The sequence below is a fragment of the Allobosea sp. 05T433 genome (assembly GCF_056396065.1).
The window spans coordinates 57672-112940 of sequence record NZ_JBFTKS010000005.1; the positions used below are offsets into that span (position 1 = coordinate 57672).

Annotated in this window: 57 protein-coding genes and 1 tRNA gene (2 of these 58 running past the window's edge); 23 read left to right on the plus strand and 35 right to left on the minus strand. The window is 65.7% G+C overall.

All coding sequences use genetic code 11. The features are described 5' to 3' along the window. On the plus strand, window positions 1-197 hold the 3' portion of the coding sequence (locus tag AC1DGP_RS08365; protein ID WP_141739951.1) for a hypothetical protein. Its footprint begins 187 nt before the window's first position; 197 of the gene's 384 nt are visible here — the last part of the coding sequence; the start codon falls outside the window, past its left edge; its stop codon occupies window positions 195-197. Between the two features lie 155 nt (window positions 198-352). Here the strand turns inward: AC1DGP_RS08365 and AC1DGP_RS08370 are convergent, their stop codons facing one another. Both AC1DGP_RS08370 and AC1DGP_RS08375 read right to left on the minus strand, forming a co-directional pair. Then, on the minus strand, window positions 353-1204 hold the full coding sequence (locus AC1DGP_RS08370) for a CDP-alcohol phosphatidyltransferase family protein (protein WP_476775666.1): 852 nt from the start codon (window positions 1202-1204) through the stop codon (window positions 353-355). A 95-nt stretch (window positions 1205-1299) separates the two neighbouring features. Next, window positions 1300-1998 carry a phosphatidylserine decarboxylase gene (locus tag AC1DGP_RS08375; RefSeq protein WP_441507899.1) on the minus strand — a complete coding sequence of 233 codons (699 nt, stop codon included), beginning with the start codon at window positions 1996-1998 and terminating at the stop codon, window positions 1300-1302. Between the two features lie 232 nt (window positions 1999-2230). On the opposite strand from AC1DGP_RS08375, the gene AC1DGP_RS08380 reads away from it, so the two are divergent. After that, on the plus strand, window positions 2231-2695 hold the full coding sequence (locus tag AC1DGP_RS08380; RefSeq protein WP_441507900.1) for a GNAT family N-acetyltransferase: 465 nt from the start codon (window positions 2231-2233) through the stop codon (window positions 2693-2695). 9 nt (window positions 2696-2704) lie between these two features. Here the strand turns inward: AC1DGP_RS08380 and AC1DGP_RS08385 are convergent, their stop codons facing one another. From AC1DGP_RS08385 to AC1DGP_RS08400, 4 genes are all read right to left on the minus strand, one after another. Then, the gene (locus AC1DGP_RS08385) at window positions 2705-3217 is read right to left on the minus strand and encodes a hypothetical protein (protein WP_441507901.1); all 513 of its coding nucleotides are present in this window, start codon (window positions 3215-3217) and stop codon (window positions 2705-2707) included. Continuing rightward, complete coding sequence (locus AC1DGP_RS08390) at window positions 3214-3807, minus strand: hypothetical protein (RefSeq protein WP_441507902.1); 594 nt, start codon at window positions 3805-3807, stop codon at window positions 3214-3216. Before AC1DGP_RS08390 ends, AC1DGP_RS08385 begins: the two co-directional genes overlap by 4 nt. 12 nt (window positions 3808-3819) lie before the next feature. Next, window positions 3820-4311 carry a hypothetical protein gene (locus tag AC1DGP_RS08395; protein WP_441493068.1) on the minus strand — a complete coding sequence of 164 codons (492 nt, stop codon included), beginning with the start codon at window positions 4309-4311 and terminating at the stop codon, window positions 3820-3822. 99 nt (window positions 4312-4410) lie between these two features. Continuing rightward, on the minus strand, window positions 4411-6324 hold the full coding sequence (locus AC1DGP_RS08400) for an ABCB family ABC transporter ATP-binding protein/permease (protein ID WP_441507903.1): 1914 nt from the start codon (window positions 6322-6324) through the stop codon (window positions 4411-4413). Between the two features lie 178 nt (window positions 6325-6502). On the opposite strand from AC1DGP_RS08400, the gene AC1DGP_RS08405 reads away from it, so the two are divergent. Then, window positions 6503-6850 carry a hypothetical protein gene (locus AC1DGP_RS08405; protein WP_441493071.1) on the plus strand — a complete coding sequence of 116 codons (348 nt, stop codon included), beginning with the start codon at window positions 6503-6505 and terminating at the stop codon, window positions 6848-6850. Between the two features lie 141 nt (window positions 6851-6991). Here AC1DGP_RS08405 and cimA read toward each other — a convergent pair whose 3' ends face one another. The 3 genes from cimA to cysS all read right to left on the minus strand — a co-directional run bounded on the left by cimA (window position 6992) and on the right by cysS (window position 10780). Next, entirely contained in the window at window positions 6992-8587 is a 1596-nt protein-coding gene (gene cimA, locus AC1DGP_RS08410; protein ID WP_441493072.1) for a citramalate synthase, read from the minus strand. A 112-nt stretch (window positions 8588-8699) separates the two neighbouring features. Beyond that, a complete protein-coding gene (locus AC1DGP_RS08415) occupies window positions 8700-9077 on the minus strand; it encodes an endonuclease domain-containing protein (RefSeq protein WP_441507915.1) in 378 nt (125 codons plus the stop codon). A gap of 173 nt (window positions 9078-9250) precedes the next feature. Continuing rightward, a complete protein-coding gene (cysS, locus tag AC1DGP_RS08420; protein WP_441507904.1) occupies window positions 9251-10780 on the minus strand; it encodes a cysteine--tRNA ligase in 1530 nt (509 codons plus the stop codon). A gap of 314 nt (window positions 10781-11094) precedes the next feature. Between cysS and AC1DGP_RS08425 the strand changes: the two genes are divergently transcribed. After that, window positions 11095-11427: a hypothetical protein gene (locus AC1DGP_RS08425; RefSeq protein ID WP_113512928.1), complete on the plus strand. Its 333-nt coding sequence runs from the start codon at window positions 11095-11097 to the stop codon at window positions 11425-11427. 9 nt (window positions 11428-11436) lie between these two features. On the opposite strand, the gene AC1DGP_RS08430 is transcribed toward AC1DGP_RS08425, so the two are convergent. Next, on the minus strand, window positions 11437-11964 hold the full coding sequence (locus AC1DGP_RS08430; RefSeq protein ID WP_441493075.1) for a CreA family protein: 528 nt from the start codon (window positions 11962-11964) through the stop codon (window positions 11437-11439). Window positions 11965-12039: 75 nt separating this feature from the next. Here AC1DGP_RS08430 and AC1DGP_RS08435 point away from each other — a divergent pair, with 75 nt between their 5' ends. Beyond that, on the plus strand, window positions 12040-12645 hold the full coding sequence (locus AC1DGP_RS08435) for a GNAT family N-acetyltransferase (protein WP_476768790.1): 606 nt from the start codon (window positions 12040-12042) through the stop codon (window positions 12643-12645). On the opposite strand, the gene AC1DGP_RS08440 is transcribed toward AC1DGP_RS08435, so the two are convergent. The 6 genes from AC1DGP_RS08440 to AC1DGP_RS08465 are packed head-to-tail and all read right to left on the minus strand — an operon-like array spanning window position 12626 to window position 17506. Beyond that, window positions 12626-13159, minus strand: coding sequence for a hypothetical protein (locus tag AC1DGP_RS08440; protein ID WP_476831986.1), 534 nt, complete (start codon window positions 13157-13159; stop codon window positions 12626-12628). The two genes, AC1DGP_RS08435 and AC1DGP_RS08440, sit on opposite strands and share 20 nt — an antisense overlap. A gap of 33 nt (window positions 13160-13192) precedes the next feature. Then, the gene (locus AC1DGP_RS08445; protein WP_441507906.1) at window positions 13193-13390 is read right to left on the minus strand and encodes a DUF2783 domain-containing protein; all 198 of its coding nucleotides are present in this window, start codon (window positions 13388-13390) and stop codon (window positions 13193-13195) included. Then, window positions 13387-14985 (minus strand): FAD-dependent oxidoreductase, encoded by a 1599-nt coding sequence (locus tag AC1DGP_RS08450; RefSeq protein ID WP_441507907.1) that lies wholly within the window; start codon window positions 14983-14985, stop codon window positions 13387-13389. Before AC1DGP_RS08450 ends, AC1DGP_RS08445 begins: the two co-directional genes overlap by 4 nt. Then, entirely contained in the window at window positions 14982-15536 is a 555-nt protein-coding gene (locus AC1DGP_RS08455) for a DinB family protein (RefSeq protein ID WP_441493080.1), read from the minus strand. Before AC1DGP_RS08455 ends, AC1DGP_RS08450 begins: the two co-directional genes overlap by 4 nt. Before the next feature lie 4 nt (window positions 15537-15540). After that, a complete protein-coding gene (locus AC1DGP_RS08460; protein WP_441507908.1) occupies window positions 15541-16503 on the minus strand; it encodes an MBL fold metallo-hydrolase in 963 nt (320 codons plus the stop codon). Then, on the minus strand, window positions 16493-17506 hold the full coding sequence (locus AC1DGP_RS08465) for a fumarylacetoacetate hydrolase family protein (protein WP_476831987.1): 1014 nt from the start codon (window positions 17504-17506) through the stop codon (window positions 16493-16495). Before AC1DGP_RS08465 ends, AC1DGP_RS08460 begins: the two co-directional genes overlap by 11 nt. A 62-nt stretch (window positions 17507-17568) precedes the next feature. On the opposite strand from AC1DGP_RS08465, the gene AC1DGP_RS08470 reads away from it, so the two are divergent. Continuing rightward, window positions 17569-18654 (plus strand): TRAP transporter substrate-binding protein, encoded by a 1086-nt coding sequence (locus AC1DGP_RS08470; protein WP_441493083.1) that lies wholly within the window; start codon window positions 17569-17571, stop codon window positions 18652-18654. Between the two features lie 31 nt (window positions 18655-18685). Here AC1DGP_RS08470 and AC1DGP_RS08475 read toward each other — a convergent pair whose 3' ends face one another. Further along, window positions 18686-19618: a CHAD domain-containing protein gene (locus AC1DGP_RS08475; RefSeq protein ID WP_441507910.1), complete on the minus strand. Its 933-nt coding sequence runs from the start codon at window positions 19616-19618 to the stop codon at window positions 18686-18688. Between the two features lie 80 nt (window positions 19619-19698). After that, entirely contained in the window at window positions 19699-21057 is a 1359-nt protein-coding gene (gene hmgA / locus AC1DGP_RS08480; protein ID WP_476831988.1) for a homogentisate 1,2-dioxygenase, read from the minus strand. A 105-nt stretch (window positions 21058-21162) separates the two neighbouring features. Here hmgA and AC1DGP_RS08485 point away from each other — a divergent pair, with 105 nt between their 5' ends. From AC1DGP_RS08485 to AC1DGP_RS08495, 3 genes are all read left to right on the plus strand, one after another. Next, complete coding sequence (locus AC1DGP_RS08485; RefSeq protein ID WP_441507912.1) at window positions 21163-21663, plus strand: MarR family winged helix-turn-helix transcriptional regulator; 501 nt, start codon at window positions 21163-21165, stop codon at window positions 21661-21663. Between the two features lie 181 nt (window positions 21664-21844). Next, a complete protein-coding gene (locus AC1DGP_RS08490; RefSeq protein ID WP_441507913.1) occupies window positions 21845-23008 on the plus strand; it encodes a DUF2865 domain-containing protein in 1164 nt (387 codons plus the stop codon). Between the two features lie 245 nt (window positions 23009-23253). Further along, window positions 23254-24573, plus strand: coding sequence for an MFS transporter (locus tag AC1DGP_RS08495; RefSeq protein ID WP_441493088.1), 1320 nt, complete (start codon window positions 23254-23256; stop codon window positions 24571-24573). A gap of 82 nt (window positions 24574-24655) precedes the next feature. Here AC1DGP_RS08495 and gltX read toward each other — a convergent pair whose 3' ends face one another. The 3 genes from gltX to AC1DGP_RS08510 all read right to left on the minus strand — a co-directional run bounded on the left by gltX (window position 24656) and on the right by AC1DGP_RS08510 (window position 28156). Continuing rightward, a complete protein-coding gene (gene gltX, locus AC1DGP_RS08500) occupies window positions 24656-25996 on the minus strand; it encodes a glutamate--tRNA ligase (protein ID WP_476831989.1) in 1341 nt (446 codons plus the stop codon). 41 nt (window positions 25997-26037) lie between these two features. Beyond that, window positions 26038-27777 (minus strand): NAD+ synthase, encoded by a 1740-nt coding sequence (locus AC1DGP_RS08505; RefSeq protein ID WP_476831990.1) that lies wholly within the window; start codon window positions 27775-27777, stop codon window positions 26038-26040. An 85-nt stretch (window positions 27778-27862) separates the two neighbouring features. After that, window positions 27863-28156 carry a Dabb family protein gene (locus tag AC1DGP_RS08510; RefSeq protein WP_476831991.1) on the minus strand — a complete coding sequence of 98 codons (294 nt, stop codon included), beginning with the start codon at window positions 28154-28156 and terminating at the stop codon, window positions 27863-27865. Window positions 28157-28732: 576 nt separating this feature from the next. On the opposite strand from AC1DGP_RS08510, the gene AC1DGP_RS08515 reads away from it, so the two are divergent. Next, window positions 28733-28993, plus strand: coding sequence for a PsiF family protein (locus AC1DGP_RS08515; protein WP_476831992.1), 261 nt, complete (start codon window positions 28733-28735; stop codon window positions 28991-28993). A gap of 474 nt (window positions 28994-29467) precedes the next feature. After that, window positions 29468-30316 (plus strand): outer membrane protein, encoded by an 849-nt coding sequence (locus tag AC1DGP_RS08520; RefSeq protein ID WP_476831993.1) that lies wholly within the window; start codon window positions 29468-29470, stop codon window positions 30314-30316. Window positions 30317-30390: 74 nt separating this feature from the next. On the opposite strand, the gene AC1DGP_RS08525 is transcribed toward AC1DGP_RS08520, so the two are convergent. Continuing rightward, on the minus strand, window positions 30391-31776 hold the full coding sequence (locus AC1DGP_RS08525; protein WP_113512887.1) for a class II 3-deoxy-7-phosphoheptulonate synthase: 1386 nt from the start codon (window positions 31774-31776) through the stop codon (window positions 30391-30393). Window positions 31777-32131: 355 nt separating this feature from the next. Here AC1DGP_RS08525 and AC1DGP_RS08530 point away from each other — a divergent pair, with 355 nt between their 5' ends. Further along, entirely contained in the window at window positions 32132-33163 is a 1032-nt protein-coding gene (locus AC1DGP_RS08530; RefSeq protein WP_476831994.1) for an alpha/beta hydrolase, read from the plus strand. Window positions 33164-33199: 36 nt separating this feature from the next. On the opposite strand, the gene gor is transcribed toward AC1DGP_RS08530, so the two are convergent. Beyond that, entirely contained in the window at window positions 33200-34564 is a 1365-nt protein-coding gene (gor, locus tag AC1DGP_RS08535; RefSeq protein WP_476831995.1) for a glutathione-disulfide reductase, read from the minus strand. Continuing rightward, complete coding sequence (locus AC1DGP_RS08540) at window positions 34557-35855, minus strand: O-antigen ligase family protein (RefSeq protein WP_476831996.1); 1299 nt, start codon at window positions 35853-35855, stop codon at window positions 34557-34559. Before AC1DGP_RS08540 ends, gor begins: the two co-directional genes overlap by 8 nt. Window positions 35856-36037: 182 nt before the next feature. On the opposite strand from AC1DGP_RS08540, the gene AC1DGP_RS08545 reads away from it, so the two are divergent. From AC1DGP_RS08545 to AC1DGP_RS08555, 3 genes are all read left to right on the plus strand, one after another. After that, on the plus strand, window positions 36038-37003 hold the full coding sequence (locus AC1DGP_RS08545) for a Bug family tripartite tricarboxylate transporter substrate binding protein (protein ID WP_113512881.1): 966 nt from the start codon (window positions 36038-36040) through the stop codon (window positions 37001-37003). 149 nt (window positions 37004-37152) lie between these two features. After that, on the plus strand, window positions 37153-37629 hold the full coding sequence (locus AC1DGP_RS08550) for a tripartite tricarboxylate transporter TctB family protein (RefSeq protein WP_113512879.1): 477 nt from the start codon (window positions 37153-37155) through the stop codon (window positions 37627-37629). Window positions 37630-37641: 12 nt separating this feature from the next. Further along, entirely contained in the window at window positions 37642-39141 is a 1500-nt protein-coding gene (locus AC1DGP_RS08555) for a tripartite tricarboxylate transporter permease (protein WP_441506561.1), read from the plus strand. Window positions 39142-39406: 265 nt separating this feature from the next. Here AC1DGP_RS08555 and AC1DGP_RS08560 read toward each other — a convergent pair whose 3' ends face one another. The 4 genes from AC1DGP_RS08560 to AC1DGP_RS08575 form a co-directional block, all read right to left on the minus strand. After that, window positions 39407-39931: a DUF2059 domain-containing protein gene (locus tag AC1DGP_RS08560; protein ID WP_441489223.1), complete on the minus strand. Its 525-nt coding sequence runs from the start codon at window positions 39929-39931 to the stop codon at window positions 39407-39409. Between the two features lie 185 nt (window positions 39932-40116). Next, a complete protein-coding gene (gene rpiA / locus AC1DGP_RS08565; protein ID WP_441489222.1) occupies window positions 40117-40818 on the minus strand; it encodes a ribose-5-phosphate isomerase RpiA in 702 nt (233 codons plus the stop codon). A gap of 17 nt (window positions 40819-40835) precedes the next feature. Then, on the minus strand, window positions 40836-42287 hold the full coding sequence (locus AC1DGP_RS08570; protein WP_441506563.1) for an NAD-dependent succinate-semialdehyde dehydrogenase: 1452 nt from the start codon (window positions 42285-42287) through the stop codon (window positions 40836-40838). Window positions 42288-42395: 108 nt separating this feature from the next. After that, window positions 42396-42800 carry a hypothetical protein gene (locus AC1DGP_RS08575; RefSeq protein WP_441489220.1) on the minus strand — a complete coding sequence of 135 codons (405 nt, stop codon included), beginning with the start codon at window positions 42798-42800 and terminating at the stop codon, window positions 42396-42398. Window positions 42801-42931: 131 nt separating this feature from the next. Here AC1DGP_RS08575 and gph point away from each other — a divergent pair, with 131 nt between their 5' ends. Further along, on the plus strand, window positions 42932-43633 hold the full coding sequence (gph, locus tag AC1DGP_RS08580; protein ID WP_441506565.1) for a phosphoglycolate phosphatase: 702 nt from the start codon (window positions 42932-42934) through the stop codon (window positions 43631-43633). Window positions 43634-43798: 165 nt separating this feature from the next. Here the strand turns inward: gph and AC1DGP_RS08585 are convergent. Further along, window positions 43799-43873: transfer RNA gene (locus AC1DGP_RS08585), tRNA-Val, on the minus strand. A gap of 351 nt (window positions 43874-44224) precedes the next feature. On the opposite strand from AC1DGP_RS08585, the gene AC1DGP_RS08590 reads away from it, so the two are divergent. Then, on the plus strand, window positions 44225-44530 hold the full coding sequence (locus AC1DGP_RS08590) for a hypothetical protein (protein WP_113514830.1): 306 nt from the start codon (window positions 44225-44227) through the stop codon (window positions 44528-44530). Between the two features lie 201 nt (window positions 44531-44731). Here AC1DGP_RS08590 and AC1DGP_RS08595 read toward each other — a convergent pair whose 3' ends face one another. From AC1DGP_RS08595 to AC1DGP_RS08605, 3 genes are all read right to left on the minus strand, one after another. Next, entirely contained in the window at window positions 44732-45070 is a 339-nt protein-coding gene (locus tag AC1DGP_RS08595; RefSeq protein ID WP_476831997.1) for a hypothetical protein, read from the minus strand. Window positions 45071-45158: 88 nt separating this feature from the next. Then, entirely contained in the window at window positions 45159-45305 is a 147-nt protein-coding gene (locus tag AC1DGP_RS08600; RefSeq protein WP_476831998.1) for a hypothetical protein, read from the minus strand. Window positions 45306-45468: 163 nt separating this feature from the next. Further along, window positions 45469-45669, minus strand: a complete 201-nt coding sequence (locus AC1DGP_RS08605; protein WP_441489215.1) for a hypothetical protein — start codon at window positions 45667-45669, stop codon at window positions 45469-45471. A gap of 116 nt (window positions 45670-45785) precedes the next feature. On the opposite strand from AC1DGP_RS08605, the gene AC1DGP_RS08610 reads away from it, so the two are divergent. Further along, a complete protein-coding gene (locus AC1DGP_RS08610; protein ID WP_441506568.1) occupies window positions 45786-46781 on the plus strand; it encodes a lytic transglycosylase domain-containing protein in 996 nt (331 codons plus the stop codon). A gap of 172 nt (window positions 46782-46953) precedes the next feature. Next, window positions 46954-47535, plus strand: coding sequence for a L,D-transpeptidase (locus tag AC1DGP_RS08615; RefSeq protein WP_113514822.1), 582 nt, complete (start codon window positions 46954-46956; stop codon window positions 47533-47535). Window positions 47536-47629: 94 nt separating this feature from the next. Here AC1DGP_RS08615 and AC1DGP_RS08620 read toward each other — a convergent pair whose 3' ends face one another. After that, entirely contained in the window at window positions 47630-47998 is a 369-nt protein-coding gene (locus AC1DGP_RS08620) for a gamma-butyrobetaine hydroxylase family protein (protein ID WP_441489213.1), read from the minus strand. 174 nt (window positions 47999-48172) lie between these two features. Here AC1DGP_RS08620 and moaA point away from each other — a divergent pair, with 174 nt between their 5' ends. Beyond that, the gene (gene moaA, locus AC1DGP_RS08625; protein WP_441506664.1) at window positions 48173-49174 is read left to right on the plus strand and encodes a GTP 3',8-cyclase MoaA; all 1002 of its coding nucleotides are present in this window, start codon (window positions 48173-48175) and stop codon (window positions 49172-49174) included. Window positions 49175-49365: 191 nt separating this feature from the next. Here the strand turns inward: moaA and AC1DGP_RS08630 are convergent, their stop codons facing one another. After that, window positions 49366-49899, minus strand: coding sequence for a GrpB family protein (locus AC1DGP_RS08630; RefSeq protein ID WP_441506569.1), 534 nt, complete (start codon window positions 49897-49899; stop codon window positions 49366-49368). Window positions 49900-50015: 116 nt separating this feature from the next. Then, window positions 50016-51788, minus strand: a complete 1773-nt coding sequence (locus tag AC1DGP_RS08635; RefSeq protein ID WP_441506570.1) for a methyl-accepting chemotaxis protein — start codon at window positions 51786-51788, stop codon at window positions 50016-50018. 212 nt (window positions 51789-52000) lie between these two features. Between AC1DGP_RS08635 and solA the strand changes: the two genes are divergently transcribed. From solA to AC1DGP_RS08650, 3 genes are all read left to right on the plus strand, one after another. Continuing rightward, window positions 52001-53143 (plus strand): N-methyl-L-tryptophan oxidase, encoded by a 1143-nt coding sequence (gene solA, locus AC1DGP_RS08640; protein ID WP_441506571.1) that lies wholly within the window; start codon window positions 52001-52003, stop codon window positions 53141-53143. 63 nt (window positions 53144-53206) lie between these two features. Next, entirely contained in the window at window positions 53207-54109 is a 903-nt protein-coding gene (locus tag AC1DGP_RS08645) for a DMT family transporter (protein ID WP_441506572.1), read from the plus strand. Continuing rightward, a protein-coding gene (locus AC1DGP_RS08650; RefSeq protein ID WP_476831999.1) for a multidrug effflux MFS transporter crosses the window boundary here: on the plus strand, window positions 54106-55269 show its 5' portion. Its footprint extends 27 nt past the window's final position; 1164 of the gene's 1191 nt are visible here — the first part of the coding sequence; the start codon lies at window positions 54106-54108; the stop codon falls past the right edge of the window. Before AC1DGP_RS08645 ends, AC1DGP_RS08650 begins: the two co-directional genes overlap by 4 nt.

Consider the following 55269-nt stretch of genomic DNA (forward strand, 5'->3'; position numbering starts at 1 on the left):
AGAAGGTTTCCGCGGTGATGGAAAGCGGCCTCGCCGCGAGCCAGGCTGTCAGCCTGTTCTGGTGGGATCTGGCCTTCAGCCCATTCAGCCAGCTCGACATGAGCGAGGCGGTCGCCCGGGCGACCAGCAACACCCTCGAGCCATTCTCGAAACGAACCCGCGCCAATGCGGCGCGGCTGAGCAGCCGCCGCCGCTAGATTATAGCGACCGGATTTCGCGTCCGACCCGATAATCCAATCGTCTGTGCTTGCATCGGCTCTACCGAAAACCGCAATCCACTTTTCGGGCCGACGCTTTGGCGCGCTCGCGTCGGCTTTTCCGAAAACCGCAATCCACTTTTCGGGCCGACGCCCTAGTCGGTATCCGACACGGGCGTCTTGCCGCCCTCGGACGGAGCTTCCACCAGGCCGGCGTTGTATTCGCGCTCGAGCTTGCGATAGCGCGCAACGCTGATCGGGATCAGCGCGAGATAGGCCAGCACGATCAGCGACAGCATCTCGAAGGGGTAGGCAAAGAGCAGCCCCGCCACCACCACCACCGCGACGAAGAGCGGCAGCACCTTCTCACGCGGCACGCGGGTGCCGAGCGTCTTGCCGGCATAGCAGGGGATGCGCGAAATCGTCAGGAAGGCGATGAACAGGATATAGATCCCGACCAGCAGGGCGCCATATTCCTGCACCGGCACACCGATGAAATGCAGATAGAGCGGCAGCATCGCGGTGATCGCGCCCGCGGGCGCCGGCATACCGACGAAGAAGTTCTTCTGCCAGTCGGGACGATTGGGATCGTCGATCATCACGTTGAAGCGCGCGAGCCGGAGCGCCATGGCGCAGGCCAGCGTCAGCACGATGATCCAGCCGAAGGAGCGCAGATCGTGCAGGACGAAAATCCAGAGCACATAGCCCGTGGCGACGCCGAAATTGACGAAATCCGAGAGCGAATCGAGCTCGGCGCCGAAGCGCGACGTGCCCTTCAGCATGCGCGCCAGGCGGCCGTCGACGCCGTCGAGCGCGGCAGCGATCAGGATGAAGATCGTCGCCGATTCGAGCTTGCCCTCGACCACGAGCCGCATCGCGGTCAGGCCGAGGCAGAGCGCCAGCAATGTGATGACATTGGGCGCGATCAGCCGAAACGGGATCGCCTTGAAGCGCGTGCGCTTCGATTCAGCCTGCTCGGGCTCGAAGGGGGGAAAGAGATCGCTCATGCCAGCCGGAATACGCGGTTTTAGGCCCGGAGGCTAGGAGCAGTCGGCGATCATCCCGGGCGCCGCATCACGGCGCTCCGGGATGTCGAAAGCGCTCAGATTCCGCGGAAGCTGCGCCGTGTTTCGCTGGCCGAGACATCGGCCAGCACGGTCTCGCCGGCGATCGCGGTCTGGCCTTCGCCAACCAGCGGAATCACGCTCGTCGGCAGATAGACGTCGACGCGCGAGCCGAAGCGAATCAGGCCGAAACGCTCGCCGGTCGCAATCGCATCGCCCTCCTTGACGAAGGGCACGATGCGCCGCGCGATCAGGCCTGCGATCTGGACGACGCCGACCGTGCCGGCCGGGGTCTCGATCGCCAGCGCGTTGCGCTCATTGTCCTCGCTCGCCTTGTCGAGCTCGGCATTGAGGAAGAGGCCCGGCGTATAGGCCATCTTGATGATGCGGCCCGAGACCGGGGCGCGGTTCACATGGCAATCGAAGACGTTCATGAAGATCGAGATGCGCGTCATCGGCTCGGCCGGCAGGTTCAACTCCGGCGGCGGCAGCGCCGAGGCGATCTGGCTGATGCGGCCATCGGCCGGCGAGATCACCAGCCCCTCGCGTTGCGGCGTGACCCGGATGGGATCGCGGAAGAAATAGCAGACCCAAATCGTGATGATCGCGCCGAGCCAGCCGAAGGGCGACCAAAGATTGGCGAGCACGATCGTCGCCACCAGCGCGATCGCGATGAAGACGTAGCCCTCCTTGTGGATGGGAACGATCACTTTGCGGACGGAATCGACGAGCGACATGGGCAATCCTGTTTGGTCTTGTCAGCGCGTCGGCAGAGTGACGCTCCCCTGCGGCCCGAATGGGGCGGCAGGCATTGCCGCGTGATTTACGGGGTTCGGCGCTCCGGGGGAAGAGGCCGCATGCCGCGCCCCTTGTGGCAGACGAAACTCCGCCTCTTTGCCGCCGCGTCTTCCAGACAGGGCAGCGGAACGGCTAGAAGTGCAGCCATGGCATTGGTGCGGAGTGCGGGACATGGCGGAGGCGGGCGATATCGACACGGCTCTTCTGGCCAGGCTTGGCTGTGACGATGTCAGCCTGCGGCTGAGCAGGAGCTATTCGCCGGAAACCTCGCCCTGGCGCGCCGCCGCCTATCGCTTCGACATCCTGGCCGAGGCTGAGCCCGCCGGCACGATCAGCCTGCGGCCAGGCGCGAGCTATCTCCTGACCCATCTCGCCGGGCAGATCGGCTTTTCCGTCGAGCCAGCCTATCGCGGGCGCGGCCTCGCCGGCAAAGCCGTGACGGCGCTGCTTCCCCTGGCCAAGGCGTGCGGCCTCAGCGAACTCTGGCTGACGACGACGCCCGACAATCTCGCCTCCCGCCGCACGCTGGAAAGGCTCGGCTGTGTCCTCGTCGAAGAGGTCACGATCCCGGAAAACTACGAAAGCTATGCCCGCGGCGAGCGCCTGAAGCTGCGCTACCGGCTGGAGCTGGACTGAGCGTAGCCGTCAGTCGGCCGGGCACTGCCCGACAAGCTCGGCCAGCGCGCTCCGGCCGGATGCAAGGTCGAAATCGGCAGAAACCGCCCCGCTGCCCTGAGCCGGGATCAACACACTCATCTCGGCCCCGCCGAGGATCAATCCGAGTAGGGACGCCGGGCGCGCAACATGCACGGCCCGGTCCGCCCCGACCGCGCCCGCCAGTTCAACCGCCGGCTGACCATCGGCTTGAACGAAGGATGCAGCCGCCCGCCCCGCCTTGCCGAACAGTCCGTCATTGTTCAGCGGCAGAAAGGCGATGGACAGGCTGGCCTCGATGCAGCGGATCGCGAGGCCGACATGGGCCTCTCTATCGCTCAGCACCGCCGCGACATCCTTGCGCCCGCCCTGCCGGTCATTGGTAATGACCACCCAGTTGCCGATTTTCTTCGTGCCGGAGGCCTGCACAGGCATGGCCGACAGCGCCAGGACCAGGCTGGCGCCGAGCCCGAACACCGCTCGCAAGCGCTTCGCTGCCGTCATCGCGTGGCCCCTGAGGGGCGGCTGAGCGCACCGAGCGCCGCCGCCCAGGGCGCAGGGGCCGGCAGCATGACATCCGCCGGAAAATGCGGGAGCAGTTCGAAGGCGAGCCGCTGGCCTGCCCGGTCCTCCTGGACCACGAGAGTATCGAAGCGAAGCAGCTGAGCGGAGGCTCGCGGCAGGACAGCGCCGGCCGCGACAGGCTTGCCCGCAACCATCAGGACGAAGCAACTATCGGCCGGATTCCAGCCCCGCTTCGCTGCGGGGCTCTCGGGCGCGCCGCCCTGCACGAGATATCCGCCCTGCCAGCGTATCGAGAGCGCCTCATCGAGCCGAAGCGGTTGCCGATCGGGAGGAAGTGTCGATTCAAGCGGCGACGGCGACATTCTGAGCAGCGAGCACGTCTGGACGATGCCCGGCCGTCCCGGCTTGACGATCCAGAGCTCCCAGCCCTGCTCCGTCGCGGCAGCGGCCCGGTCCGCGGCCAGGATGGAGAAGAGAAGCGCCCCGGTCAGGCGCAGGCGCTTCAGCATGGTGTCACCGCGGCAGGCAAGGATCGGCCAGTTGCGTGGGAGCGAGCCATCGCCACGCAAGCCACGCAATCCTCAGGCGAGCGCCGTCGGGCTGCGGACGAAGCGGCGCGCGGCGAGATAGGTCAGCACCACGAAGATCAGCAGCACGAGCCCTTCGGCAATCGCGAAGGGCGGCTCTGACTGGGTCGGCGCCATGGCCTGGAGAAACGGCACCTTCATGAAAGCCTGCGCGACCGCAACGAAGATCAGCAGATAGAAGGCGAGCATCGCCGTGACCGCATAGATCCGCCGCCAGGCGCCATCGAGCCTGCGAGCGTAGAGGGCGTATCCGGCAAGGCCGACCAGAATGAGCGAGATCGCACCGACGATATGCGAGGGCAGGAGGCCGTTGAATGGAAAGCCGAAGCCCGTCGCGCTGGTGGCAAACGCGGTGGAGAGGAAAATTCCGGTCCAGCGCGGCCGCGTGTGCCCTTTCAGCATGGCCGCGGCGACGGGAAAACCCGCCACGATGGCGATCAGGCTGAGCCAGGTATGAAAGCCGGTGAAGGTCGTCGGATCGAACATGAGCAGCCCCCGCAATGCTCCACCGGCTTCGTGTGAAACCGGCGGAGTATAGCATGCAGGAAGCAGGCCGCGTTTGGCGAGAGAATTCCGTCGCCCCGACTACTGCGTCAGGGTCACTCTCACACTCTCTTCTTCTTCCTCGGTCGCGCGCTTCAGCGTCGCCTTGGCCTCGTCGACCTGGCGCTGACGGTTCCAGAGCGCCGCATAGACGCCATCCGCCGCCAGCAACTCGCGGTGATGGCCGCGTTCGACGATCAGGCCCTTGTCCAGCACGATGATCTCGTCGGCATTGATTACGGTCGAGAGCCGATGGGCGATGACCAGCGTCGTGCGCCCCTCGCTGACCCGGTCGAGCGCGTCCTGGATCTCCTTCTCGGTGAAGGAATCGAGCGCCGAGGTCGCCTCGTCCAGCACCAGGATCGGCGGCCCCTTCAGGATGGTGCGGGCGATGGCGACGCGCTGCTTCTCGCCGCCTGAGAGCTTCAGGCCGCGCTCGCCGACGGAGGTCTCATAGCCGTCGGGCAACGACCGGATGAAGCGGTCGATCTGGGCGAGCCGCGCCGCCTCCTCGACCTCGGCCTCGGTCGCATCCGGCCGGCCATAGCGGATATTGTACTCGATCGTGTCGTTGAACAGCACGGTGTCCTGCGGAACCATGCCGATCGCCGAGCGCAGGCTGACCTGCTGGATCGCGGCGATATCCTGCCCGTCGATCATGATCCTGCCCTTGGCCGGTTCGTAGAAGCGGAAGAGCAGGCGCGAAATCGTCGACTTGCCGGCGCCGGACGGGCCGACGATGGCGATCGTCCTGCCCGGCGGCACCGTGAAGGAAATACCCTTCAGGATCGGCCGCTCAGGGATATAGGCGAAATGCACGTCCTCGAAGCGGACCTCGCCTGCATCGACGCGAAGCGGCGGGGCGCCCGGATGGTCCTGGATCTCGGGATCGCGGCCAATCAGGGCGAACATCTCGCCGATGTCGAGGGTCGCCTGCTTGATCTCGCGATAGACCGTGCCCATGAAATTCAGCGGCTGGTAGAGCTGGATCAACATGGCGTTGATCAGCACGAAATCGCCGACCGTATGCGTGCCGGCCTGGAAGCCGCGCACCGCCATCACCATCGAGATCGTCAGGCCCGTCGCGAAGATCGCCGCCTGTCCGAAATTGAGCCAGGCGAGCGAGGTATAGGCCTTGATCGAATTGCGCTCGTAGCGCGCCATCGAACGGTCGTAACGGGCTGTCTCGCGAGCCTCTGCTCCGAAATACTTCACCGTCTCATAGTTGAGCAGCGAGTCGATCGCCTTCGAATTGGCGTCGGTATCGGACTCGTTCATGGCGCCGCGAATGGCGATGCGCCATTCGGTGGCCTTGATCGTGTAGGCCATGTAGGTCGTCACCATCACCACCAGCACGACGACATAGAGCCAGTCGAACATCGTCAGCAGCACGGCGGTGATCAGGGCGACTTCGACCACGACCGGCACCAACTGGTTCAGGCCGAGGCGGACCATTTCCTCGATGCCGTTGCGGCCGCGCTCCAGCACGCGGGTCAGACCGCCGGTCTTGCGCTCGAGATGGAAGCGCAGCGAGAGATAATGCAGATGACCGAAGGTCTGCAGCGCCAGCGTGCGCACCGCATGCATGAACACGGGTGCGAACAACGCGTCGCGCATCTGGATGAAGGCCGAGGAGCCGACGCGCGCCAGCCCGTAGATCAGCGTCAGGGTCAGCGGTGCGCCGACCAGCCAGGGCAGCCAGCGCCCGAGACTGGTCGGCGTGTTCGCCAGGGCATCCGTCGCCCATTTGAAGGTGAAGGGCACGCCCATCAGCACCATGCGGCCAATGACCAGCAGGATGAAGGCCGCGACCACGCGCTTGCGTAGATCGGCGCGATCCGGTGGCCAGAGATAGGGCCAGAGCGCACGGAAGGTCGCGACAAAGCCGGAGCCGGGTTGCAGGACGGCCGAGTGGGCGAAGTTCGACGCTGGAGGCGGCGCGGCAGGCGGGGACATTTTTCAAACAGTTCCAAGTTGAACCGCCCATATATCCGCGATCGCGGGCGAATGCATGAGCCTTGCTGCAAGTCGGGGATTGCGGAACACGCGCGCCGGCTTGGCCTTGTTCTCGTCGAAGGACCGGTGTGAGATGGCGTCGGAGCGGTCAATGCTCGGATCGGGGAAAGAAACAGCCATGAGAGCTCAACGGGTTATCCTTGCCGGCCTGATCGGCGCCAGCGTCTCACTCTGCCTCGCGACGCTTCCCGCCCTGGCGCAATCAGCGCGGCCGCCGGCACAGATCAAGGTAACCAATGCCCGCAGCGTGCCATTGAACACGCTCGAAATCACCACCTCGGGTGAACAGCCCCGCCTCGTCGCCAAACTCGCCAAGCCGCTCGCTCCCGGAAAGAGCGCCGTGCTGAAACTCAACAAGCCGGCAGGCTGCAGCTATTTCGTGCTCGGTCGCTTCAGCGACGAGGTCGAAAACGACAATGACGGCGTCGATCTCTGCAGGGAAAAGACGATCCGCCTGACGGATTGAGCCGCCAGGGCCATCATGGCCGGGCCTCGTCCCGGCCATTCCCGACCGCGGCGGCACCGCCGAACGCTCATCCGCAGAATGATTGCCAGGTGGGCGCTGCGCCTCACCCGGGAATCGCGGCGGATCAAAAGCCCTCGTCGCTTACGCCGTCGCGCCGGCCCGCATCAGCTTGTAGGTGATCGAGTCGACCAGCGCCTGGAACGAGGCGTCGATGATGTTGGCGCTGACACCGACCGTGGTCCAGCGTTCGCCGGTCTCGTCAGCGGATTCGATCAGGACGCGCGTCACCGCATCGGTGCCGCCCTGGAAGATGCGGACCTTGTAGTCGACGAGCCGCAAGCCGCCGATCAGCGACTGATAGCGGCCGAGATCCTTGCGCAAGGCGACGTCGAGCGCATTGACCGGACCGGCAGAGCCCTCGGCAGCCGAGATCAGCAGCTCGTCGCCGACCTGCACCTTCACGATCGCCTCGGAGAAGGTGACGAGCTCGCCATTGGCGTTGTAGCGGCGCTCCACATTCACCTTGAAGCGCTCGACCGTGAAATAATCCGGCACCTCGCGCAGGATCCGCTTGGCGAGCAGGAAGAAGGAGGCGTCGGCCCCCTCGAAGGCGTAGCCTTGCGCCTCCTTGTCCTTGAGCTCGTCGAGCAGGCGCCCGAGCCGCGGATCGTCGCGCCCAAGCGTCACGCCGATGCGCTCCAGCTCGGCAACGAGGTTGGACTTGCCGCCCTGGTCGGAGATCAGGACCTTGCGGATATTGCCGGTCGCTTCCGGCGCGACATGCTCATAGGTGCGCGGGTCCTTCAGCACCGCTGAGGCATGGATGCCGGCCTTGGTCGCGAAGGCAGACGAACCGACGAAGGGCGCGTGCCGGTTCGGGGCGCGGTTCAGCATCTCGTCGAGGGCCCGCGAAACATGGGTCAGCTCGCCGAGCTGCTGCTCGTCGACATTGATGCTGAAGCGCTCGCGATACCTGTCCTTCAGTTTCAGCGCGCCGATCAGCGTCACCAGATTGGCGTTGCCGCAGCGCTCGCCGAGCCCGTTCAGCGTGCCCTGGATCTGGCGGACCCCCGCCTCGACCGCCGCCAGCGAATTGGCAACGGCGCAGCCGCAATCGTCATGGGCATGGATGCCGAGATGATCGCCCGGCACGACCTTGGCGACCTCGGCAACGATGGCGCCGACCTCGTCCGGCAAGGTGCCGCCATTCGTGTCGCAAAGCACGACCCAGCGCGCGCCCGCCTCATAGGCTGCCCGCGCGCAGGCCAGCGCATAGTCGGGATTGGCCTTGTAGCCGTCGAAGAAATGCTCGCAGTCGAGCATCACCTCGCGTCCGGCCGCCTTCGCGGCCTTCACGCTGTCGGTGATCCCCTCGAGATTGTCCTCGAGCGAGATCTCGAGCGCGACATGGACATGGTAGTCCCAGCTCTTGGCGACGAAGACGATGGCGTCGGCCTTCGCCTCGAGCAGGGCAGCGATGCCCGGGTCGTTGGCGGCCGAGCGCCCTGCCCGCTTGGTCATGCCGAAGGCAGCGAACTTGGCCTTCGAAGTCGGCTTCTCCGCGAAGAAGGCGGTATCGAGCGGGTTCGCCCCGGGATAGCCGCCCTCGACATAGTCGATGCCGAGCTTGTCCAGCATGGCGGCGACCGCGCGCTTGTCGTCGAGCGAGAAGTCGACTCCGGTGGTCTGGGCGCCGTCGCGCAGCGTCGTATCGAAAAGATGGACGCGGGCGCTCATCGCCCGGCCCTCATCCGATAGCGCAGCACACGCGGCATCACCATGGCGAGCATGACGAGCTTCATGGCGACCGAGAGCGCACCGGCGCGCCGGATCTTCGGGGCATCCCGGTTCATCGTTTCACTTCCCATGTCATGTCCGTCTCATGGAGCGTCGCTCCATCGAGATCGTGCCAAAGCGTGTCCTGGACCTCGTCGCCACGACGAAGAATATCGGCGTTCCAGAAGCGACGAATGCGAAAGCCCTGCTCCTTCAGCCAAGCGTCCCGAACGGCGTCATAGGTGCTTTCTGCATGGTGGCCGCCATCGGCTTCGACGATCAGTCGCTTCGACGGACACACGAAATCGACGATATAGGAACCGATCTGGACCTGCCGACGGAACTTGAAACCGCTGAACCGCCTGTCGCGCAGGAGGTGCCAAAGCTTGCGCTCGGCCTCCGTCGGCTCCTTGCGCATCGAGCGCGCGCGCTGGCCGAGCTTGGCACGCAGCGACGGCGCATGCTCCCCTTCTCCCCCTGCGGGAGAAGGTGGCCGCGCAGCGGCCGGATGAGGGGTCGCGCTTCCCTGTCCGGTTGAAGCAGAATGAGCCGAAGGCCGGCAAGCGTCGCGCGACCCCTCACCCCAACCCTCTCCCGCAAGGGGAGAGGGGGCTTGGTCGCGGTTCATCGCTTGACCTGCCATGCTGTCGTGGGCTCGCCCGTCGCCGGGTCCTTGCCATCCTTGAGCTGGATGCCGATCGCCGCAAGTTCGTCGCGGATGCGATCGGACTCGGCAAAGTCCTTGGCGCGACGTGCTGCAAGCCGGCGCTGGATCAGATCGTCGACACGCGTCGCGAAGCCGTCATCGGTCGCCGTCCGGATGAGGAACTCCTGTTCCTTCCGCCCCCAGGCCTGACGATTCAGGCCGAGGAAATCGACGCTTGCCGCCAATGCGCGCGCAGCCTTCGGATCGCCGGCCTTCGCTTCGCGTGCGAGACCGTGAAGCCGCGTCATCATCTTGGCCGTGTTCAGGTCATCGGCCAGCGCGGCGATGATTTCGGCATCCACGTCGCTTGGAGTGGCCTGCGGTTCCGTCGGAATGCCACGCAGGACTTCCTCCCAGCCACCGATGATGGACTCGACCTCCTCCAGCGACTTCACCGTCCAGTCGATCGGCTGACGATAATGCGTCTTCAACATCGCAAGGCGCAGCACTTCGCCCGGCCATGTCCGGCCGCCGAAGGCATCGGTCTGCAGCAGTTCGTTGATGGTGACGAAGTTGCCGAGAGACTTCGACATCTTCTCGCCTTCGACCTGCAGGAACCCGTTATGCATCCAGATATTCGCCATGCGGCCGGCGCCATCGGCACCGCCGAAGGCGCAGCAGCTCTGGGCGATTTCGTTCTCATGATGCGGGAAGACGAGGTCGATGCCGCCGCCATGGATGTCGAAGACATTCCTGGCGGGGTCATCGCAGGCGAGCCCGCCGCCGAAGGGTGCGAGCAGCTTCGCCATCGACATGGCCGAGCACTCGATATGCCAGCCGGGGCGGCCGGGCGTGGCGATGCCGGCCGGGGAAGGCCAGCCGGGGTCGATGCCGTCGCGGCTTGGCTTCCACAGCACGAAATCCATGGCATCGCGCTTGTAGGGCGCGACATCGACACGGGCGCCGGCCATCATCTCGTCCAGCGAACGCCGGGCGAGCGAGCCGTATTTCGGTGCCTTCCCCAGGCTCGCCACAGCCGGCACATGGAACAGCACATGCTCCTCGGCGACATAGGCGATGCCACGGGCGATGAGGCGCTCGATGATCGCCTTCATCTCCTCGATATGGTCGGTGGCGCGCGGCTCGGCATCGGGGCGCAGATTGCCCAGCGCATCGACATCATTGTGGAACTGCGCCGTCGTCGTCTGCGTGACCCGGGCAATCGCCTCGTTCAGCGGCAGGCCCGGAAAGTCGCGGGCGGCGCGCGCATTGATCTTGTCGTCGACGTCCGTGAGGTTGCGGGCATAGGTGACATGCTCGGGGCCATAGAGATGGCGGAGCAGCCGGTAGAGCACGTCGAAGACGATGACCGGGCGGGCATTGCCGATATGGGCGTAGTCATAGACCGTCGGACCGCAGACATACATGCGGACATTGCCGGGATCGATCGGCGCGAACGTCTCTTTCGTCCGCGTCAGCGTGTTGTAGAGCCTTAAAGTCGGCGTCATCGAAACGGTCCTGGCGAATAGGCGACGAGAAGCGTGGTCCGGGYCGCTGGCCGGGGGCGCTTTCTGTCGGGTCGTTTCAGGACGATGACGTGAGCAGCCGGCCAGCGAAAGCTAGCGGCAAATAATGCAAATCCGGATGGCGGCCTGCGTCATGAAAAACTGATTGCCTGTGCGCGGGCTTTGCGTCAAGAGGGCGCCCGAGTTTGTTGCGCCGCAACATAGCTGACGCCGAATTCATTCAAATTTAACGGACTGGAACCATCCTCATGCTTCGAAGGTTCTTTGGCCTGTCGGGTCACGAGGAAAGATCGAGAATGCGCCGCGCCATCGCCCTGATCGGCCTGTTCGGAATCGTCGGAGCCGGCCTCTCGCTCGCAGTCCTGCCGACCTCGAAGACGGTGGCCGCTTCCAACGACCAGCGCATTTTCCTGATTCCGGCGAGCGACGGCTATGGCGTCGCCGACTGCCTGTCCTCGAAGACTTCGGAATGCGGCAAGATCGTCGCCGATGCCTGGTGCGAGGCCCAGGGTTTTGCGAAGGCGACAGCCTTCGGCATCGCCTCGCGCGAAGATTTCACCGGTTCGGTCTCGAAGCCTGTCATCACCGAACCGGCCGAACAGCCGCTCTCGATCACCTGCGGCGGCTGAGCCTGCGGCTCACCTCACCCAATCCGAGCATTTCGGCGCCTCGCCTACCCCGCCCCAGGGCATGATCGGGACGGTGGATGTCGAATTCTGCGGCGACCCGTCGATCAGCTTGTCGGAATAGACGAGATAGACCAGCACGTTGCGCTTGATGTCGCAGCCGCGCACGATCTGCATCTTCTTCCAGACCATCGAGCGGCGCTCGCGGAAGACGACATCGCCCTGCTCGAACTTCTCCTTGAACTTGATCGGACCGACCTGACGACAGGCGAGCGAGATCTCCGAGACCTCCTCCGCCACCCCGAACATGCCGGAGACGCCGCCCTTCTCGGGGATAGTGTAGTGGCAGGCCACACCCTCGACGATCGGATCGTCGACGCCATAGACGGCGAGCTTGTCGTTCGGCGTCAGCATCTTCCAGACGGTCGATTTCCTGAAGATCAGGTCCTCCTGGGCCTGTGCGGCCCCGGTCAGACCGAGCCCTAGCGCCAACAGAGCCAGGGCCAGGGCGCGTGAAGAGGTGGTACCACAGGCGCGCATTCTCGATCTCCTGACTGTTCCGCGTAGCCGGCGCCGCATATGGGTTCTGAGGCGAAGCAATGCCAGAGGCGTCCGATGCAGACCAGCAAGATGCCGGCGACGACGCAGCCGATCCTCGCGACGGACCGCCTCATCCTCAGGCCGAGAACCATTGAGGATCTCGACCATGTCATTGCAATGAATTCCGATCCGGAGGTGATGCGACACATCGCGCCAGTCGGCACCGCCTTCATGAGCAGGGAGGCCGTGGCGAAGCGCAGCTTCACCCATGTCGATCGGGGGCTGGGCTACTGGTCGATCAGCCCGCGCGAAAGCCCTGGCGCGTTGCTGGGCTATGTCGCGCTGTTCCCCGGCGCTCCGGCGACGGCGCAGATCGAGCTGAGCTACCGCTTCGAGACGCGCCATTGGGGCCGGGGTTATACGACGGAGGCGGCCTCGCGCCTGCTCCAGCACGGTTTTGGCCCATTGGACCTAACCGAGGTGGTCATCCTCACGCACCCGTTGAACGCGGCATCCCTTCGTCTGGCGGAGAGGCTCGGTTTCCAGCGCGAGAGCGACCGGTGCTCATGGCTGATGGGCGATCCGCACTTCCTCTGCGCCTTCTTCCGCCTCGGCCGCGCCGGCTGGCTTGCCACCCATGACGCAGCCGCGGCACCGGTCGTCACACCGCCAGTGGCTTGAACACCAGATAGGCCGCGGCCAGCGCGCCGAGCACGCCGAGCGTGAACAGCACCAGCTTCAACTGCGTGAAGCCGCTCGCCATGGCGACATCGCCCGCCTCGACCCGGGGGTATTTGTCGAGCAGCCGGGCAATGACAAAATTCTCGACGACATCGCAGAGCCCGCCGAAGAGCCAGCCGCCGCCGCATAATGCCGCCACCCACCAGGGATAGCCGCGCATCGCGACGCCCGCGACCATGATCGCGCCGACGATCGCATAGGTCAGGGCGAAGGCGACATCGGCCGGCAGCACCCGGTGACGGTAGCGGTTGCGGCGTTCCTCGCCATAAGCTGCGAAGAGCTTTTCGACATCGGCAGCGTTGAAGCCGTTCCAGTCGCTCTCGAGCATGCGGGCCACGCCCTGACGGCTCGCCCAGAGCCCGGTGAGCCAGAACATCAACATCACCAGCGCCGGCCCCCACAGGAAGAACGAGAGCGGGATGGCGCTGGAATAGAGCGGAACGGGATCGATCATCGCGGCCAAGGCTCCGGCAGAGGAAATGCGACGTTACCGCGCCTCGCGCGCCAGCGCCAAGGCCTGACGCAGGATCTCCACGTCACCGATATGATTGACGAAGATCAGGACGAGCCTTGCATTGAGCGCCACGCTCTCGGCCTCGGAGAGATCGCGATGCGCCTCCGCGATCATCCGGAACGCCGCGTCGGGATCGGAGAGATTCGGTTCCGTGACAAGTTCGCTGCTCATGCTGCGGCGCGCCCTTCCAGCCTCTCGATCGCGGCCGCCAGTTGCACAGGTGTCGCCTGGCGAAACCGCGCCGCGACATGGCCGTCAGGACGCAGCACGACGGCATCGCCCGGCGTCAATCCGTAACGTCGCGCCAGGGGCTCGTCTCCCCCATCTCTGGCGGGAACGTCGACCCACAAGGCGGCGGCAGGCGTCATGCCCTCGGCCGCCACCCCGCAGGCGATGATGACCGGCCGGCCCTCGGCCAGCGTCTCGCTCAGCCAGCGCCGCCCGCCGGCTGTGGATGGCAGCGCAGCGTCGTGGAAGGAGGTGCCCGCCGCGAGCCCCCCCTGCCAATCCGGGCCAGGCGTCGAAAGCGGCGACGCCAGATAGGTCGTCGGCTGCGAGAGACGCCCGGAATTGACGAAGCCCCGGGCGAAGCCGGCCTTGCCGGCCAGGGCAAGGGCCGCATCGCGCAAGACCCGCTCGCCTGGCGAGCGCGGCGCGATGAAATCCGTGGCGCGGGTCGAATGCAGGATATTCTCCTGCGCTGCTTCGACACGCTCCCTGTCATAGCTGTCGATCAGAGAAGCGGGACTCTGCCCTTTCACGACCAATGCCAGTTTCCAGCCGAGATTGTCGGCATCCTGGATGCCGGAATTGGCGCCGCGCGCGCCGAAGGGCGAGACCTGATGCGCCGCATCGCCGGCGAAGACCACCAGACCATGAACGAAGCGCGCGAGCCTGCGGCACTGGAAGCGGTAGACCGAGACCCATTCCAGCGCGAAATCGTCATGGCCGAGCATCTGCCGGATGCGCGGCCGCACGATCTCGGGCTGTCGTTCATGCTCGGGGTCGGCGTCGCGATCGAGTTGCAGATCGATGCGCCAGACATCGTCCGGCTGCTTGTGCAGCAGGGCCGACTGTCCGGAATGGAAGGGCGGCGCGAACCAGAACCAACGCTCGGTGGGGAATTCCGCCCGCATCTTCACGTCTGCGATGAGGAACTTGTCCTCGAAGGCCTCACCGCGAAACTCCAGGCCAAGCAGCGCGCGCGTCGGCGATCGCGCTCCGTCGCAGGCGACCACCCAGCCGGCATCGAACTGGTAGGGCCCATCCGGCGTCGCGATGGTCAGGAGCGCGCCGTCGCTACGAGGCTGGATGCCGGTGAGACGGTTCGACCAGCGCAGATCGATCAGCGCCTCCGCAGCCGCAGCGTCGGCCAACGCCGCTTCGACGTAATATTGCTGCAGGTTGATGAAGGCCGGCTGCTTGTGGCCAGGCTCGGGCAATAGATCGAACTCATAGAGCTGCTCCTGCCCGCGAAAGACCCTGCCCCGCTGCCAGGTGACGCCTTTCGCGACCATGCCTTCCGCGAGGCCGAGCCTGTCGAAGATCTCGAGCGTACGCTTGGCAAAACAGATCGCGCGCGAGCCCTCGCCGATGCGATCGGAATCATCGATCAGCACGACGGGAACGGCACGGCGCGCCAGATCGAGCGCGAGCGTCAGCCCGACCGGGCCGGCGCCAATGATGACAACCGGATGATGGGCCGGTTCGCGTGCATCCTGGTCAGGGCTGCGGCGATAGGCGAAACGGCGCAGCTCCGTCGTCATCCGATCGCCTCCGGCCCCTCGATCCCGAGCCCCCGCAGATCCGAGGCACGCCGGCCGGCATCGAAAGCGAGGAAATACTCATCGAGCTGCGGCGGCGCGACCGTCGTGCCGGCGAGCATGGCGTGGGCCTGGCCGCGATGATGGATCTGATGCTGGAAGAGATGCGCGAGCAGATCGTCGATCCGCTCGGGCACCTTGCCGTCATCGCCGCGATCGGTCTCGACCTGCCGTGCCAGCTCTGCCTCGCTCAACGCATCGCAGAAGGCGATCAGGCGGCGATCGGTCTGCCCCTGCACGATGAGGAGCGCGGCCGCGTCGAGCGGCCGGAAGGTATCGAAGACGGCGAGCCCGCGCCCGCCCTGCTCCAGGGCGTCGAGATAGAACTGATCGACCGAGAGATTGTGGTTCAAGGTCTCGTGGAGCGAGGGGAAGAAGCTCGTTCGCGTGGCCCTGAATGCCTCGTCGTCCAGTTCGGCGCAGGCGCGCAGCAGCCGGTCATTGGCCCAGCCATTGTTGCGGGCCGCCTTGCGCAGATAGGCGACGAGCGACACCGCCCTACCCTCGCAGGTCGAGCCACATCTGGCGATCGCGCTCGTCGGTCCAGATGCGGGGATGATCGAGCCCGTTGGCCTCGTCATAGGCACGCGAAACATTGAAGGGCAGGCAATGCTCGAAGATCACCCAGTCGCCATAGCCTGGCTTCAAAACGGCATGGACACGCTCGAAGGTCTCGCGGAGCGAGCGGCCCGCGCCGGCGTTCTGCTTCACGGCGTCATAGAGGTCGCTGAGAAAGGCGCGCGTGCCGCTGATGCCATCGGCGACCATCGCCGCATCGGTCAGCGCAGCGCCCCGGCCAGGCACCATCGCGACCGAGCCGAGGGCCGACAAATGGTCGAGCGTCGTCGGCCAGTCCTCGAAATGGGCATCGCCGCAATAGGGCGTCGCACCATATTCGACGAGATCCCCCGCGAAGGAGACCTCGGCATCGGGAATCCAGGCGACGATGTCGCCTGCGGTATGACCGCGCCCGAGCTTCATCAGCCTGACCTCGCGCTTGCCCAGCCAGATCGAGGCGGTGTCGGAAAAGGTCATGGTCGGCCAGGTCAGGCCCGGGCGGATCGAATCCGCGCCCTGGAAGAGCCGCGGAAACCGGCCGATCTCGCTCGCCTTGTCCTGCTCGCCGCGTTCCACGATCATCTCGCGGGCGACATCGGAGGCGACGATCTCGCGGGCGCTGTAGGCTGGCGCTCCCAGCACGCGGACCGCGTGGTAATGCGAGAGCACGACATGGCTGATCGGCTTGTCGGTGATCCTGCGGACGCGTTCGATCACGGTTTCCGCCATCTTCGGCGTCGCCTGCGCATCGAAGACGAGCACGCTCTCGTCACCGACGACGACCCCGGTATTGGGGTCGCCCTCGGCGGTATAGGCGTAGATGCCCCGGCCGATCTCATCGAAGGAAACGGTCTTCTCACCGAGATCGGCACTGGAGGCGAAGGCGGGCTTGTCAGTCGACATGGGGCAGCACGTCCTGTTCGATCGCACCGAAAATGGAAGAACCATCCCCGTCCTTCATCTCGATACGAACCGTATCGCCGAAGCGCAGGAAAGGCGTTGCCGCGGTGCCCGACTTGATGATCTCGACCATGCGCTGCTCGGCGATACAGGCGTAGCCGACGCCTCCCAGCGCGATCGGGCGCCCCGGGCCACCTTCGTCGTCGCGGTTCGAGACCGTGCCGGAGCCGATGATCGTTCCGGCCGAAAGCGGGCGCGTTCGCGCGGCATGAGCGATCAGCGTGCCGAAATCGAAGGTCATGTCGATGCCGGCATTCGGCTGTCCGAAGGGCTGGCCGTTGAGCAGCGACAGCAACGGCAGATGCAGCTTTCCGCCCTGCCATGCCTCGCCCAGTTCATCCGGTGTCGCGGCCACCGGCGAGAAGGCCGTCGGCGGCTTCGACTGGAGAAAGCCAAAGCCCTTCGCCAGTTCGTCCGGAATCAGGTTGCGCAGGCTGACGTCATTGACGAGCATCACGAGGCGGACATGGCCATGCGCCGCTTCCGCAGAGACCCCCATCGGCACGTCGCCGGTGATGACGGCGATCTCGGCCTCGAAATCGATGCCGTCCTCCTCGTAGCGGATCCGGATCGGCTGGCGCGGCCCCAGCAGGGCGTCGGATCCGCCCTGATACATCAGAGGGTCGCTCCAGAAACTCTCGGGCATCTCCGCGCCCCTCGCCTTCCTGACGAGCGCGACATGGTTCACATAGGCCGAGCCGTCGAGCCATTGATAGGCGCGTGGCAAGGGGGCTGCGCAATCATGCTCGTGGAAACGGAAGGATGGGACGGAGCCATGCTCCAATCCTTCTGCTAGATCGGCCAGGCGCGGCGCATGGCGCCCCCAGTCGTCGAGCGCGGCCTGCATGGTCGCGACCACGGGAAAAGCGTCCGTGGCGCGCGTCAGGTCTTTGGAAACCACGACAAGGCGGCCATCACGACCGTGCATGAGGGAAGCGAGTTTCATCTCTTTCCAATCCGTGACGAACACGCGAGATTGCGCGCAACAAACCTCTGGGAGTTCAGCTTATGAAACGCCGCGACTTTTTGAAAACCGGTGCGCTGGCAGCGGCTGCGACGCCGGTCGCGATGCCGGCGATCGCGCAGTCGCAACCTGAGGTGAAGTGGCGCCTGACCTCGAGCTTCCCGAAGGCGCTCGACACGATCTACGGCACGGCCCAGCAGTTCGCGAAATACATGTCGGACGCGACCGACGGCAAATTCCAGGTCCAGACCTTCTCCGCCGGCGAGATAGTGCCGGGCCTGCAGGCCCTCGACGCGGTCACCTCCGGCACGGTCGAATGCGCGCATACGCCGACCTATTTCTATATCGGCAAGGAGCCGGCACTCGGGCTCGGCACCGGCATCCCGTTCGGACTCAACGCGCGTCAGCAGCATTCCTGGTGGTTCTTCGGCGGCGGCGAGGAGATCATCAATTCGGCGCTGGCCAAATTCAATGCCTATTCGATCCCCTGCGGCAATTCCGGCTGCCAGATGGGCGGCTTCTTCCGCAAGGAACTGACCTCGCTCGATGATCTCAAGGGCCTGAAGTTCCGTATCGGCGGCATGGGCGGGGCCGTGCTGGCCAAGCTCGGCGTGGTGCCCACGCAGATCGCAGGCGGCGACGTCTACCCGGCGCTGGAGCGCGGCACGATCGACGCCGCAGAATTCGTCGGCCCCTATGATGACGAGAAGCTCGGCTTCGTGCGCGTCGCCAAATACTACTACTATCCCGGCTGGTGGGAGGGCGGCGCCATGCTGCATCTCGTCGTTGGCCAGGAGGCCTGGAACAAGCTGCCGAAGCACTACCAGGCGATCGTCCATCACGCCTGCGAGGCTGCCAATAACTGGATGCTGGCCAAGTACGATGCGGTGAACCCGGGTGGCCTGCGCCGGCTGGTCCAGCAGGGCGCACAGCTCAAGGCCTTCCCGATGCCGATCATGGAAGCGGCTCTCAAGGCGGCGGACGAGTACTACGCCGAGACCTCCGCCAAGAGTGAGTTGTTCAAGAAGGGCTACGACTCGATGGTCGCTTTCCGCGGCGAGAACCTGCTCTGGTGGCAGGTGGCAGAGCTGTCGTACGACTCGTTCATGAACCGTCTGCGGTCGCGCTGAGGCGCCACCGGGACCAATAGATGGCGCCGGGTCAGACAAGTTTGATCCGGCGCGGCGCATGCGCCACCATCGCCTCGGCCAGGTGGGCGCAGACGGCTTTCGGGCGCGTGTCGAGCACGGGCTCGACCATCCCCGCCGCCTTGCCACGCTGCTTGCCGGCGCGCCGGCGGAGTTTCTTCCTGACGTTCCTCAGGGATCTGGTCGTGGCGGTTTCCGCCAGTTGCCGCTCTGTCAAATCAAGATCGACGACCGCACCGAGATGTGTGCGCAAACGCTCGACCGCCTCGATCTGCTCCTTGTAGTGACCGGGATCGGCAGGCTGGAAGAAGCTGAGCTGATAGCCGAGATCGATGATGCGGGTGCGCCAGGCGTGCAGGCGCTTCAGGCTCATCCGGCGCGGATCACGGCGCGCCGCGCGTCTGGCCTTGCGGTAGCTGCGCCGGAACCCGGCGAGCAGGAAGCCCCCGCGCTCGCCAGCCACCGACCACTCCTCCATCCTGGCAGCGAGACGGTCGAGCTCCGTTTGCATCGCCGCAACGGTTTCCGGCAGCGGCATCGGGTCAGGCGGAGGCTCGACCAGCTTGCCGCGTTCGCTGGGCAGCAGCTCCTGCAAGGTCCGCGCGACGACCGCAGCTTCGCGGGTCGCGGTGAAGGTCTGGCGCAGGCGCTTGATGCCGGCCCGGAGCAGCGCCGTCTCCTCCTCCAGTGCAGCCGGCGAGAGCTTCAGCAGGGAACGCCACGCCTTCATCAGTCGGCGGAAATCATGAACACCCTTGGCGGGGTCGCTCTCCAGGCGGTCGAGTAACCGCCGCCCCTGCAACGGCATCTCGCGACAAACTGCGAGCCAGTGCTGGGCCCAGAGCCGCATCAATGCCGGACCGCTGGGCACCGCATTGCGCGACGTCCGGGCGCGCGGGCTCCTGCCGCCGCTCAGCCGAACCGGTGCTTTCGCGGGTATCGCCAAGGCGCGCTCCTTGCGAAGTTCGGGAGCGCATTGAGCGACAAGCATTCGGGCTCCGCAAGTGCCTTGCAAGGATCGGAACGCTACCAGGCCTCGCGCCTCGTCGGATCGAAACGCTTCTTCAGGCCCTCCCAGCAGGCGCTGTAGTCCGGCTGCCGGGCGGGCAGGCTCGCGGCGTAGCCGGTGACGCGCTGGGGGAAGCGGGTCTCGAACATGAAGGCCATGGTCCCGGTCAGCTTCACGGGCTTGAGCTCGACCGTGCTTGCATGTTCGAACGCCTGCGCGTCCGGGCCATGCGGCAGCATCATGTTGTGGAGGCTGAAGCCGCCAGGCGTGAAGCCCTCCGGCTTGGCGTCATAGACGCCGTAGATCAGCCCCATGAACTCGGACATGATATTGCGATGATACCAGGGCGGGCGGAACGTGTTCTCCGCGACCAGCCAGCGCTCGGGGAAGATCACGAAGTCGATATTCGCAGTGCCGGGTGTCTCCGAGGGCGCGGTCAGGACCGTGAAGATCGACGGGTCGGGATGGTCGAAGGAGATCGCCCCGACCGGCGAATAATGGCGCAGGTCGTATTTGTAGGGCGCGTAATTGCCGTGCCAGGCCACGACATCGAGCGGCGACTGGCCGATCGGCGTGGAGAAGAGTTCCCCGCCCCATTTCGCATAGAGCGTCGACGGCGTCTCATCGTCTTCATAGGCCGCGATGGGAGTCAGGAAATCGCGCGGATTGGCCAGGCAATTCGCGCCGATCGGGCCGCGATCCGGCAAGGTGAAGGAGCCGCCATAGTTTTCGCAGACATAGGCGCGGGCCGGTCCGCCCATCAGCTCGCAGCGGAAGACGACGCCGCGCGGAATGATGCAGATCTCGCCGGGCTCGATCTCGATCACGCCGAATTCGGTGCAGAAGCGCAACGCCCCCTCCTGCGCCACGATGAGCAATTCGCCATCGGCGCAGAAGACGTATTCGCGTTCCATCGAGGCCGTGACGAAAACCATATGGGCGGCCATGCCGGCCTGGGTCTCGGCATCGCCAGCGGTCGTCAGCGTGCGCAGCCCGGTGAGGAAGGTCAGCGACTCCGATGGCATCGGAATCGGGCTCCAGCGCAGCTGTCCGATCGGCAGCTCGGCCTCGTCGCGGCAGGGCGCACTGCGGATCAGCCCCTTGTCGACCTTCTTCCAGCGCCCGCCATGCTTGACGCTGGGCCGGATGCGGTAGAGCCAGGACCGCTCGTTCGAGGAGCGCGGCGCGGTGAAGGGCGAGCCGGATAGCTGCTCGGCATAGAGGCCATAGGCGGGCCTCTGCGGCGAATTGGGGCCGACCGGCAAGGCGCCGGGCAGCGCCTCGGTCTCGAAACTATTGCCGAATCCCGACATGTAGCGCGTGCCGGTCGCGGCCTGGCGCAGCGGGGCTGTATGAATCTGTGCCTGGACATTCATGAGCATTTCCCCTTCCGCTGCCGGACCGCTTTGACAAGAACGCAGGTTCCGGAAAGATCGGAGCGGGCGTCCCGCCCCGACCTCAGCTAGTTACAGATGAAACTAATGTCAACGCAGCCCGAGCCTCCCCCACCCGGCGACGAAACGACCTTGCGGCTGGAGCAGTTCCTGCCCTATCGGCTGAACGTCGTCGGCCATTTCGCCAGCCGCGCGCTCGGACGAATCTATAGCGAGCGCTTCGGCATAGGCATTCCCGAATGGCGTGTGATCGCGCAGCTCGGCGAATTCGGAAAGCTGACTTCGCGCGACATCGGCGAGCTGTCCCAGATGCACAAGACCAAGGTTTCGCGCGCCGTCAGCGAGCTCGAGAAGCGCGGCCTGACGTCGCGCAGCGAGAATCGCGAGGACCGGCGCGAGGCCTTCATCAGCCTTACCCCCCGCGGCTCCCGAACCTATGCCGAGATCGTGCCCCTGGCGCTCGCCTTCCAGGCGCGCTGGACCGAGGGACTTCCGGCAGAGGAGCTGCGCGTGTTCGAACGCGTGCTTTCGATTCTCACCGAACGGGGCCGCCATCTCGCCGGCGGCTATCACGAAAGCGAAGGCTGAATTGCCGCTTGCCGCCAAATATGGCATGCCGGGCCTCGCCATGGCCGTCCGCCCGAATCCGCGCCGCGCCATCGCAGGACCCGTCCTTAGTTCCGTCGCGTTTGGCAGGTGAAACTCCCGCAAAGCGATTGCCCGGTTTCCGGGGCGGATCGAACAAGCAGGTAATATGGCCCGACCGGCGATGAGACTACGACTAACCCGGCGCCTCGGCGCGATGCTGCTGGCCTTCTCGGCGATGGGTGGAGCGGCGCTGGCGCAGTCGCCCGCGTGCAATGCCTGGCGCAGCGAACTCGCGAGCCTGCAGGGCCAGCGCGGGGGCGATCCGCGTGCCGCGCAGCAGGCGCAGCGCGTCGGCGCCCAGCTCTCGCAAAGCGTCAGCCAGTTCCGCGCGATGGGCTGCGAACGTGGCGGATTCCTCTTCTTCGGTGCGCAGGCGCCCCCGCAATGCGGCGGCCTGCAGGCACAGATCAACCAATTGCAGTCCCAGTACACGGCACTCCAGCGCCAGGCACAGGGCGGAGCTGCCGAGCAGCGCCGCATGCAGCTCGCCGCAGCGATCGAGACCAATTGCCGGGGGGGCGGGCAGCAGCGCGGCTTCTTCGAGACGATCTTCGGCATCGAGCCTCGCCGCGGTGAGATCGATTCGACCATGCCCGAACTCGATCCGGACATGCAGCCGCTCGATTCGGAGAAGCCCCGCCAGGGCGGCCCCAATACGGTCTGCGTCCGGACCTGCGACGGCTATTTCTTCCCGCTCGCCAACAGCCCCGGCGGCCGCGACGGCCAGGATGAAATGTGCCAGGCGCTCTGCCCGGGGACGGAGACGCTGGCCTTCGGCATGAGCACCGGCGGCGACATTCAGAATGCTGTCGCCCGTGCTAGCGGGACGCCCTATTCGTCGCTGGCGAACGCCGGAAAATACATTCGAAGCTTCGATTCCGCCTGCACCTGCCGGGCGCCGGGCCAAAGCTGGTCCCAGGCGCTGCGCAATGCCGAGGAGCTTCTCGACAAGCGCAAGGGCGACGTCATCGTCACCGAACAGCGCGCAGCCGAGCTGTCGCGGCCCAAGCCCGATCCCAAGCGCAGGACCGCGACACCCGCGCCGGCTCAACAACAGCCGATCCTGTCTGATGCCGACGACAAGCCGATGCCGTCCGAGAATTCGCCGACTTCGGGCACGGAGTCGGCCGGCATGGGTCCGCAGAGCGTCGAGCCCGAGAAGGTCGTGCAGCAAGGCGACGGCGTGAAGAAGGAAAGCCGCAGCGTCACCGGCGAGCGGCGCACGGTCAGGATCGTTGCGCCCAACCTCGCACCCAATCTGGGCCCCGCAGTCGCGCGGCCCTGACGCCGGCAGCGCCGCCGCAACGGCGCCTCGTGCGTCGGCGGCGAGGGCTGCGTCATGCGCCAGAGCGGAGAGCGGCGCTTAAATACCCCGCAGATCAAGCGCTGGACGCATGACGCCGACAGGCGCATATACAGGCAAGACCACCCCGGCCGGCCTGGATACGCGCCAGATTTCGTCAGGATTGCTCTTCCAGCGCGCAATCCTACTCTGACGGCCTCCTTGGCAGAGCCCAGCAGAGGCGTCCCATGTCAGAGACAACCGCCAACACGCATACCGGAATGGATCTGGCCGATACCCGTCGTCGCCTGAAGGCGATCTTCATGGGCTCGGTCGGCAATCTCGTCGAATGGTATGATTTCTACGCCTACACGGCCTTCGCACTCTATTTCGCGCCGCATTTTTTCCCGTCGCACGATCCGGTCGTCCAGCAGCTCAACGCCGCGACGCTGTTTGCCGCCGGCTTCATCGTCCGCCCGATCGGCGGATGGCTGTTCGGTCACATCGCCGACCGCTATGGCCGCCGGCTTTCGCTGACGATCTCGGTGCTGATGATGTGTTTTGGGTCGCTGATCATCGCGCTGACGCCGACCTATGCGACAATCGGATTTGCAGCGCCCGCGCTGCTCGCTCTCGCGCGGATCATCGAAGGCCTGAGCCTCGGCGGCGAGTACGGGGCAAGCGCGACCTATCTCACCGAGATCGCCGACCCGAACCATCGCGGGTTCTATTCGAGCTTTCAGTACGTCACGCTGATCGGCGGCCAGTTGACCGCCATCGTGGTGCTGCTGCTGCTCCAGAACGTGTTCCTGACCCATGAACAGCTCGTCGCCTGGGGCTGGCGCATTCCTTTCGTGATCGGAGCCCTGCTCGCGATCACCGCGATGTTCATGCGCCGCCACATGCACGAAACGGAATCCTTCGTCGAAGCCAGCAAGACGAAGAAGCGCGAAAGCTCGCTGCGCGGGCTGCTGAAATACCCGCGCGAGGTTGCGATCGTGGTCGGCCTGACGGCCGGCGGCACCGCGGCCTTCTACACCTTCACCACCTATATGCAGACCTTCGTGAAGCAGACCGTCGGCCTGTCCGACATCACGACGACCTATGTCATCGCCGGTTCGCTGATCTTCGCCTCGATCCTGCAGCCGATCTATGGCGCCATCTCGGACAGGATCGGCCGCAAGCCGCTGCTGATCTTCTTCGGCGTTGCCGGCTCGCTGCTGACGGTGCCGATCCTGACGATGCTGTCCCAGACCAAGTCGCCCTGGATGGCGTTCCTGCTGATCTCCGGAGCCTGGATCTTCGTCGCMGGCTATACCTCGATCAATGCCGTGGTGAAGGCCGAACTGTTCCCGACCGCGATCCGCGCCACAGGCATCGCCGTGCCCTACGCCGTGACGGTCTCGATCTTTGGCGGCACGGCGCCTGCGATCGCGCTGTTCTTCAAGCAGCAGGGCCACGAGCAGTGGTTCTTCTACTACCTGGCGGGCGTGATCTTCCTGTCGCTGCTGGTCTACGCGACCATGCGCGACACCAAGCATGAATCGGCGATGCACCGGCACGAGTGATCCACGGCGCCATTGCCCGCTGGACCGATGTCGTCCCGGACACGTAGCGCAAGCCGCGCTGATCCGGGACGATGCGAAGCCTTCAGGCCGCCTCGCCCCCGAGCCGCTTCAGCGCTTTGTCACGGCCGATGAGCGGCAGCAGGGCAGCCAATTCCGGCCCATGCTCGAGGCCGGTCAGAGCCTGGCGAAGCGGCATGAACAGCGCCTTGCCCTTGGTGCCGGTCGCCGCGCCGACGGCCTGTGTCCAGCTCTTCCAGGTTGTCGCATCGAAGGGCTCGGCCGGGAGCAGTGCGGCTGCGCTCGCCGCAAAGCCGGCATCGGTGATCACGGGCGTGATCGGGCCACGAACGACCTGCCACCAGGCCTGCACCTCGGCAAGCTTTGCGAGATTGCCGCGCACCGCCAGCCAGAAGGGCTCGCCGGCCGCGATCCCAAGCTCCTGCAACCGGTGCGACACCGCGTCGAACGGCAGCTGATGCAGCGTGCGCGCACTCAGGGCTTCAAGCTCATGCTCATCGAACTTGGCCGGTGCGCGCGAGACATGGGCGAGGTCGACGAGATCCGCGAGCTCGTCCAGGCTCGCGACCGGCCTGACCGCGTCGGAGGAGCCGACCAGGACGGCCAATGCCGCGACGGCGAGCGCCTCCACCCCGGACTCGCGCAGGCCGCGCAGCGAAAGATGGCCGAGCCGCTTCGACAGCCCCTCCCCGCTCGCCGTGGTCAGCAGGTTGTGGTGGCCGAATGCCGGAAGGGCGGCGCCCAGCGCCTCGAAGATCTGGATCTGGACCGCCGTGTTGGTGACATGGTCCTCGCCGCGAATGACATGGGTGACGCCGGTCTCAATATCGTCGACGACCGAAGGCAGCGTGTAGAGATAACTGCCATCCTCACGCACCAGCACCGGGTCGGAGAGCGAGGCGCAGTCGACATGCGATGCGCCGCGCACGAGATCGTCCCAGGCGACCTCGCGGGCCTCGAGCAGGAAGCGCCAATGCGGCTTGCGTCCTTCCGCCTCAAGCGCCGCCCGCTGCTCGGCCGTGAGCTTCAGCGCAGCGCGATCGTAGATCGGCGGCAAGCCGCGAGCGAGCTGGCGCTTGCGGCGGCGATCCAGTTCATCGGCGGTCTCGAAGCAGGGGTAGAGTCGCCCGGCGGTGCGCAGCCGGTCGGCCGCCGCATCATAGATCGGGAGCCGCTCCGACTGGCGAATGACGAGATCGGGCTCGATGCCGAGCCAGCCGAGATCCCCGGCAATCGCATCCGCGAATTCGGGCTTCGAGCGCGCAAGATCGGTATCGTCGTAGCGCAGCAGGAAACGCCCGCCATTGCGGCGGGCATAGAGCCAGTTGAACAGCGCCGGACGGGCATTGCCGATATGGAGATAGCCGGTCGGCGACGGCGCGAAGCGAACGAGTGGCGTTGTCATGACGAGGCTTATGACGCCTTTGCGCGAGGCCGACAATCGGCTCAGAAATCGAAGCTCTCGCCCCCGGCCTTGCCGACGCCCTTGACCAGCGCAGCGTCCGGCCGATGCGCGGGTTCGCCGGGATCGCGGAAGCGATTGACGATCGGGTAGCGCCGGTCGCGGCCGAAATTCTTGCGCGTCACCTTCACGCCGGGCGCGGCCTGTCGGCGCTTGTACTCGGCGAGATAGAGCAGGCGTTCGACCTTCTTGACCGTCTCGAGATCGTGGCCACGGGCGACGATGTCGGCGAGACGCATCTCATGCTCGATCAGGCAGGCGAGGATATCGTCCAGCACGTCATAGGGCGGCAGCGAATCCTGGTCCTTCTGGTTCTCGCGCAGCTCGGCCGTCGGCGGCTTGACGATGATATTGTGCGGAATGACCTCGCCGTCCGGCCCGAGCGCACCGGCGGGCTTCCAGCGGTTGCGCAGCGCCGACATGCGAAAGACCTCGGTCTTGTAGAGATCCTTGATCGGGTTGTAGCCGCCATTCATGTCGCCATAGAGCGTGGCATAGCCGCATGACATCTCGGATTTGTTGCCGGTGGTCACCACCATCGGCCCGAACTTGTTCGAGATCGACATCAGCAGCGTGCCGCGCACGCGGCTCTGCAGGTTCTCCTCGGTGACGCCGCGATTGGTTCCGCCGAAAAGGCCGGCGAGCGCCGCTTCGAAGCCCTCGACCGGCTCGGCAATCGGCACGATCTCGTAGCGGACGCCGAGCGCATCGGCGCAGCGCTTCGCATCGTCCAGGCTCTCCTGCGAGGTGAAGCGATAGGGCATCATCACGCAGCGGACCTTGTCGGCGCCGAGCGCATCGACCGCCATCGCCGCGCAGATCGCGGAATCGATGCCGCCGGAGAGGCCAAGCACCACGCCGGGAAAGCGGTTCTTCTCGACATAGTCGCGCAGGCCCAGCACGCAAGCCGCGTAATCAGCCTCGTCGCTGCTCTCGATGGGCGTGATCTCGCCCGGCAGGCAGCGCCAGGACCCGTTCTCGCGCACCCAATCGGTCAGGCGCAGCACTTCGCGAAACGCCGGGAGCTGGTGAGCAAAGGTCTTGTCGGCATTCAACACGAAGGAGGCGCCCTCGAAGACGAGTTCGTCCTGGCCGCCGAGCTGGTTCAGATAGACCATCGGCAGCCCGGCCTCGACGACGCGAGCAACCGCGACATTCAGGCGTTCCTCGGTGACGCCGCGCCGATAGGGCGAGCCATTGGGAACAAGCAGGATCTCGCCGCCGGTCTCGGCGATGCACTCGACGACCTCCTCGCCCCAGATATCCTCGCAGACCGGCAGGCCAAGGCGGATATGGTTGCGGAAGACGACAGGACCGGGCAGCGGGCCGGGTTCAAAGACGCGTTTCTCGTCGAATACACCGTAATTCGGCAGGTCGACCTTGAAGCGCACCGACTGGATCATCCCGGCGTCGAGCAGCGCGTAGGCGTTGTAGAGCTTGCCGTCCTCGAGCCAGGGCAACCCGACCAGCACGGCTGGACCGCCATCGGCAGTCTCGCGCGCCAGATCCTCGCAGGCCCTGCGGCAGGCATCCTGGAAGGCGGGCTTCAGCACCAGATCTTCCGGCGGATAGGCCGACAGGAAGAGCTCCGGGAACATCACCAGATCGGCGCCGGCGGCCGCTGCGTCGCGCCGCGCAACGCGCACCATGTCGGCATTGCCGGCGACATCGCCGACGATCGGATTGAGCTGGGCCAGAGCCAGGCGGAACGAGGTCGCTGTCATGCTTCGGCTTTACCGCGCGGCGGCGGGGCCAGCAACGGGCGCGCGCCCTGCCCCGACCTGCATTTGCGCGTGATCAGCCCTTCGATCAACGCAAGGTCGAACGGAAATCGGCGGAATAGCGCAGCTCGCGCAGCGGACGCACGCGGCGCGTCGTTTCGTCATAGATCGGATGGGCCTTGTAGGCCGCCAGCGCCGCCTCATCGGCAAATTCGCCGTAGACGACGACATCGATGTCATTGCCCAGCGGATCGACCTTGGCATTGGCCACGACCTCGAAGGCGAGCGAATGTGGGATATCGCCGAGCCGGGACAGAGACAGGCGGATCATCTCGACATCCTCGCGCCGCTGCGCCGTGAAGAATACGATGTGGCGGATCATGCGCCCTCCCTCGCAGGCAGCCGGGAATCGCGCCGCCCTTTCGGGCCGATGTCTTCCCGACGGTGCGCAAAACGCAACCTGCGTTAACGCCGCATCGGCATCGATCCAGCCAAGCGCTTAATCTTGCTTGCCTCCGCTTCCCTCGGTCGCCGGAACAGCCGCGTACGAACGCGGAATCGCGCGGCACGCTGAAAACTCCCTCTCGCCCTGTTCACCCCTCCGCGAGGTGGCGCCATGAGCAGGCGCGCGCCTCAACTGACCGCCAAACGGATTGCCGTGCTCAAAATCCTGACTCGGCATCGCGGCGCGGAATATCCGGTGACCTGTGCCGAGATCGGCGCCAAGAGCGTCCCGCACGGCACCCCCAGCGGCTTCCGTGAATGGGCCTGCTCGGGTTCACTGTCTCACCTCAAAGAAACGCCCCGCCGGAGCGAGGCTGAAAATGCCACAGGTCGAAGACGTGGCCAGCCAGCTGTTCAGTAGCCATTCAAGTCGGGCAGCGCGATCATTCGCCATCCGACAGCCGACCCGGCGACTGCCTGGAACCGATCATCCGGGTTGATGACGGACGTTGCCATGAACCTCTCGCACTATCTGCTGCCGGTTGCCGCGCTCGCGATGATGACGGGATACGGGTTTGCGCAAACACCCGTACAGATGGGTCCGGATACAAAGCCGGCCATGACCTCCCCGGCACCCGCGGCGCCTGCCAAGGAGGCTACGGCGACCTCCTCCGACAGGACCGCCAAGTCAAAGGCGTGCTCTGTCCAAGCCGATCAGAAGGGGCTTCACGGGAAGGCCAGGAAGAAGTTTCGCGACGAGTGCAAGAAGGCCTAGGCTCGATGAGATCGGGCGCCATCGTGGATGGTAGGTGGCGCCCTGGGGCCAATTTGTCAGCCGGCCGTCAGTTTGGCTTTCCTTCAGCGCCGCACTTACGGAGTGAGTAGACGCCCCGGTGGGCGTCGGAGACAGGTGGAACGGCATCACATAGCTCTCGTCCCGGTMGTCACAGACGATGGCATGAGTGACTTGCCGCCCTGTTCGGCATGTCGATTGGAATGGTCGAGCGCTACACCAAGCACATCGACCAAGAGGCTTCGGCGCGCAAGCCGCGGTCTGGAACGGAATGCGGAGAGAACAAGGACTGCAAACTTTCTATAGCCGATCTGAAAACTCCGGCGCGAAACGCCAAACAAACAGGGCCCGACAGAGATGAGCACGTTAACGCCGCATTAGGGTTACCAATGCATCAATACCGCCCAGAGCAGTGCGACAAAGGCCGGGTTGCGGCCCCTGCTCGGGGAGACCACGATGCGTATCCGCTCCATTGCGCCGGCCCTGGGTCTTGCAGCGCTCGGACTGTCCATCGCCGCCGTGCCGGCGGCTTCGGCCGACTATCCGGTGCTGCGTGGCTCCCAGATCGAAGATGTGCCACCGCCGCCCTCGGATTACTTCTCGGGTGGGTTCAATTGGACGGGCTTCTATGTCGGCGGCCTCGTAGGGGGGACCCAGACCAGGTTTGAAACCGATCGCGGGTTGTTCGAGCTCGCGCGTTTTGCCTACAACGCGACAACAATCGGCAACCAGTTCAATCCGGACGCGCTGGTGATCAGCCGTCCGACCCGCGACAGCGGCCCCTCCTATGGTGGGTATATCGGCTACAACCTGGCCTTTGGCGACGCGATGATCGGCATCGAAGCCGACTACTCCCGTCTCGACCAACGCGTCGCAGCATCGACATTCGAGGCGCGCCGCATCGGCGGCGACTATGTCGCGATTGCCACGAACCAGGACATCAAGCTCGAAGATTACGCATCCCTGCGTGCCCGGTTCGGCTACGCCTTCGGCCGGTTCATGCCCTATCTCACCGTCGGTGCTGCCGCAGGTCGCTTCACTACCAATATCGCGCTCGCCGCCGATTGGGGCCAGGTAGGCCCGACCGGAGGGAGGGTCGGCAGCTATATTGGGTGGCCTCGCAGCTTTGGCGGCCCGAAGAACGATGTCTGGGGGTTTGGCGCCGTCGCCGGCGGCGGCATCGAAGCCGCCCTCGCGGAGAACATCGTGCTCAGAGCAGAGTATCTCTATACCCGCTTCGACAATGTCGAGGGCGTCACCGCCAGCCTGAATACGGCGCGGGTCGGTGCTGCGGTCAAGTTCTGAGCCTTACACGGGACGCAAGGAAAAAGCCGCGGCTCACGCCGCGGCTTTCTTGTTTCTGTCAGGGTGACGCCTGCTTATTCCGCCGCCTCGGCCTCGGGCCGTGCCCGGCCCGAGCGCTCGCGCTTGACCAGCTCTGCCACCAGGAACGCCATCTCCAGCGCCTGCTCCGCATTGAGGCGCGGGTCGCAGAAGGTGTGGTAGCGGTCGTTCAGGTCGGCGTCGGTCATGCCGCGTGCCCCACCCGTGCATTCCGTGACGTTCTTGCCGGTCATTTCCAGATGCAGGCCGCCGGCATAGGTGCCTTCGGCCTGGTGCACGGCGAAGAAGTTCTTCACCTCGCTCAGGATCAGGTCGAAGGGCCGCGTCTTGTAGCCGCTCGCAGCCTTCACCGTATTGCCGTGCATCGGATCACAGGACCAGACGACATTGCGCCCTTCCCGCTTGGTGGCGCGTACCAGGGCCGGCAGATGGTCGAAGACCTTGTCGGCGCCGAAGCGTGCGATCAGCGTCAGGCGTCCGGCCTGGTTCTGCGGATCGAGCGTGTCGATCAGCCTCATCAGGTTGTCCGGGGTCAGGGACGGGCCGCATTTCAGGCCGATCGGATTGCGGATGCCACGGAAGAACTCGACATGGGCATGGTCGAGCTGGCGGGTGCGGTCACCGATCCAGACCATATGGCCGGAGGTGTCGTACCAGTCGCCGGAGGTGGAATCGACGCGGGTCATCGCCTGCTCGTAGCCGAGCAGCAACGCCTCGTGGCTGGTGTAGAAATCCGTGCTCCGCATCTCGGGATGCGTCTCAGGATCGATGCCGATGGCGCGCATGAAATCGAGCGCCTCGGTGATGCGCCCCGCCACCTCCTGGTAGCGGCCCGATTGCGGACTGTCCTTGACGAAGCCGAGCATCCAGCGATGCGCATTGTCGAGATTGGCATAACCGCCGGTCGCGAAGGCGCGGATCAGGTTCAGCGTCGCCGCCGACTGGCGATAGGCCTCGAGCTGACGGCGCGGATCCGGAATCCGGGATTCCGCCGTGAACTCGTTGTCGTTGATGATATCGCCCTTGTAGCTCGGCAGCTCGACGCCACCGATCGTCTCGGTCGGGGTCGAGCGCGGCTTGGCGAACTGGCCAGCGACGCGGCCGACCTTCACCACCGGCGAGCCGCCGGCAAAGGTCAGGACGACCGCCATCTGCAGGAACAGGCGGAAGAAGTCGCGGATATTATCGGCCGAATGCTCGGCGAAGCTCTCGGCGCAGTCGCCGCCCTGGAGGAGGAAGGCCTCACCGGCGGCAACCTTGCTCAACGCCCGTTTGAGCTTGCGCGCCTCGCCTGCAAAAACGAGCGGCGGAAAGCCGGCGAGCTGCTGCTCAACCGCCTTCAAGGCTGCCTGGTCCGGATATTCCGGCATCTGCTGGACGGGCTTTGCCCTCCAGCTCTCGGGCGTCCACCGCTCGGACATCTCACTTGCTCCTGGTGATAACATCTCACGCCCACCCCTCCCCACGGAAAGGCAGCGTGATCCCGGCGCTATACACCCGCACCGCAGCAAAGACCATAAAGCCGTTGACGGTTACGTATGCGCGAGCTGGGCGTCGCAGGGCGGAGCTGTTCCGGCGACCAGGACCGGGCCGCGTGAACGAGAGCGCCCAAGAGCACGGCAAGGGCATGCCGCTTCGTTCGCCTCTGCGTGTCGGCCGAGGAGTTCATCCCGTCGGCGATGCAAGCCGCCGGCTGCCGGGCATCGTTGTATTCGCCTCGACAGCTCCCTAACGTCACCTGCCAATCACAAGAACATCGGCAGGGAGAAACAAGGCATGGTCATTCGCGCGTTCGCGGTTGCTGCTTTCATGGTTGCCGCAGCATGGGCTGCACGGGCCGAGGAGCCCCTCGCGCTTCGCGGCATGGGCTCGTTCCATGTCGGCGGCAAGTTGGTCGAGATCTCGGGCCGTCCCGTGAAGGAGGTCACCTTCACCCCTGGCGGGGTACCGGCCAAGGTCGACCCCAACGGCACCTACCAGACCGGCCAGATGTATGTGCAGTATTTCCTGCCGCAGAACGAGCGCGGTGCAGCGCCGCTGCTGTTCTGGCATGGCGGTGGCATGACCGGCGTGAACTGGGAGAGCACGCCGGATGGACGGCAAGGCTGGCTCGAATACTTCCTGCGCAAGGGCTGGGCCGTCTATAATTCCGATGCCGTCGAGCGCGGCCGCGCCGGCTGGGCCATGTATCCCGACGTCATCCCCGGCGAGCCGGTCTTCCTGACCACCGCGAACCCGTTAGAGCGCTTCCGTATCGGCGCTGGCGCCAATGCCTATGATAAAGACCCGGCCAAGCGGACATTCCTGGCCGGCAGCCAGTTCCCGCCCGATGGCTACGACAATTTCGTCAAGCAGATCGTGCCGCGCTGGACGTCGACGGACCAGATGATCATCGACGCCTATCTGGCCGAAGTCGACAAGGTCTGCCCCTGTGTGATCGTGTTCCACAGCCAGGCCGGCCAGTTCGGCTTCAAGGTTGCCCAGGCCCGGCCCGACAAGATCAAGGCCCTGATCGCGGTGGAACCGGCAGGCCTCGGAGACCCCGCCAAGGCCGATGTTTTGAAGAACATCCCCGTCCTGATGATCTACGGCGATTACATCGAACAGGATGCGCGCTGGCCGACGATCCGCAAGAACGGCACCGAGTTCGGCGACAAGATCAGGGCGGCGGGCGGCTCAGTCGATGTCGTCAACCTCCCCAGCATCGGCATCAAGGGCAATTCCCATATGCTGATGATGGACAAGAACAATCTCGAGGTGGCGCAGGTCGTCCAGGATTGGCTCGTCCGGAAGGGGCTGACCAAGTGATGCAAGGCGGCGCCCCAAGGGGCGCCGCCTTGCTGCTCAGTGGCGCGCCGTCCGCATCGTCACGAGTTCCTCGGCCGCGCTCGGATGCAGCGCGATGGTGCGGTCGAAATCGGCCTTGGTCGCTCCCATGGTGACGGCAATCGCCACCGCCTGGATGATCTCGCCCGCGTCATGGCCGATGATGTGGACACCCAGCATCCGGTCCGTTTTCGCGTCGACCACGAGCTTCATGTAGATGCGCTCGTGACGGCCCGAGATCGTCGCCTTCATCGGCCGGAAACCGGCCTCGAAGACGCGCAGTTCGTAACCAGCGGCGATCGCCTGCTGCTCGGTCAGGCCGACCGTTCCGATCTCCGGCGTGGTGAATACTGCCGAGGCCACCACGTGATGGTCCATCGCCCAGGGCTTTCCGCCAAAGGTCGAGTCGGCGAAGGCGTGGCCCTCGCGAATGGCGACGGGCGTGAGATTGATGCGATTGGTGACATCGCCGACCGCGTGGATCGACGGCACGGTCGAGGCCGAATTCGCATCGACCATGACCTGACCGATGGGCCCGAGCTTGACGCCGGCGGTCTCCAGGCCGAGCCCCACCGTATTGGGACGACGGCCGGTCGCCACGAGAACCACGTCCGCATCGATCGGCTCGCCCGTGGCGCAATGGGCACGGCGCGTACCATCGGCCAATTGTTCGATGCGATCGATGGTGCAGCCCAGCCGCAACGTGATGCCCGCATGGACCAGCGCATCGCGGAGGCGCACGCGCAGATCGTCCTCGAAGCCGCGCAGGACATTGTCGCCGCGGTGCAGCACCGTCACCTCGACGCCGAGGCGGCGGAACACGCTGGCAAATTCGAGCGCGATATAACCGCCGCCCACCACCAGCATGCGCCGCGGCAGGCTCGGAAGATGAAAGATCTCGTTCGAGCTGATGCCGAGTTCGCCGCCAGGGATCGGCGGATCGAAGGCGGGGTAGCCTCCGGTCGCGACCAGGATGTGCCGGGCCCGGACGGTCTCGCCGGATTTCAGCAGGCGCACCGTGTTCGGCCCTTCGACCACAGCGCGCTCTTCGCGGATCGCGACCTTGGCGCCTTCAAGCCCCTTGCGGTAAAGGCCGGAGAGCCGGGTCACTTCGTTGGCAACGGCATCCCGCAAGGTCGGCCAGTCGAAGCTCGGCTTGTCGAGCGTCCAGCCGAAGCCGGCAGCATCCTCAAACTCGTCTGCAAAGCGGCTGGCATAGACGAAGAGCTTCTTCGGGACACAGCCGCGAATGACGCAGGTGCCGCCGATGCGGTCTTCCTCGGCGATCATGACGCGCGCCCCGTGCCCGGCCGAGATCCGCGCCGCGCGCGTACCGCCGGAACCAGCGCCAATCACGAAAAGGTCGACATCGAAATCAGCCATGCTCTGCTCCTCGGCCGACATCTCGGCCCGACTCGAACCAAAGGGCGGCGGCAGCCAGGGCCGCGATCCACCAGCCCTGCCAGGCGCCATGTCCCACCGATGCCATGACGAAGGCTGCCGCAAAAAGTGCAAGCCGCGGGGCGCGTTCGCGCGCGGACAAGGCGCCAAGCCTCCGGAAGAACAACAGCCCAGCAACCAGCAGCAATGCGGCGCCGACGATGCCGGTTTCCGTCCAGAGCTGAATCGGCGCGCTATGCGGGTGTCCAACCGGCAGGAGCAAGCGACGTGGCGGCGAGACCTGTTCTGCGACCGGGTGCGTCTGGAGGGCCGAGGAGGAGCCGAAGCCAGAGCCGATGAACGGGCGGGCCGCGATCGCCTCCCCGAAGCTGAGCCAGATGTCGACGCGGTCACGTGAATGGGATTCGGCCGTCTGCTCATAGAGCGCGGGCGGCAGAAGCCGATCGACCAATTGTCCGATCACCGGCGCCAGCACCAGCGTCGCCGCAAAGCCAAGTGCCGTCGCAGCCAGTGTCAGGCGTGGAAGCAGGCGGGCCAGCAGCCAGGCAAGGACGAGAATGCCCAATCCAAGTTTCGCAGTGCCGCTATCGGAATAGAGAATGATGCCCGCAACCGCTGCGGCTACGCCCCCCGCCAGCAGACGATCGGCGACGCGTTTCGATCCGCCGCTCCAGAGCAAGTGCACAGCCGGAGCCAGGAGCACGAGGCAGGCGATGACCGGCCGGTTGAATATAAAGCTCATCTGTTTGCCGCCCAGGCCCAGCGTAATGCGCTGAGCGAGGCCATTCTGCAGCTCCAGGAAGATCAGGCCCGAGGCCAGTATCAGGCAAATGGCCAGGGCCCGCATCAGTGCCTGCTTCGGCCTGAACCAGGCACTCGCCGCGATCACCAGGGCAAAACCAAGAGGCAGCAGCAACTCCGCCCAGGCTGCAAAGCCGGATGCCGGCCGATGCGTCCACAGCAGCGAGACCAGGGCCCAGGCAAGGAAGGCCGTCAGTGCGAGGCCGATCGGGCTTCGCAAGCCTGCAAGGATGCGCCGCAACAGGGGGCCGACATCGCGGCCCGCAGCGGCAACGGCAGCGGCAGCGAATGCCGCTGCCKCCAGCCCGAGCATCAGCGGCGCGGACCGATTTGCCGCCCACATGACGAGCGGCAACGCGACCATGAGGATGCCGCCCAGCGCTGCGAGTCGAAGGGCCTGGCGCGACGGGGAAGGGTCGGTGATCACAGCGCGATCGACATCCCGCGAGTTGAAGTTCAAGCTCATGGTCATGCGATTACGCGATCGCACCAAGCCCGCCTAGCGTGAATTCCGCCGGCTCGCGTGCGTTGATGCGCAAAAGACCTTGACTTGAGATTATGCAATCAGGCGCAATTGACCGGCGGAGCGTCAAAGTGTCACTCGCGGAGCGCTGACACCAAAACAGTGCGGGAATCCGCAAGCGGAGGAACAACATGCTCAAATCCATTCTGTCGCGCGGAGCCGTGACGGCTCTGGCGCTCGCTGGCCTGACGACTGCCGCATTTGCGCAGCTCGAGCTCAAGATCATGGCTCCGGCCGCGCCGGGTGGTGGCTGGGACGGAACCGCCCGCTCGATGCAGCAGGCGCTGACCGCGTCCGGCATCGCCAAGAGCGTGCAGGTCAACAACGTCAACGGCGCGGGCGGCACCATCGGCCTTGCGCAGTTCGTGAACGGCGCCAAGGGCGACGGCTCGCAGCTGATGGTCAACGGCTTCGTCATGGTCGGCGCCATCCTCCTGAACAAGTCGCCGGTCAATCTCAGCCAGGTGACGCCGATCGCACGCCTGACCGCCGAGGCTCAGGTCATCGTCGTTCCCGCGGATTCGCCGATCAAGACCGCCAAGGACCTCGCTGACCGCGTCAAGGCCGACCCGGCCAAGGTGACCTGGGCTGGCGGCTCGGCCGGCGGCGTCGACCACATCATGGCTGCCCTCTTCGCCGGCGCTGTCGGCGGCGATGCCACCAAGATCAACTACATCCCCTTCTCCGGCGGTGGCGAGGCCCTGGCCGCGCTGCTCGGCGGGCGCGTCACGGCCGGCATCTCGGGCTATGGCGAGTTCGAGGGTCAGATCAAGGCTGGCAAGCTGCGCGTCGTCGGCGTGAGCTCCGGCGCCCGCCTCCCCAACGCCCCCGATGCCCCGACCCTGAAGGAGGGCGGCGTCAATCTCGAGGTGCTGAACTGGCGTTCGGTCGTCGCCCCTCCCGGCATCACCGCCGAGCAGCGCAAGGTGCTGGCCGATGCCATGGAGAAGATGGCCAAGTCGAAGGAATGGGCCGAGATCCTCAAGGCTCGCGGCTGGGATGACGCCTATCTCGGCGGCGCCGAGTTCGAAGCCTTCCTGAAGGCCGAAGATGCCCGCGTCGGCAAGGTCCTCCGCGACGTCGGCCTTGTGAAGTAACGCCACAGGCGACTGACGAACATAGGCATGGGCGGGCGGTGCCATCACCGCCCGCCCATTCTCTCCTGCCAGTTATCTCTGGCAGTCGCCGCTTTGCCATCAGCTGGGCGCACCGGTTCTGGTCCGCATCAAACCAGGTAAGGAACGACATGGCCTCCACCTCCTCGGCCAAGGGCGCCGACATCCCCGCCCTCGTCGTCGCAGCTCTGCTGCTGATCGCGGCGGCTCTCGTCGCCTATGACGCGAAATCGCAGACGATCGTCTCGACTTATGGCGTCGGCCCGACGGCGATGCCCTACGTGGTCAGCGCCGTCCTTGGCGTGCTGGGCCTGTGCCATCTCGTCGTCGCGTTCCGGGAGGGCCTGCCCAAGCCCGAGGCGGTCGACAGCACCGCGGTGCTCTGGCTGACGGGCGGATTGATCGGCCTGATCGCCTGCATCGGGCTCGGCGGCGGCTTCATCATTGCGACGGCCATCGTCTTCTCCGCGACCGCGCGCTCCTTCGGCCGTCAGGCACTGGCCGTCGATTTCGGCATCGGCCTCGTGCTCGGGCTTGCCATCTTCCTGATGTTCTCCAAGCTGCTGCAGCTGACGCTGCCGTCCGGTCCGCTTGAAAAGCTGTTCTGAGGAGCCGGGACAATGGACACATTCAACGCACTGATGCACGGCTTCGCCGTCGCGATCGAGCCGTCGAAACTGCTCTTCGCGCTGGTCGGCGTCTTCCTCGGCACTGCAGTCGGCGTCCTGCCGGGCATCGGCCCGGCGCTGACGGTGGCACTGCTCCTGCCGGTGACCTTCAAGCTCGATCCCGCCGGCTCGCTGATCATGTTCGCCGGCATCTATTACGGCGGCATGTATGGCGGTTCGACCACTGCGATCCTGATTAACGCGCCAGGAGAGAGTGCCTCTCTCGCAACCGCGCTCGAAGGTTCCAAGATGGCCAAGGCCGGCCGCGGCGGCCCGGCACTGGCAACCTCCGCGATCGGCTCCTTCGTCGCCGGCACCATCGCGACGCTGGGCCTCGCCTTCCTCGCGCCGTGGCTGGTGGAGGTCGCGGTCAAGTTCGGGCCGTGGGACTATTTCGCGCTGATGATCCTCGCCTTCGTCACGGTATCGGCGACCTTCGGCGATTCACCTCTGCGCGGGATCACCAGCCTCGCCATCGGCGTCACGCTCGGCCTGATCGGCATCGACCGCCTGACCGGACAGGCGCGCCTGACCTTCGGCGTGCCGGAACTGCTCGACGGCGTCGAGGTGACGACGCTGGCCGTCGGCCTGTTTGCGGTCGGCGAGGCGCTCTATGTCGCTTCCAAGCGCTTCCGGGACCCGGAGGAGATCGTCCCGATCAAGGGCTCGCTCTGGATGACCAAGGAGGACTGGAAGCGCTCGTGGGCGCCATGGCTGCGCGGGACCGCCTTCGGCTTCCCGATCGGCGCGCTGCCCGCTGGCGGCGCAGAGGTGCCGACCTTCCTGTCCTATTCGACCGAGAAGAAGCTCTGCAAATATCCCGGCGAGTTCGGCAAGGGCGCGATTGAAGGCGTCGCCGGCCCGGAAGCCGCCAACAATGCCTCGGCGGCGGGCACGCTGGTGCCGCTGCTGACGCTCGGCCTGCCGACCTCGGCGACGGCCGCGATCATGCTGGCTGGCTTCCAGCAATACGGGCTCAACCCTGGCCCGCTGCTCTTCGCCGAACGCCCCGATCTCGTCTGGGGCCTGATCGCCTCGCTCTTCATCGCCAACACGATGCTGGTGATCATCAACCTGCCGCTGATCGGGCTCTGGGTCAGGCTTCTGGCGATCCCCCAGCCCTGGCTCTATGCCGGCATCCTGGTCTTCGCGGCGATGGGCACGCTCGCGGTCAAGGCCTCGGTGGTCGAACTCTCGATGCTCTTCGTCTTCGGCTTCCTCGGCTTTCTGATGCGCCGCTACGACTATCCGGTCGCTCCGATGGTGGTCGGGCTCATCCTCGGCCCGATGGCGGAGGCGCAGTTGCGCCGCGCGCTCCAGATCAGCCTCGGCGACCCGATGATCCTGCTCGAGAACCCTGGCTCCGCGATCCTGCTCGGCCTGGCCTTCATCGGGCTCGTCGCGCCCTTCGTGATGAGCGGGCTGAACAGGTTCAAGGCTTCCGAAGACTAAGATATCGGCCCGGAAGCGGATTGCAGTTTTCGGGCCGATGCAATCACTGAAGCTCAGACATCGGACCGGATGCGACTATCCAGCCCGATGGTCTGAGCGACCCGCCCTGGTCATATGTCCCGCCGGGGCGCCTCAGTTGCTGCCCGTGCAAGGGATGATCAAGCCGGATGCGGGCCGCGCGGTGAACCGCCCCCCGTCTCGAAAACCAAGAAGGCCGCCGGTTCATCACCGKCGGCCTTCTCTTTGGACGGCTTGTGTCGGCTGCTCAGAGCTGGTGGCCGCGCTTGCGCATTTCCTGGCTGAACCGATCGAACAGGAAGTTGCTGGTCTGCAGGGTCCATGGCTGCAGCACGACGAAGATCTCGTCGATCGCCTGCGGACGGAAGGCGTTGTAGCGCTGCCCGACCGGCGACTTGAAGAAGGCGGCGACCTCCTTGAGGTCGGACTCGGTCATCTTCTTCGCGAAGATCTCGCCTGCCGCGGTGATCATCTCCGCGATCTTCTGATCGGATTCCGGCTTCAGCGTATCGATCACCTCATTCAGATCCTTCTGGATCTCGGGACGGGTGGTGCCGACGATCTGGCGGACGCGATCGCGGAACTCGCCGTAAATCGACTCGAAGGACTGTGCGATGCCCGAGGAGATCACGACATCGCGGCCAGCCTGGAGCTGCGAAGCCGTCACCGTGGAGGCCGGAGCCGGGGTCGCAGCCGGAGCCTGGGCCTGCGCAGGCACGGCGAATACAAGCGCCAGACCGACGGCCACGCCGGCGAGGTGGTGACGGAACATTGCGTTGGGCCCCTTCATTATCAGGCTGACTCACACAGCCCGGGCATGACCCTCGCCCGCCCTTCGGCAAGCGAGCCGGTCCACCCGGCGGTTTCGGTATCGCCGCGATCGGCGTGGTGACGTATCCGTCCGGTTCCGGGCGGCGTGGTGCGCGTCTCCTTAGCGCGGATTGCGCCGGAATGGAATCATTCGATCGTGCCGAGAATCTTCAGGCCCGAGCTGCTGGCGAGGATGGCGCAGGAGGCAATGCCGAGGAAGAGCCCGTGCTCGACCACGCCCGGAACGGCGTTCAAGGCGGCGGCGAGCGCCTCGGGCTGTTCGATGCGCCCGAGATGCGCATCAAGGATGAAATGGCCGCCATCGGTGACCAGCGTCGAGCCATCCGGGCGCAGCCGCAGCTTGATCTCGCCTGCCGCCCCCGATGCCGCGATCGCGGAGGCCACGGCGCGACGCGTCGCCTCAAGCCCGAAAGGCACGACCTCGATCGGCAGCGGGAAACGCCCGAGGGTCTCGACCAGCTTGGTGTCATCGGCGATGACGACCATGCGCTTCGAGGCCACCGCGACGATCTTCTCGCGCAGATGGGCTGCTCCGCCACCCTTGATCAGGCGAAGCTGCGGATCGACCTCGTCTGCGCCATCGACCGTCAGGTCGAGCTCCGGCGTCTGATCGAGCGTCGACATCGGGATGGCCAGCGCCATGGCCTGGGCCTGCGTCGCTTCGGACGTCGCGACGCAGAGCACATCCAGCCCCGCCGCAACGCGAGCGCCGAGCAGGTCGACGAAATGCTTCGCCGTCGAGCCCGTGCCGAGGCCGAGCCTCATGCCTGGGCGAACCAGTTCGAGCGCGCGCGCTGCCGCCTGCTTCTTGAGGTCGTCGGGGCTCATCAGCTTGTCCTGACCTGTCACGCGCCCAGCCCGCCGAGGAGCATGTACTTGATCTCGACGAACTCATCCATGCCGTGGAGGGAGCCCTCGCGGCCGAGGCCGGATTCCTTGACCCCGCCGAAGGGCGCAACCTCGGTGCCGAGGATGGCGGAGTTGATGCCGACCATGCCGTATTCGAGCTCCTCGGCGACGCGGAAGGCGCGACCGAGATCCCGGGTGTAGAAATAGGCGGCGAGCCCGAAGGGCGTGTCATTGGCCATGGCCACGACCTCGTCCTCGCTGGTGAAGCGATAGACCGGAGCGAGCGGGCCAAAGGTTTCCTCGCGCGTCACCAGCATCTTCGTGGTGACGCCGGCAAGCACGGTCGGCTCGAAGAAGGTGCGACCGAGCGCATGGCGCTTGCCGCCGACCACGACCTTCGCCCCATTGGCGACGGCATCGGCGACATGACGCTCGACCTTCTCGACCGCGCGCTCATTGATCAGCGGCCCCTGCACGACACCGATTTCGGCACCGTTGCCGACCTTCATCTTTGCGACTTCGCCGGCGAATTTCGCGACGAAATCGTCATGGATGCCGTCCTGCACGAAGAGCCGGTTGGTGCAGACGCAGGTCTGACCCATGTTGCGGTACTTGGCGATGATCGCGCCCTGCACGGCAGCGTCGAGATCGGCATCGTCAAAGACGATGAAGGGCGCATTGCCGCCGAGCTCGAGGCCAACCTTCTTCACCGTCGAGGCGGCCTGCTGCATCAGGAGCTTGCCGACCGGCGTCGAGCCGGTGAAGCCGATGAAGCGCACGGCCGGGTGCGAGGTCATCACGCCGCCGATGGCCTGCGCATCGCCGGTGACGAGATTGATGACGCCCTTGGGGAAACCGGCCCGCTCGGCCAGTTCGACCAGAGCCAGTGCCGTCAGCGGCGTATCCGGGGCCGGCTTGACCACGAAGGTACAGCCGGCGGCGAGACCGGGAGCGCATTTGCGGGTGATCATCGCGGCCGGAAAATTCCAGGGCGTGATCGCAGCGCAGACGCCGACCGGCTGCTTCTGGACGATGATGCGCGAATTCGGGAAGGGCGAGGGAATCGTCTCGCCATAGATGCGCTTGGCCTCTTCGGCGTAGAACTCGACGAAGGAGGCGGCATAGGCGACCTCGCCGCGCGCTTCGCTCAGCGGCTTGCCCTGCTCGGCGGTCATGATCTGCGCCAGGTCCTCCTGGTTCGCCATGATCAGGTCGAACCATTTGCGCAGGATCACCGAGCGCTCCTTGGCGCTCTTCTTCGCCCAGGGCTTGAAGGCCCGCGAGGCGGCTTCGACCGCAGCGGTGGTCTCATCGGCGCCGAAGCGCGGCACCTTGGCCAGCAGCTCGCCGGTTGCGGGATTGTCGACCGCATCGACGCCCGCGCCGATCCAGGCGCCATCGACATAGCACTGCGATTTCAGGAGCGACGGATCATTCAGCTTCAGCATGGCGGGCCTCGACGCGATTGCGGACATGCCCGGGCCTCTAGCACGAGCGATCGCGTCGCGCCGATTCAAAATGCCGCATGCTGCAGGTGCTCGAAGCGCAGGACGGGGCTATTTCGTCTGCGGTGTACAGACCACCTTGTCGTCGAAGACGTAGCAGATGCTCATCTCGCCGGTGCGAACATTGACGCGGAAGATGCCGCCTTCACGCTCGTGGCGCGACGGCATCAGCAGGTAGTCGCTCGGCGCCTGCGGGCCGGCCCCCTCCCCCGCCGGGAAGCAGACAGTGACGCCGACGCCGCCTTCCTTGAGCTGGAACTGGCAGGCGCCGACCTCGCCGGTGGCGCGATCGACCCTGTAGACACGGTTGAGATCCGTCTGCGGCGCAGGCGCAAACTCGAAGGGCGCGGCCTGAGCGGAGACATGCGGCACGATGCAGGTGCCGAGCGCCAGCAGCGCCCCGAGCACCGACCGGCGGAAGCCGGCGTTTTCAAGATATTCAGACACCACTGCCATCCTTCACGCGAATCAAGGCAAAGATAGCATTGTTGCTGCMTGCCAAGATGACGATCCGGCGCGGCTCGCTTGCCAAACCGGACCAGACCGCCTGTAGAGGCCCAAAGCACCTGCGCACCGGAACCCCGCCCATGAGCTTGCTCCCCATCGTCGTCTTCGATCTCGACGGCACCCTCGCCGAGACCGCGCCCGATATCATGCGCACGCTCAACGTCATTCTCGAGCAGGAAAAGCTCTCGCCCCTGCCGCTGGAACGCGCGCGTGAACTCGTCGGCGCCGGCGCCCGCGCCCTGATCGAACGTGGTTTTCGCGTCTCCGGACGGCCGCTCGACGAAGAGACGCTGGAGCGGCTGTTTCAGGACTTCCTGCGAATCTACGCCGAGGACGTCGCCTCGAACAGCTATCTCTACGAGGGCGTCGTTGCTGCCATGCAGGCCTTGGCGGAGGACGGTTATGCGCTCGCCGTCTGCACCAACAAGCCGATCCTGCACACGCGCCTGATCCTCGAGCATTTCGGCATCAGCGGGCATTTTGCGGCTGTGGCCGGGCGCGACAGCTTCGCCTTCCACAAGCCCGACCCCCGCCACCTGACGCTGACGATCGAAGCCGCCGGCGGTGACCCCAGGCGCGCGGTGATGATCGGCGATTCACGCACGGATATCACCACCGCGCGTGCCGCCGGTATCCCCTCGATCTGCGTTCCCTTCGGCTATACCGATGTCCCGATCGAGGAGCTGGAGCCCGATCTCGTGATCCAGCATTTCGACGAGTTGCACGGCGCCGTGCGGCAGATACTGGAGCCGGCGCCCGCGCTTTGCGCATCGGCGAAATAGCGATCGGCGGGGCTTTGATCGGCTCCGCTGCTGACCGATCAGGTCGGGTGACGCGGCCCGTCGTTGAGGCAAGCCGCGCGATATCTGCGTCACAACTGGATAGCCATGCTGATGCACGCAAAGCGCGCTCTGCACAGATCTCGATAGCGATATGAAGAGGAAAAATGGTGGGCGGCACAGGGATCGAACCTGTGACCCCTCCCGTGTGAAGGGAGTGCTCTACCGCTGAGCTAGCCGCCCGGACCGGCGCTTCTCCTAGTCGCGGACACATGCGCCGTCAAGGCGCAGTTCCGCCAAGCCCGCACGCAGCCGGGGAAATCTCCGCATGGATCCAGCTGCAGTGCTGTAGGAGGCCCTCCCCGCCCCCATCAGGCAGCAACTCCGCACAACGCGACATTGCGGCGAATCCCGACAGCTGACTCCGCTGGCAAGGACCGCCAGGCCGCAGAGCACGCACGTCACCTGCCGCTCACGCCGCGCATATCCGTTGCCCAGGGGGAAAGCGCGCCTTTGGCTCTGGAGGGAACGGAGCGGGTCACGTTCCGTTCATCCGCAGCGAGCTATTCACGCCTCGAATTGGAGGACCCATCGATGCTGCTCAGAAAATTGATCCTCACGTCGGCAGTGGTCTCGGCGCTGATCCCGGCGGCAGCGGCGCACGCACAGTATTATGATCCCTATGACCGCCCGCCGCCGCGCTACGGCTATGATCGGGGCTGGGACTACGACCGGCCACCGCCGCCGCGCTACGGCTATGAGCGCCCCTATCGCCAGCCGCGCTATGGCGACATGTGCGTCACCTCCCGCGGCTCCTGCGAAGCGCCGCCATCGCCAAGAGGCGCCCCTTGCCGCTGTTATTTCGACGGTTTCGGCCCCAAGCGCGGCGCCATTCAGTAGAAATCTCGGCGAGATCGCGAGCAAGCCCTGGCTCGCGATCTCGTCAGGTCCGATTGTGTCAGAGCGCGGGCCTTCGGCCCCGGATCACTTGAAACCGATGAGGATGCCGTCTGCCCCCAGCGCAAGCTGCAGACCCTGGCGGCGTGTGTTCAGCTTCATCGTGACGCCATTGCTGTTGCGGAGCCAGACGCTGCCCTTGCCCTACGCTCCCAGCGCCCAACCCTCGCGCAACTGGACATAAGCCCCCGTGAAATCCTGCAAGCGGTGAAGCCCGTAGACCGTCCCGGACGCCGTCATCCGTGAGGCGCCGAAGCCGCCGAAGCCCACACCGCCGACCGTGATGCCGTAGGAACGGCCGCCGAACTTCAGCGTTCCGCCGCCGACCTCGCCGGAGCCGATGAAGGCAACCTGGACCTGCTGGATGCGGACCGAGCCTGTCGGCGCACCGAGCGTCCGCTGCTGGGCTGCGGCGGGGGCGGCGCCCGAGGCGATGGCAAGGAAAACTGCGGCAAGGACAGGCAGAGGCGACCCGATCGGCATTGAGCGAACTCCTTCGCTGGACTGGTTTGCTCAGACTGTCGGAGTGTGTCCACGATGCCGGATCGTGTCCATTGCGCCGGCTTCGCGGTCAGGGGGAATCCCCTGCAGGGGCGCGCTTGAACATGGTCCCGATATCCCGCACCGCGTCGGCATAGCGGATGACATTTCGCTGGTTTTCGAAGGAGAGCGACCGGTAAAGCCCGACGAGCGCTTGCTCCTCAGCGGAAACCTGCATCAGACGACCGCCCTCGCGCGTTGCGCACCATCCACCGGCCCCTTGCACGGCTCGGACACAGGAATTCCCTATGGCGGTTGCAGATGAAGCAACTACGCGCGAACACCCGATTGGTTTCAGCCTCGCCCCGGCACGGCAGCAGGCGCGTCCCTCGAACACCTGATCATGCCCGGTCGCGGGGCCGACGATTCCGGCGCCAGATGGCCAATGTCGGCCAGAAGGCCGCGAGCGCCACGAAGACCGTCAGCAGGAGAAGCGCGACCACCATCTGAACAAAGTCGAAATTGGGAGCGCTGGGAGCAACGAACCAAGCGGCGACGATCCCGGCCAAGGCCAGCAATGCCTGAATGATCCAGTTGAACATCGTTAGGCCCTTCCGCAGACTTGTCCGGTCAAACACAGGTTCCGGACCCGAGACGGATTGTGACCGAGACGGGCGGGATGTGTCGAGCAATCAGTGCGCCCATGCGATACAGAGCCATGCCGATCCGCCCAACCCCTCGAACTGTGATCGCAGACGCCTTTGAGGCCGCGGCTGATATCCTGCCGCGCCTGTTGCGGCGGCTCGGCGGGGCGGCAACGGCCTGTCCGCGGCGGCGTCACCGCCATCTGGTCCCAGTGACATGCCTCGCAGGCGCGCTGCTCGCGTGTCCGGCCTTGGCAGCGCCGGAGGAGCCAGCCTCCTCCGGAATCGACCAGGCCCTCTGCCGGCTGATCGACGAAGCGGCGCGGGGCCAGGGGGTTCCGGCCGCCTTCCTCACCCGGCTGATCTTTCAGGAATCGAGCTTTCGCCCGGGCGTCACCAGCCCGGCAGGAGCCCAGGGCGTGGCGCAGTTCATGCCGGGCACGGCGCGCGAGCGCGGCCTGCTCGACCCGTTCGACCCGGAGCAGGCCGTGCCGAAGGCTGCCCATTTCCTGGCGGAGCTGCGCCAGCGCTTCGGCAATTGGGGACTTGCCGCCGCCGCCTATAACGGCGGCCCGAACCGGGTCGCATCCTGGCTCGCCGGTCGCGGCGGCCTGCCATTCGAGACTGAGAATTATGTGCTCTCGATCACTGGCGTCGCCGCCGAGACCTGGGCCGAGGATGCGCGCGCGGCCGTGAACGGCGACGGGCGCGACCGCCCTGCCCGGCGCGCAACGCGAGACGAAACCTCGTTCTGCGCAACGACGGTCGTGGCGATCCGCGCCGGCAGCAAGCCGCTCGAGCTGCGCGAGGCGCCCTTCGCGCCATGGGGCGTGCAATTGGCCGGAAACTTCTCGAAGGCACGCGCGCTGGCGTCTTTCCAGCGGGCGAGCGAGAAGCACCGGACGATCATTGCCGAGCTGCAACCGATGATCATCGGCACACGGCTGCGCAGTCGCGGGACGCGGGCCTTCTATCGGGTGCGGCTGCCAGCCGCCACACGAACCGAGGCAACCGCGCTGTGCCGTCGCATCCAGGCGCAGAACGGGGCCTGCGTCGTGCTCAAGAGCTGAGCGGCCAAGTTTATGTTGCAGGTGCGCAACGCGGCGGTCGAAAGCCCGTGCCTCGCGTCGATGTGATGCCACAATGATTGCACGCCAAACGTGAGTCTGACAGGAGATTGAGGAGATGTTGACTTTTTCCGGTCAACTTCATGTCCGCGCGAATCCACGCCCTGAGGTCCCGATGAACCGCTCTTTCCGAATGGCCATGTTCGCAGGCTTGGGCCTGATGGCTGCCGCGTCGACTGCCAATGCCTATGAGATCGATCCGCTGACGCGCCAGCCATTGATGCAGAACCCTGAGGCCGCCAAGGCGCAGGCTACCGCCATTCCCCGCGAGATCGTGTCCTATGACACCCGGCAGCGGCCCGGCACCATTGTGATCAACACGACCGAGCGCCGACTCTATTTCGTGCTGCCCGAAGGCAAGGCCGTGCGCTATGGCGTCGGCGTCGGCCGCCCCGGCTTCGACTGGTCCGGCTCGCAGGCCATCACGCGCAAGGCGGAGTGGCCGACCTGGACCCCGCCGTCGCAGATGCTGAAGCGGCGCCCCGACCTGCCGCGCTTCATGCCCGGTGGCCCGGAGAACCCGATGGGCGCCCGCGCCATGTATCTCGGCTCGACCCTGTATCGCATCCATGGCTCGAACGAGCCGGAGACGATCGGCCAGGCCGTGTCGTCGGGCTGCATCCGCATGCTGAACGATGATGTGATCGACCTTTACGAGCGCACCAAGGTCGGCACCCGGGTCGTCGTCGCCCGCTGAGCGACCCGCTTCCCTGGATAAGGAAGGCCGGCCTCGTGCCGGCCTTTTTCTTGTTCGAGCCGGGCGGTCCTGACCGCGCCGGTTCGGAAGCCGGTCACCTCCGTCTGACAGGCTCCCGCGACAGCCCCTTGGCGGCGAGAGCGTCGAGATAGGCCTGCGTCTTCTCCTGCGCATGCTCGCCGAGCTCGCGCAGATAGTCCCAGGCAAAGATGCCGGTATCGTGCATGTCGTCGAAGGAGAGCTTGACGGCGTAGTGGCCGACGGGGTCGACGCCGATGATCTCGACCTCGGCCTTGCCCGGCACCGTCTTCTTCTGGCTCGGGTCATGGCCCTGGACTTCGGCGGACGGGCTTTCCACCCGCAGCAGCTCGGCCGCCAGCGCGAAGCTCGCGCCGTCCTCGAAGGCAATGTGGAGGGTGCGCCGATCCTTGGAGAGGCGGATTTCGGTGGGCCAGGCTGACATCTTCGTTTTTCACCAAGGGGATGTGACGATCGCAGCTATTGACGCCACGCACGCCAGTGCCAATGTCTGAACATGATATAGCTATGCGGCTGCCACCACGCACGTGCGAGCAGCGGATGGTGGAAACGCTGTAGAGACGAAACCAGAGTGCTGATCGACTCCCACAAGCCCGTGATGCGCCCGCCGCTGATCGATCCGTTCGGCCGGGAGATCAGCTATCTGCGCATCTCCGTGACGGATCGCTGCGATTTCCGCTGCGTCTACTGCATGTCCGAGGACATGACGTTCCTGCCCAAGCGCGATCTGCTGACGCTGGAAGAGGTCGACCGGGTTGCGACCGCCTTCGTGGCGCGCGGCACCCGCAAACTGCGCATCACCGGCGGCGAGCCGCTGGTCCGGCGCGACATCATGAACCTGTTCCGCTCGCTCTCGCGGCATTTGACCAGCGGCGCGCTTGATGAGTTGACCCTGACGACCAACGGCTCGCAGCTGGAGCGCTATGCGAGCGAGCTCGCAGCCTGCGGCGTGCGGCGCATCAATGTCTCGCTCGACACGCTCGATCCGGACAAATTCCGCGCGATCACGCGCTGGGGCGATCTCGGCAAAGTGCAGCGCGGTATCGAGGCTGCGCGCGAGGCCGGGCTCAGGGTCAAGATCAATGCGGTGGCCCTGAAGGGCGTCAACGAGGATGAGATCGAGGGCCTGATGCAATGGGCCCATGGACTCGGCATGGACCTCACCTTGATCGAGGTGATGCCGCTCGGCGAGATCGAGCCCGGACGCATCGACCAGTTCCTGCCGCTCTCGATCGTCCGCGCGAGGCTGATGGACCGCTATACGCTCGACGACGATCCCTATCGTACCGGCGGCCCGGCGCGCTATGTCCGAGTTCGCGAGACCGGCGGGCTGCTCGGCTTCATCACGCCGATGACCCATAATTTCTGCGAAAGCTGCAACCGGGTGCGCCTGACCTGCACCGGCACTCTCTACATGTGCCTTGGCCAGGAGGACGCCGCCGATCTGCGCGCCGCCGTGCGCGCCTCCGGCGACGATGCCCTGCTCTACCGTGCCATGGACGAGGCGATCTCGCGCAAGCCGAAGGGCCATGACTTCGTCATCGACCGAAGGCATGCCCGCCCTGCCGTCAGGCGCCATATGAGCGTGACGGGGGGCTGACGGTCGGCGCGCGCAGCCGAATGTGCCAGACTTGTCTCCAGCGGCAATAACCTGCGCCCCCTGTCGCCCAAGCGGGCAACTCCCGACGATCCGGAAGCGCGACCTGCGGCCTGCGGTTATCCACGGGGACGGCCTGTCATCCCCGCCGGCTGGCTCAGGTCGGGGCCGGCCGGTCTCAAAGACGTCGCAGCTCAGTGGCTTTGATACCACGCGAGAGCATCTGCCTCCGCCTGTCTGATCCACGCATCCTTGCAGTCGCCATAAGCGTGGGAGTCGTCGGGGTGCCGGCTCCGGCAGTCCGCCTTTACGCGATCATAGGCGGCTGCGATGTCGGGACGGGCCCGGAGATAATCGCGGAACGCCAGGTGTCGCGTGATCTCCGGGGAGCCTTCGGGATAGCAATGGAGCTGGACGAGCCTGCGCCCCGTCTCCGTATCGGCTTTCGTAAGGTAGCGCCGGCCGGCCAAGCCAAGCTCTCCCCACCATTCGTATCCGAGCGTTTCCAGCTCGCCTTGCCGGGCATCGAGCGCAGCCAGGCTCCCGACCACTGGCAGAAGGTCCAGGATCGGCTTGGCGTGAATGGCCGGGATCGCTGTCGAACCGACGTGATGAACGATGAGCAGGCATGGCCCGATCGCCTCCGCAAGACGTTGCGCCTCGCGCCCGGCGAGATCGGACCAATGGGGATCATGGGGGTGCAGTTCAACTGTGATGGGCGGCGGCATGCCAGTGCTCTTCCATTCAGGGCAGAGCTCTTTCTACGATGCCGCTGCCCGGCGCAAGGACGAGCACGTTGAGGGAACCGGTCACTCTCCAGGTGGCTGCGGAGCGCCCCGGCCTCCTACATCCGATAGGCCATCCGCACACCGCCCCAATGCCGGCCATTCACGCGGAGCGGCGCGTCGACCTCGCGCATGAGCTGGGTGACATCGCCCATGTCGCGCCGGTAGGACTGGACGAGGAAGGGGCGCACGGAGCGGGCCGACATGATGCCGGCGCGATCGTGGAACATGCGGCGGTTGCGGCTATGCGGCGCGTTCCAGGCAGGATCGCCCTTGCGCTGCGGATGGGCGAACTCGGGGTGGTGCACCGGAATATAGCCGTTGCGATCGATCGGCAGGGCGAAGACCAGCCGCGGATCGCTGGCCAGTTCCTCGGCGAGCGCCGGCGGCAACAGCGCCTCAAGGGCCGGCAAGGCGCTGTTGGTGTATTGCTGCGGCTCGGTCTCCGGCACGGGCAGATAGTTGACGTCAAAGAGCTGGGCCTCGGACAGCTTCCCATCCCGCAGTGCCTGCTCGAAGAGCGTGCCCAGGCGAACCGCGAAGAGCTGCGCGCGCTCGATCAGCGGCCGATAGGATTCTTCGATCTCGTCGAGCAGACGGCGCAGGGGCTCATGCTCCCTGACGGTCGCTTCGCCGAAGGCGACATGCAGGCCGAGCTGGCTCGACGCCATCAGACGGCAGGCCAAAGGCGGCAGGCCAGCGATGGTGATCGTCCCGCCCGTGCCTGGGCGGATGCCGGGATCGGACTGGGCGAGCAGCAGCGTTCCACCCAAGCCGAGGTCGATCGTCTGCGCGTTGAAGGTCGTGGCGCCGAAGTGTCCCTCGACCGGATACTCCGCAGGGAACCTGTCATGCTGGCGGCGGTCGGCGAAGACGGTGTGCCGCAGCAATGGCACGAAGCGCCCCATCAGTCCTTCGGCCTGGCGCGCGCCATCCGACATGGCGGCGCGCGCCTCGGCGCTGCGGGCCGCTGCGCCCAAGGCCATTTCGTCGATCTCACCGACCTGCCGGGAAACCGTATCGATGAAGCGGGCCGTCTCGTCGGCGCTGCGCGACAGTTCCGAGGCCGCTGCTGCCTGCTCGAGCGAGGCGCTGCCGATCGCCGCGATCACCGGATTGACGTCCCGCACCATTTGCAGCGCATCATTGACGATCGCGGCCGAGCCCTGGGCCGTCTGGGTCAGCCGATCGACACGGTTGCGGATATGGTCGACCGCGTCGCGCACCTCGATGGAAAGCGCCTTCACTTCCTGGGCAACCACGCCGAAGCCGCGGCCGGCCTCGCCGGCGCGCGCCGCTTCGATGGTCGCATTCAAGGCAAGCAGATTGGTCTGGCGCGCGATCTCGGCAATGGAATCGACGATGCTGCGGATCTCGACCGTGGCGGAGGCGAGGCCTGTCATCATGTGCGTCGCCTCGCCGGCACGCATGGCCGCCGCCTCCAGCATGTCGCGCGCGCCATTCATCGAGCTGCCGACCTGCTCGGCCGCGTCGGAGACCTGCTGGGTGGCGGTCGCGAGCGCGCTCGAATTCATGCTGGCCGTCTCGGCCGCCTGCCTCAGATCGCCGGTACGCCTGTGAATGCCGATCGAACCACCCTCGGCCTGGCTCGATGTATGCTCTGCCTCATAGAGGCGCCCGGTGAGGCGTCGCAGGGCGGCAACGACATCCTGCTCGAGCGCATTGACGGCTTCGCGGATCGAGGCATCGTCGAGCGGATCGGGAAGTTCGATCGCTTCTGCCGGCGACGTCGGCTCCGCAGTGGCGACAGGCCCGGCTGCAACGGCACGGTCTTGGGTGCCCAACCAGCGCCGGACCCTTTCGCGAAACATCAGCCAATCCCGGACAGCGCAAAGTCGAACCTTTATGGTCGGGCAATGTTAACAAAGCTTCTCCCGAAGCCACGACTTGCCCAAACGAGAGGCCGAAAGCGCGCAGGGCCATGCGCCGGAAGCGGGATTCGCCGTCCCGGACCGGCATGGACCCGATGCGAGGCTGCAGCTAAAGCTCTGATCATCCGCATTGCCCTCCCCCAGGCCAGCCCATGACCAGTCATAGCTACGACGTGATCGTTGCCGGTGTCGGTGCCATGGGCTCCGCCGCCTGCTGGCATCTCGCGCGGCGCGGACTGAAGGTCCTTGGCCTCGAGCGCTTCGACCTCGGCCATGCGATGGGCTCGTCGCATGGCATGACGCGGATCATCCGCCTCGCCTATTTCGAAGGCTCGCATTACGTGCCGATCGTCCGGCGCGCGCATCAGCTCTGGTCCGAGACCGGCGCGGAAGCGGGCATGCAGTTGCTGCACGTCACCGGTTCGCTCGATCTCGCCCCCGAAGGCGCCGGGCCGGTCGAGTCCTCGCTGCGCTCCTGCCTCGACCACGGGTTGACGCATGAGGTGCTCTCGGGCCAGGAGATCGCGCGCCGTTTCCCTGGCTTTCAGCTGCCGGCGGGACATGTCGGTCTCTGGCAGCCCGATGGCGGGTTCGTCGCCTCCGAGAAGGCGATCTATGCCCATGTCGGCCTCGCCCAATCGCGTGGCGCCGAGATCCGGACCAATGAGCCGCTGCTCGACTGGGCGCCGACAGCGCAAGGCGGCGTGGTCGTTCGCACCGAGCGCGGCACCTATTCCGCTGGCCGGCTGGTGATCACCTCCGGCGGCTGGATCGCCGACGCGGTCCCGGCATTGGCTGCGAATGTCTCGACCGTGCGGCAGGCCATCGGCTGGTTCACGACGCGACGGCCGGAGCTGTATCGTCCGGGCGCCTTCCCCGTCTTCATCCTCAGTGTCGAGGAAGGCACCTTCTACGGCTTTCCGCTCTACGAGCATCCCGGCTTCAAGCTCGGCGGCCCGCATTTCGGGCGCGAGCCGATGGATCCGCGCGAGCCGGACCGCACGCCGAGCCCGCGCCAGGTGGCGCTGATCCGCGATTGCCTCGCCCGCTACCTGCCCGATGCCGCCGGAGAACCGCTCAGCCTCAAGGGCTGCGTCTACACGGTGACGCCGGACGAGGATTTCGTAATCGACGCCGTGCCGGGCGTCCCGCAGGCCGTGTTCGCATCCGCCTGTTCCGGCCATGGCTACAAATTCGCCAGCGCTATCGGCGAAATCCTCGCCGACCTCTCCACCACCGGCCAATCCGCTTTCGATCTCAAACCCTTCTCGCTCAGCCGCTTTCCGGAAGCGTGAGCCGCCGCGAGCCCGGCGCAGAACTTCTGCGCGACGGCCTCTCGACGCCACCAGGACCTTGCCTTGGCCAGTTCAGCCGAAAACCGTCGCGGAATCATCGCCATGCTGCTGGCGATGTTTCTCTTCACCTGCAACGACGCGCTCATGAAGCTGGCACGTGAAGTCTACCCCGTCGGGCAGGCGATCTCGCTGCGGGCCGTCTTTGCGGTGACGACGGCCCTCGCCATGATCTGGATGATGGGCGAAGGCCGCAAGCTCGGCGAAATGTTCAGGCCGCTGGTCCTGCTCCGCGGGATGATAGAGGCCGCAATCGCCCTGATCTTCATCTGGTCGGTGGCCAAGCTCCCACTCGGGAACATCACCGCCATCCTGATGGCCTCACCGCTCATCATCCTCGTCCTCGCGGTGGCGCTCGGCATCGAGAAGGTCGGCTGGCGCCGGACGGTTGCCGTCGCGGTCGGCTTTATCGGCGTGCTGGTCGTGATCCGGCCGACGCCCGAGCATATGAACATCGCCGCGATTGCGGCCCTCGTCAGCGCGATATTGGCGGCGGTTCGCGATCTGGTTACCCGCAGGATTGGCAACCACGTCCCTTCGACGGTGATTTCGTTCACGGCGACGATCATCGTCGGCCTCTCCGCCTTCGCACTCGGCTTCTTCGAGACCTGGGTGCCGGTCCAGCGGATCGAGACCGTCTATGTCGGCGGCGCGGCCGTGCTGGTTTCGCTTGGCAGCTTCTGCATCGTCAACGCCTTCCGGAACACCGATGTCGGGGTCGTCACCGGCTACCGCTATTCCGGCGTCGCCTTCGCGGTGCTGATCGGGCACCTGCTCTGGGGCGAGATTCCGGACGCCTGGGCCGTCACCGGCATCGCGCTGATCGCCGGCAGCGGCCTCTACACCCTGCATCGCCAGCGCGTCGTTCCCAGTGCCAAGCTCAAGATCGAGGGTGGGCCTGCGTCATGAGCGGCCAGCCTGTTGCAGCGAAGCCCGCCCTGCTCGTCCTGGTCGCGATCTCGACCCTGCAGCCGATCGCCCTCAACCTTCTCGCGCCTGCGACACTAGCCGTGGCGCGCCATTTCGGCACGAACTACGCAACGATCCAGCTCACGCTGACGCTGTATCTCGTCTCTGTCGCGCTGATCCAGTTGCTGATCGGCCCGCTCTCGGACCGCTTCGGGCGGCGGCCCTGCGTCAATGGCGGGATCATCGTCTTCATTCTCGGCTCGATTCTCGGAGCATTGGCCCCCACCACGGAAGTCCTGCTGGCGGCGCGCGTGCTGGAGGGCGCTGGTGCCGGTACGACCTTCGCGCTCGCCCGGGCCATCATCCGCGACAGCGCCCATCGCGACGAGGCAGCGAGCCAGATCGCCAGCGTCACCATGGTCATGGTGGTGGCGCCGATGATCGCACCCTATCTCGGCGGCCATATCGAAACCTGGTTCGGCTGGCGGATGATCTTCTGGGCAATGACCGCAGCCGGCGTGCTCGTTCTCCTGCTGACGGCGGCCCGATTGCCGGAAACCGCTCCGAATGTCGGCATCAGGACATCGCTGCTCGGCGTCTTCCGCTCCTTCCCGCTCCTGGCGCTCGACCGGGAGTTCATCGTCAACGTCATCGCGCTTTCGATGACATCGGCCGCGTTCTTCGCCTTCGTCGCCGGAGCCCCCTTCATCGTCGTCGAGACGATGGGCCGGGGCTCGGATGTCTATGGCGCCTACTTCATCCTGAGCGCGTTCGGCTACATGGTCGGGAATTTCGCGATGTCGCGGCTCGCGGTCAGGCGCGGGGCCGCTCCCCTGGTGCGGCTTGGCCTGATCATCTCCGTGGTGATGATGAGCATCGCGATGGTGTTCGCGATGAGCGATTACTGGACGCCGCTGACCCTGTTCCTGCCGCTGGCGATCAGCTCGGTCGGCAATGGCTTGACGATTCCCGGTGCGGCAGCTGCAGCGCTGTCCGCCAAACCCGAACTTGCCGGCTCCGCAGCCGGGCTGATGGGAGCCATCCAGCTCGGTGTCGGTGCGTTGGCCACGATCGTGATCAGCTGGCTTGTCATACTTTGGCCGCAGTCCCTGATCGCCACGATGTGGCTGATGATGGCGATCGGGCTATTTTCCTTGCGT

Excerpts from the sequence above, each read along its gene's own strand:
- AC1DGP_RS08370 (WP_476775666.1), bottom strand. The coding sequence starts at position 1,204 with ATGAGCGATCTCTTTCCCCCCTTCGAGCCCGAGCAGGCTGAATCGAAG.
- AC1DGP_RS08375 (WP_441507899.1), bottom strand. The coding sequence starts at position 1,998 with ATGTCGCTCGTCGATTCCGTCCGCAAAGTGATCGTTCCCATCCACAAG.
- AC1DGP_RS08380 (WP_441507900.1), top strand. The coding sequence starts at position 2,231 with ATGGCGGAGGCGGGCGATATCGACACGGCTCTTCTGGCCAGGCTTGGC.
- AC1DGP_RS08385 (WP_441507901.1), bottom strand. The coding sequence starts at position 3,217 with ATGACGGCAGCGAAGCGCTTGCGAGCGGTGTTCGGGCTCGGCGCCAGC.
- AC1DGP_RS08395 (WP_441493068.1), bottom strand. The coding sequence starts at position 4,311 with ATGTTCGATCCGACGACCTTCACCGGCTTTCATACCTGGCTCAGCCTG.
- AC1DGP_RS08400 (WP_441507903.1), bottom strand. The coding sequence starts at position 6,324 with ATGTCCCCGCCTGCCGCGCCGCCTCCAGCGTCGAACTTCGCCCACTCG.
- AC1DGP_RS08405 (WP_441493071.1), top strand. The coding sequence starts at position 6,503 with ATGAGAGCTCAACGGGTTATCCTTGCCGGCCTGATCGGCGCCAGCGTC.
- cimA (WP_441493072.1), bottom strand. The coding sequence starts at position 8,587 with ATGAGCGCCCGCGTCCATCTTTTCGATACGACGCTGCGCGACGGCGCC.
- cysS (WP_441507904.1), bottom strand. The coding sequence starts at position 10,780 with ATGACGCCGACTTTAAGGCTCTACAACACGCTGACGCGGACGAAAGAG.
- AC1DGP_RS08425 (WP_113512928.1), top strand. The coding sequence starts at position 11,095 with ATGCGCCGCGCCATCGCCCTGATCGGCCTGTTCGGAATCGTCGGAGCC.
- AC1DGP_RS08430 (WP_441493075.1), bottom strand. The coding sequence starts at position 11,964 with ATGCGCGCCTGTGGTACCACCTCTTCACGCGCCCTGGCCCTGGCTCTG.
- AC1DGP_RS08435 (WP_476768790.1), top strand. The coding sequence starts at position 12,040 with ATGCAGACCAGCAAGATGCCGGCGACGACGCAGCCGATCCTCGCGACG.
- AC1DGP_RS08440 (WP_476831986.1), bottom strand. The coding sequence starts at position 13,159 with ATGATCGATCCCGTTCCGCTCTATTCCAGCGCCATCCCGCTCTCGTTC.
- AC1DGP_RS08445 (WP_441507906.1), bottom strand. The coding sequence starts at position 13,390 with ATGAGCAGCGAACTTGTCACGGAACCGAATCTCTCCGATCCCGACGCG.
- AC1DGP_RS08450 (WP_441507907.1), bottom strand. The coding sequence starts at position 14,985 with ATGACGACGGAGCTGCGCCGTTTCGCCTATCGCCGCAGCCCTGACCAG.
- AC1DGP_RS08460 (WP_441507908.1), bottom strand. The coding sequence starts at position 16,503 with ATGTCGACTGACAAGCCCGCCTTCGCCTCCAGTGCCGATCTCGGTGAG.
- AC1DGP_RS08465 (WP_476831987.1), bottom strand. The coding sequence starts at position 17,506 with ATGAAACTCGCTTCCCTCATGCACGGTCGTGATGGCCGCCTTGTCGTG.
- AC1DGP_RS08470 (WP_441493083.1), top strand. The coding sequence starts at position 17,569 with ATGAAACGCCGCGACTTTTTGAAAACCGGTGCGCTGGCAGCGGCTGCG.
- hmgA (WP_476831988.1), bottom strand. The coding sequence starts at position 21,057 with ATGAATGTCCAGGCACAGATTCATACAGCCCCGCTGCGCCAGGCCGCG.
- AC1DGP_RS08485 (WP_441507912.1), top strand. The coding sequence starts at position 21,163 with ATGTCAACGCAGCCCGAGCCTCCCCCACCCGGCGACGAAACGACCTTG.
- AC1DGP_RS08490 (WP_441507913.1), top strand. The coding sequence starts at position 21,845 with ATGAGACTACGACTAACCCGGCGCCTCGGCGCGATGCTGCTGGCCTTC.
- gltX (WP_476831989.1), bottom strand. The coding sequence starts at position 25,996 with ATGACAACGCCACTCGTTCGCTTCGCGCCGTCGCCGACCGGCTATCTC.
- AC1DGP_RS08505 (WP_476831990.1), bottom strand. The coding sequence starts at position 27,777 with ATGACAGCGACCTCGTTCCGCCTGGCTCTGGCCCAGCTCAATCCGATC.
- AC1DGP_RS08510 (WP_476831991.1), bottom strand. The coding sequence starts at position 28,156 with ATGATCCGCCACATCGTATTCTTCACGGCGCAGCGGCGCGAGGATGTC.
- AC1DGP_RS08515 (WP_476831992.1), top strand. The coding sequence starts at position 28,733 with ATGAACCTCTCGCACTATCTGCTGCCGGTTGCCGCGCTCGCGATGATG.
- AC1DGP_RS08520 (WP_476831993.1), top strand. The coding sequence starts at position 29,468 with ATGCGTATCCGCTCCATTGCGCCGGCCCTGGGTCTTGCAGCGCTCGGA.
- AC1DGP_RS08525 (WP_113512887.1), bottom strand. The coding sequence starts at position 31,776 with ATGTCCGAGCGGTGGACGCCCGAGAGCTGGAGGGCAAAGCCCGTCCAG.
- AC1DGP_RS08530 (WP_476831994.1), top strand. The coding sequence starts at position 32,132 with ATGGTCATTCGCGCGTTCGCGGTTGCTGCTTTCATGGTTGCCGCAGCA.
- gor (WP_476831995.1), bottom strand. The coding sequence starts at position 34,564 with ATGGCTGATTTCGATGTCGACCTTTTCGTGATTGGCGCTGGTTCCGGC.
- AC1DGP_RS08545 (WP_113512881.1), top strand. The coding sequence starts at position 36,038 with ATGCTCAAATCCATTCTGTCGCGCGGAGCCGTGACGGCTCTGGCGCTC.
- AC1DGP_RS08550 (WP_113512879.1), top strand. The coding sequence starts at position 37,153 with ATGGCCTCCACCTCCTCGGCCAAGGGCGCCGACATCCCCGCCCTCGTC.
- AC1DGP_RS08555 (WP_441506561.1), top strand. The coding sequence starts at position 37,642 with ATGGACACATTCAACGCACTGATGCACGGCTTCGCCGTCGCGATCGAG.
- AC1DGP_RS08560 (WP_441489223.1), bottom strand. The coding sequence starts at position 39,931 with ATGTTCCGTCACCACCTCGCCGGCGTGGCCGTCGGTCTGGCGCTTGTA.
- rpiA (WP_441489222.1), bottom strand. The coding sequence starts at position 40,818 with ATGAGCCCCGACGACCTCAAGAAGCAGGCGGCAGCGCGCGCGCTCGAA.
- AC1DGP_RS08570 (WP_441506563.1), bottom strand. The coding sequence starts at position 42,287 with ATGCTGAAGCTGAATGATCCGTCGCTCCTGAAATCGCAGTGCTATGTC.
- AC1DGP_RS08575 (WP_441489220.1), bottom strand. The coding sequence starts at position 42,800 with ATGGCAGTGGTGTCTGAATATCTTGAAAACGCCGGCTTCCGCCGGTCG.
- gph (WP_441506565.1), top strand. The coding sequence starts at position 42,932 with ATGAGCTTGCTCCCCATCGTCGTCTTCGATCTCGACGGCACCCTCGCC.
- AC1DGP_RS08590 (WP_113514830.1), top strand. The coding sequence starts at position 44,225 with ATGCTGCTCAGAAAATTGATCCTCACGTCGGCAGTGGTCTCGGCGCTG.
- AC1DGP_RS08595 (WP_476831997.1), bottom strand. The coding sequence starts at position 45,070 with ATGCCGATCGGGTCGCCTCTGCCTGTCCTTGCCGCAGTTTTCCTTGCC.
- AC1DGP_RS08600 (WP_476831998.1), bottom strand. The coding sequence starts at position 45,305 with ATGCAGGTTTCCGCTGAGGAGCAAGCGCTCGTCGGGCTTTACCGGTCG.
- AC1DGP_RS08605 (WP_441489215.1), bottom strand. The coding sequence starts at position 45,669 with ATGTTCAACTGGATCATTCAGGCATTGCTGGCCTTGGCCGGGATCGTC.
- AC1DGP_RS08610 (WP_441506568.1), top strand. The coding sequence starts at position 45,786 with ATGCCGATCCGCCCAACCCCTCGAACTGTGATCGCAGACGCCTTTGAG.
- AC1DGP_RS08615 (WP_113514822.1), top strand. The coding sequence starts at position 46,954 with ATGAACCGCTCTTTCCGAATGGCCATGTTCGCAGGCTTGGGCCTGATG.
- AC1DGP_RS08620 (WP_441489213.1), bottom strand. The coding sequence starts at position 47,998 with ATGTCAGCCTGGCCCACCGAAATCCGCCTCTCCAAGGATCGGCGCACC.
- moaA (WP_441506664.1), top strand. The coding sequence starts at position 48,173 with ATGCGCCCGCCGCTGATCGATCCGTTCGGCCGGGAGATCAGCTATCTG.
- AC1DGP_RS08630 (WP_441506569.1), bottom strand. The coding sequence starts at position 49,899 with ATGCCGCCGCCCATCACAGTTGAACTGCACCCCCATGATCCCCATTGG.
- AC1DGP_RS08635 (WP_441506570.1), bottom strand. The coding sequence starts at position 51,788 with ATGTTTCGCGAAAGGGTCCGGCGCTGGTTGGGCACCCAAGACCGTGCC.
- solA (WP_441506571.1), top strand. The coding sequence starts at position 52,001 with ATGACCAGTCATAGCTACGACGTGATCGTTGCCGGTGTCGGTGCCATG.